Here is a 48,921-nt window from a genome sequence, read left to right on the forward strand (position 1 = left end):
GTCCCCGTTCACATCACCGGAATACAACTCGATGGCATTCCACACCCAACCGGCTGCCGCAGGGACCCCATAGCTGCTGGTGAACTCCTGGGTGCGGCCCGCGGCGTCCGCGAGGCCGGTGTACATCTTGATCGAGCCGTCCGCGTGCCGGTACATCATGCCGATGTCGCTGCGACGGTCGCCGTTGAAGTCACCCGTGACGAGCTTCATCGCGCTGCGGTCCCAGCTGCCCGCTGGAACCGTGTACCCGGCGGTGAAGTCACCGAAGCCGCCGTCCGCCTTCCCGAGGGACCCGTAGAAGCCGATGGAGCTGTTCGCGTGGTGGTAGACCATCACGGCGTCGGAACGGCCGTCGCCGTTCAGGTCCCGCTGCACGGTCGGGCGTCGCGTCGTCTCGCCGATCCAGCCGGCGAGGTCGTCCGTGCGGCTGGACACGGCGCCGGTACGGGCTTCGGTCGGGGCCGTGCCCAGGCAGCCGCCCTGCCAGGAACGGCTGTTGACGCCGACCAGCTCATTCGCCGCATTCAGCAGGGGGCCGCCGGTGTCGCCCTTGCAGAGGGCATCGGTGCCCTTGCCCGTGATGGTGAGCGTGGTGGCATCGGAGCCGTTCAGGGTGAAGGCACCGGTGTGGGGAGCGTCGGGCACCCATGTGGTCCTGGTGCGGCCGAAGCCCACCGCTCTCAGATCGGCGCCCGCCGACGGGGTGGAGCCCGCCTGCCGGACGCCCGCGATGCCGGCGGCGGGAGCGGCGAGGCGCGCCAGGACGACGTCCCGGTCGGCCCGCGGCACGAGCTCGGCGACCTCGATGCGCTTGCCGTCGGAGAGGGTCGCGGTGGACTTCAGGGCGGGCGCACCCGCCGGTACGACGGAACCGGCCGTCGCGGCGAAGCAGCTCGAGGCGGTCAGGACCCAGGAGTCCTCGACGAGCGAGCCGGTGCACGCCCGGCTGTTCGGCTCGTCACCGATGCTCAGCCTGACGACGGAGGGGTGCCCGCCGGCCGGCGCCTCCGCGCCGGAGACGGCTCGGGCGGAGCCGGCAGGAACGAGGCCTGCGACGACCGCGGCGGCGGTCACGAACAGGCCTGATATCCGCGCAGTGCGCGGACTGAGTGCAGACATGTGCGGCTTCCTCTGGGGACGGGGGTTCGGCGACGGGACCCGCGGGACTCGGGTCGGCATGCACGGATCGGTGGTGCCGTGCGGTCCCGCGGGGAAAGGCGGTCCCGCGGTGTAAGGCGCTTCCGCTATCTGGTCGTTCGGATTTCGACCAGTACGTGTTCGCGGCCGTCGGTGGACTCGCCGACTCCTTCCCAGGTCTTCGCGGGGATGTCGTAGGTGGTCCGGTCGTCCTCGGCGGTCATTTCGAGGTGGGTGGTGGTGACGTCGCTGGTCCGCACCCCGTGGACGGACGGGAGTTCCAGGGCGAGGTAGCCCTTGGTGCCGGTGACCTTGAAGCACACGTCCGCCCGGCCGCGGGCGAGGAAGCGCAGGAGGTTCGGCTCGCTCGCGCAGTCCGCGAGCGTGATGTGGCCGTCGCCGCGCTTGAGGAGGATGCCCTGTTCCGCCAGGATCCTGTCGGCGTTCGGGTAGCCGTAGTCCTCGATGGCGTATCCGGGTCCCGCATCGGCGACGGGTTCGGTGGCGGTGGCGTGGGAGGGCTGCCCTGCGGTCGTCACGGTCCATGCCAGGGCGCCGGCCACGGTCGCCACGGCCAGAGCGCGTACCCATGCGTTGCGTCGCTTCATCACAGTCCTCGGGTCGTCGACGTTCATAGGGAGTCGGCAGGGGAATTGCGCGGCTGCCGCTGGTGGTTGGGGTCCTTTGTGTGTTCCGTGGCGCGTCACGGCCCCAGCGTGACGTTGAACTCGATGACCTGCGTCTTGGGGGACATCGGCCCGGAGCCGCCGAAGAGTTTGTTCATGGCCGAACCGACGGTCTTTTTCCACACATCCGTGTACCCGATGACGGGGACGTGGGTCGCGGACTCGACGCTCGACACGTTGAACACGGTGTAGCGCCACACGACGGAGCCGTCGTCGTTCTTGTGGATGGGGGTCATCCTGACGAGGTGCGAGCCCAGGAACGCGTACGCAAGGTTTCCGGTGAGACCGCCGGTGGCGATCGCCCCGTAATCCCACGAGTAGTTCAGGACGCCGTCGAAGCCGCCGAGACCGTAGTCGTATGCGTAGGTGCGGCCCAGCTCGTAGTCCCCGCTGCGGGTGCGGGCGGCGAAGTAGGCGATGACGTACTTCGTGTACGCGTGGTCGCGGTAGAGGGTGGTGAACGGGTCGTCCGGGCCGAAGCACTGTGACTTGGGGCCGGTTCCGGTGAGCCAGTCCACGCCCAGCTCCCACGGGCTGGTGTTGTTGTCGGACTCGATCGGCCGGCCGAACGGCGTCAGGCAGCTCTCGGCGCCGGACGGGAGGCCGTCTTCCTGGGGCTTGATGGGAACGGTCGCGTTCTTCAGCGCGTTGTTGGCGGCCTCGCGCTGCGCCGCCTCGATGACGAGGTCCTTGGCTTCGGACGCGGCCCGGGCGGCCGCGGCGGCGTTCATGCCCGCCGCGAACGCCGCCAGCCGGGCGGCCACGGCCGAGACGGCGGCCCGGGAGGCGTAGTCGGCGGCGACGCCGGCCGACTGGACGGCCCGGCTCGCCGCCTGGCGCGCCACGTTGCCCGACGTACGGGCGGCAGCGGCAGCCCGGCGGGCGGTCTCGGCGGACTGGGCGGCGGCGGTTGCGGACCGTTCGGCGGCTTCGGCGTTCCTGCGTGCTTCGTCGCCGGACTGCCTGGCGTCGGCCGCGTAGCCCCTGGCGAGTTCGGCCCACTCGGCCGCCTTCTCGGCGGCGTTGCGTGCGAGGGCCGCCGCCTCGGATGCGCGTGCCGCGTTCTCCTGCGCTTCCCGGGCGACCTTGGCCGCGCCGGCGATCATCGCGCGGATCGCGCTGATGTGCGTGGCGTGGTCGTGGTCGAGCCGCGCGAACTCGTACTGCGTGCCGGCGATGAACCGGCGCAGCGAGGGCGTGTCGCCTTCGAGGGCGACCTGGGCGGCCGCCTTGACGTAGGGGCCGCCGGTGGCCAGGAGGGTGGTGGCCTTCACGCGGTCGTCCTCGCGGACGGCCGCGGCCCGCTCGACGTGCAGGAAGGAGTGGAGGGCCTGGGCGGTGCCCTTGTCCAGCGCGGCCTCGGCTGCGCGTCGTACCGCGGGGCCGGTGGCGTCGTCGGCCAGGAGCGTGGTCACCTCGACGCGGTTGTCCTCCTTGGCGGCCTCGATCGCCCCCGTCTCAAGGAAAGTCCTGATCTTCGCGGCGTCCCCGGTCTTCAGCGCCTCGGCGGCGGCCAGGGCCACCTTCTGCGTCGAAACCGCCGCCGTCGCGGCGGCGTTCTCGGTGTTGTCCTGCCGCAGGGCGATGGTGCGGTCAGCGTCGATCCAGTGGGCGACGTCCTCGTCCGAGCCGGCCAGCGCGTACTCCGCGGCCGTCCGGGACCACGTACCCGCCCGGCCGATGAGCCGGACGGCTGCCGTGCGGCCGGCCGTCACGGCTTCCGCGGTCCTGCCGTCCCGCAGCGCCGACTCGGCGGAGCCGATGAGCGCGAGCAGCTCCGCGTCCAGGCGTGCTTCCTGCGTCCGCTCCCGGTCGAGCCGTTCGAGGTGGTCCGTCTCCGCCTTCGCGTCGGCCCGCGCCTGTTCGATCGCCTCCGCCGTCTCCTGGGCCAGCGTGGCGGTCTCGGCCTCGCGCGCCGCCTGCTCGACCTCGGTGGCCCGGGCGACGGCGTCGGCGGCCTTGTCCGCGGCCTCGACGGCCGCGCCGGCGGCGGCCGTCGACCGGTTGGCGTAGTCCACCGCCTGGCCTGCATGGTCGGCCGCCTCCACGGCGGCCGCGGCCGCCCTCTCGGCATGGCCGGCCGCACTGTTGGCCGCGTCCCGTGCCGTGCGGGCGGCGGCGGCCGCCTGTCCGGCGAGGTTCCTCGACGCGCTCGCCGCCTGCGTCGCCCTGGCCGCGGCCGCCTCGGCCACGGCGGCTTCCCGCTGCGCCACTGCGGCCTCGGACTGGGCGGCACCGGAGGCCGTGGCCGCGTCGGCCGAAGCGCGGGCGGCGGCAGCGGCGTTGGCTGCCGCGCCGGCCGCGGCATCGCCTGCGGAGGCGGCCGCCACGGCGGACTGGGCGGCCAGGTCGGCCTTCTGCGCCACGCTGCGGACGAGCTGCACCATCGCCGTGGCGGCCTGCGCCGCCGCCCGGGCCGCGCCCGCCAGGGCCATGTCCTTCGAGGCGGCGATCGAGGCTGCGTACGCGGCGGTCGCGGCGCGGCCTGCCGCTGCGGCCGCCGCGGCCGCGGCCTGCGAGGCCGCGACCGAACGCTGTGCGGCGGCCTGCGCCGTGCGCGACGCCGAGACGGCGGTCGTCGCGGCCGCGGCCGCGCCCCTGGCCGCCTGCGCGGCCTTGTTCGCCGCCTTGGCCGAGCGCTGGACGTCCTGTTCGGCGGCCTCGGCCTCGGCCCTGGCCTCCAGCGCGGCCTCCTTGGCCCGCTCCGACGCCTTGACCGCCTGCTGGGCCATCTCCACGGCCTCATCGGTCTTCCGGCCGGCGCGCAGCCCCTCCGCCTCCACGACCTTGACCAGCTGCTGGATCGTCGCCTTCTCTTCGTCCCGCGCCCGGGCGATGAACTGGCCCGTCTCCAGGAACCACTGGATGGCCCGCGGTGTCCCGTCGTCGAGTGCCCGTTGCGCGTACTCCCGCACCTGCGGGGACGCCGTCACGAGGACGGACGTCACGCGTACCCGGTCGTCCTCCTCCTGAGCGGTGAACCGTCCACCGCTGAGGAAGGCGCGCAGTGCGAAGTCCGAGTCGGCCTGCAATGCGGCGGAGGCCGCACGCTTGACGGCGTGTCCCCCGCGGGCCATGACCGTGGTCACGGCGACTTCGAGGTCCTCGCGCACCGCGGTACGGAAGCCGCCCTTGAGGAAGGCCTCGACAGCGGCCGTTCCACCGGAGAGGGCCACGCCGATACCCTCACGCGTGGCCCGGCCGGCCGTGACGAGGGAGCGGGTGAGCGTGAACCTGTTGTCCTCGGCGCGGGCCGCGGGCAGCTTCTCGTCGAGGAACGTCCGCACGTCCGCCGCGCTGCCCACCAGGGCTGCGGCCGCGGCGGCGCGGACGGCCCGGCCGCCCTTCCTGTGCGCCCAGACGACCTTGCCGCGGTCGGTGTCCGGCAGACCGGACCCCTCGGGCACCGGTGCCCCGGCCGTCCCGCTCGCCGCGTACGCGGGACGGGTGAGGACCGTGCAGTTCGGCAGGGCGCAGCCGGCCGCCACCCCGGCCAACGAGGCGAGCACCTGACGCCTGCTGAACTGCCGTGAACGCCCAGCCATCACAACTCCCCTGTCACCTGGTCGACTTCACCGCCCTTGCGGCTCGAGTGCCTTATCGAAGCCGCGCTTTGCGGGGCGCGTCCATTCCGGAAATCGGGACCTCCGGAAATGGCTGCAGCGAAATCGGCGGGGAATCGGGCCCGGCGCGACTTGGCCTGATGGCTCCGGCGGGCGTTGCGGCACAATCGCGCCAGGCTGGCATGAAGCGCACGGTGATCGGCGCCGGCGACACTCGCCCCGCCGTACACCGGCCGGCGCTTGCCTGTCAGGACGGGATCAGAATGCTTCTCGCCCGCCCGCGAGCTGGCGGGGGAAGAAGGCCACGATGTACACCGCAGCCGCCGTCCGCTGGGCGGCCTCGGTCAGCTGGGGGGCGTAGGCGGTGCCGCCGGGGTCGGTGTACTGGCCGGGGCGGGCGGGGTCGTGGGTGGCGTCGTCACCGGCGGCTACCTCCCGGCTCTGCGGCGACCAGCGGGTGTTGAAGGGGGCGAGCCAGGACCGCGCCGACCTTGGCCCCGGCGGCCACTGGGCCGCGTGGCGGTCGGACGCCTGCCAGGGCACGCCGGCACCACCGCGGGAGTGGCCCATGGTGCCGACCCGGTCCATGGCCACGTGGCGCCGGAAGTCGACGCGCCGCGGCCTGCCGGGGGCCGCGTCGCGGAACGCGCCTGCGAGCGCCCCGCGCCCCGAGGCGGCGAGCTGCTGCCGCAGGGCCAGGTGCCGGGTGCGCAGGGCCCGGCCTTCGGAAGGGGCGGCTCCGTTCTCGGAGACGTCCGGCCCGGCCGGAGGTTGCCGCCGATCGGGATCGGATGTCCGCGTACCGGCCGGCCGCCCGGCACTGGGGCGCGTCCCGTGCCCGCGCGCTCCAGGTCTCGGAGTCACGGGGCCGCCGGTGGGCCGTCTTCGCGCGCCGGCGGGTCGTGCTGGAGGCCCATCGACGCATGTACCGACGCCATGGGGCGGGCCCTGGCCCTTGCGGCAAGGTGCTCGAAATAGAGCATCGCGGGTGTCGTGAGCGCGCGCTCCCGGTAGATGTAGGGGGCCAAGACCCTCCACATGGAGACAATGTTCAGTCCGTACGAACCGATGACCAGTTCCTCGTCCACCACCCCGTGGGCCACGAGCTTGCCCACATCGTCATAGAACAGACTCACCCGGCGTATATGGCGCAACGGCTCGGGGGGCAACCTCCGGTATCCGTCCTCGGGTGAGTGCTCGGCTCGCAGCCGAGTGCTGATGTACGCGATCGCCTGTGAGAATTCGGCTTCACGTGTCTCCCAGAACAGCTCGATGACGATGGGAAGCACGTTGGAGTTCTGCGCGAGCCGCAGCTGACGCTGGGCGACGGCCACCGACGTGCCCAGCGCCGCCAGCGCTACGAGAACGGCGAGCAGGTTCAGCGCGAGCGAGAGGCTCATGGCGCGAGGCTGGTGCCGGTGCCGGGCCGGCGGAAGATGTCTTCCAGGCTCTGGTCTGCGCAGCAGGCGGCCGGGAGACGGAGTCCTCGCAGGCTTCGGAGATCGGCGGGCCGGCGGCCGTCGCCGCGCACGCCGCCGCCGGGCGGGGCCGTGGCCGGAGGTCGGCTGCGGCCCCGTCCGGGGTCAGCGGAGGGTGGGGAGCGTGTCGCGGGTCTCGTCGACGCCCTTGGGCTCCGTGCGGCGGGCGGCTGTCGGGGCCACGGCGGGGGCTTCGTCCGCGCAGACGGTGCCTGCCGCCGGCAGGGTCAGGTTCGCGAGATAGTCGTTGACGAGGGTGCTGATGCAGGCGCTGCGGTTGTAGGCGGTGTGGCCTTCGGCGGCGAAGGTGACCAGCCGGCCGTTCTCCAGGGTGCGGGACAGCGCCACGGAGTCGCGGTACGGAGTGTCCGGGTCGCCGGTCGTGCCGAGCACCAGGATCGGGGCGGAGCCGGCCGCCCGGTACGAGCCCTCGTAGCGGCTCGGGCGCGGAGCGGGCCACTGCGCGCACGCCGGCGCGTGGTTGTGGTCGTACGTCGGGGGGCCGAAGCCGATGGCCGGGCCGAGGAGGGGCGACGTCGTGGCGTGGGCGGTGACCAGCGGGCCGAGCAGCAGGGGCGAGGCCGGGTAGGCGCGGTCGGCGCATTCGACGGCCAGGTTGACGTTCAGGAAGTCGAACGACGCCGGCGACGGCGGGTTCAGCAGGAACGACGTCTGCCGCGCCTGGGCCGCCCGCAGCGCCTGCCCCAGTGCGGGCCAGATCCGCTTGCCCGAGTTGATGTTGAACATCAGGCGGTAGGCGAGGGTGTAGCCGGTCGCCGGGCGTCCGCTCGCGGTGACGACCGGGTCGACGTCCAGGGCCCGCTTGAGGTCCTCGAACGCCTCGCGCGGGCGGCCGTCGCCGAACCCGCACGCGGCGGCGTTCGCCGCGCACCAGTCCAGGAACCGCCCGACGGCGGCGTCCAGGGCGGCGAACTGCGGCCCGTCGTAGGCGTACGGCAGGTCGGCGTAGCGGTGCGGGTCGTACCCGCCGTCCAGGACCATGGCGCGGACCCGGGAGGGGAACAGGGCGGCGTAGACCGTGCCGACGTAGCTGCCGAAGGAGCGCCCGTAGAACGTCAGCTGCTCCTCGCCGAGTGCCTGCCGCAGCAGGTCGAGGTCGCGGGCGTTGGAGGCCGTACCGATGAACGGCACCAGGTCGCCGGCCCGTTCGAGGCAGGCCGCACCGAACTCGCGGCCCTGCCGGATCGCGTCCTGCAGGGCGCCCGGGCCCGGGACGCCGCGGGCGGCGTCGACGGCGGCGGCGTACTCCTGGTCGTTCCAGCACTCGACCTGTCCGCTGCGGCCGACGCCGCGCATGTCGTAGCCGACGACGTCGAAGCCTTCGCGGAGCGCGGCGGGCAGGGCGGCGTAGCTGCTGCGGGCGAAGTCCACGCCGGAGTTGCCGGGCCCGCCGGGGTGCAGCACCAGGACGCCCGTGCGGCGCGCCGGGACGGTCGCCTGCTTGCGGGTCACCGCGATCTGCAGGGTGCGCCCGTCGGGATCGCGGTGGTCCAGCGGGACGCGGGCGGTCGCGCACTCGAAGCCGTCGGCGGAGCCGGCGCAGGGTCCCCACGAGAGCACGGGGACGGCCGGCGGGCCCGCCGCCCGGGCGCCGGCCGGGGCACTCGTGAGCAGGGCGGCGACCGTGGCCAGGAGCAGGGTTATCACCCACGCGGCGCGGGCGCGGGCGAGTACGGGTAAGCGGTTCTGCATGGTGGGTCCTTCGGTACGAGCGGTACGGAACGGGCGCCAAGGTAACCGCCGCCCGCGGCGTTCACCAGTGACCGGCCGCGCCTCGGGAGCGGAGCCCGGGCCTCCGGCCCCGCCCGGTTCAGTGCCCGGCCGGCACCGGGCCGCGGGGTGCTCCGGCGGCCTCCCCGCCCCGGCCGGGTTCCAGGGCCTCCGGGGCCTCCGGGGCCTCCGGGGCCTCCAGGGCCTCCAGGGCCTCCAGGGCCTCCAGGCGCTTGATCAGGCGGCGCAGCAGCAGGAGCGGGATCACGCCGAACACCCCGAAGGAGATGTCGATGACCGACCACCAGAAGGGGATCCCCCGGATCGGACCGCAGATCAGGGCCAGGGGCACGATCCCCGCACAGGCGATCATCCCGGCTTCGACGATCCAGATGTTGCGCACCGGGTCGCGGCGCACGCCGTGGAAGAAGACGGCGATGACGAGGTGCGCGAAGGCCAGCCAGTCGGTGCCGTAGAGGAGGAACGGGTACGAGGCGTCCGCCCGGTCGAGGCCGGTGCGGACCCGGTGGATCCAGTCGTTGTCCAGCAGGGAGTCGGCCCAGTGGAGTTCGGTGACGAGGGGGAAGGCCGTCAGTCCGCTGAGGACCAGGCAGACCGTGAACAGGGTCAGCCAGGCACGGATGCGCCGCAGAAGGGCGTTGCGCTCGCTCATGGGACGTACGCTACGCCGTCATTTCTGAACGCGTTCAACCACCCCCTCCCTGGCGCGTGCGGCACGGGAGGGGCGGGCTGCCGGCTGCGGGCGGCGGGCTGCGGACGGGCGTGGGGCGGCTGGTGTCCGGTGGTGGTCCGGGCGGCGGCCGACGGGGACGCGCGGGGCGGTCACGTGGGCCAGGCGGACGGCGGTGGGCTGCCGGGGCGGGGAGGAGGCGGACTGAGCAGGATTCACCCGGTTGGGGCGGGAGTTCCGGGGTAGCGGTTTCGCGGATGTCGGGGACAACGGGTGGGGGGCCGCAGATGGATGGTTCGGACTTCGTCGCGCTGGGGGTCGGGTTGTCGGGGAACCTCATCGCGGTGGTCGTCGCCTACCGCAGTCTCCGGAAGGCCGACCGGGCGATGGCGCAGGCTCAGCGGGCTTCCCGGGAGAGCCTCGCGCGTGCCGACGCCGCGCTGGCCCAGGCGCAGCAGCTGGCCGAGCGGGCGCTGGAGGCGCACTGGAACATCGAGGGCGGGGCCACATCCATCGCCTGGCGCGAGCAGGTCTTCGCGCTCCACGACCGTGGCCTGACACCCGAACAGATCCGCAGGATCATGCTGCTCGAAGACGGCGGCTCGGGATGGGAGCGGGGCAACGGCCGGATAGACGACATCGTCCGGGACCTGTGAGTCCGTGGAACCACCGGCGCATGTCAGCCGCACCGAGGATCGACTCCTCCCCTCCATGAAGGGCGCCGGCGAACACGTGAGGGCGTTCCGCGTGCTCGTCTCCGTGTTCGCCGTCGCCGGCACCCGCCGCAGAGGGGCGCCTGCAAGGGCACCTGTACGCACAGCCCGTTATGATCTTCTCTTTGCGGCGCGTCGGCGGAGAACGGCGTTCCGTCGTACAGGGCGGCTTCAGGAGCAGTGAGTTGATCGGTCGTCAGAAAGAGCGGGCGGCCCTTGCCGAAGCCCTCGCGCCCAGCGTTCCCGCTGCCTCGTTGCTGCTGCTCGGGGATCCCGGTGTGGGGAAGACCGCGCTGCTCGACGCTGCGGCCGAGGAGGCCGAGGCCGACGGTACCCGGGTCCTGCGGGTGCGGGGGAACGCGGCCGAGAGCGAACTCGCCTTCGCCGGGCTGCACCAACTCCTGCTGCCGGTGCTCGACGGCACGCAGGGGCTGCCGGTGCGGCAGCGGGACGCCCTGCTGGGCGCGTTCGGTCTGGGTGACGACCAGGCGCCGCCGGACCTGATGATGACGAGCCTGGCGGTGCTGACCCTCGCCTCGCAGCTCGCCTCCGCCCGCCGGCTGCTGATCGTGGCCGACGACGTCCAGTGGCTCGACCGCGGCAGTTGCCAGGTGCTGGGCTTCCTCGCGCGGCGCCTGGCCGGCGAGCCCATCGGGCTGCTCGTCGCGGCCCGCGGCACCCGTCGCCCCGACTGGCTCGACCGTGCCGTTGCGGAACTGGTGGTCCAGGCCCTCCCGCCGGCCGACGCGGCAAAGCTCCTGAGCGCGCAGCCCGGAACTCTGACCGGCCCGGCCCGTCGCCGGGTGCTCGACACCGCAGCCGGCAATCCCCTCGCCCTCGTCGAACTCGCCCGGCAGGCGGCGAGTGACGGCGGCCTGCCCGTGACGGGCCACCTCCCCGTCACCGACCTGCTGGAGCGCACCTTCGCCGACCAGGTGGATGCGCTGCCGGCGGCGTCCCGGGAGGCGCTGCTGTTCGCGGCGGCGGCGGAGGGCGCCGCCCTGGGGGCCGTCATGGCCGCGCTGCCGGCCGGCACGGACGTCGAGGTCTGGCAGCCGGCGGAGCAGGCGGGACTGGTCCGCCTGCACGCGGACCGCATCGACTTCCGCCACCCGCTGATCCGGTCCGCCGTCTACGGCGCCGCCCCCTTCGCCGTACGCCGGCGCGCCCATCTGGCGCTGGCCGACGCGCTCGTGGACGACCCCGACCGGAGGGCCTGGCAGCTGTCCGCGGCCACGGTGGCCCCCGACGCGTCGGTGGCGGAGGCTCTGGAGAGCACCGCGCTGCGGGCGGTGGCACGCGGTGCGATGGCGGAGGCGGTCGCCGGCCTGGAGCGGGCCGCGGAGCTGAGCACGGACCCGGCGGACCGGACCCGCCGCCTCGCGACGGCCGCGTACGCCTCGGTCCTGGCGGGCGACCTCGAGCAGGCGGAAGCGCACGCTTCGAGAGCGATCGAAACCAACCGCGATCCGGCGGCCACGGGGTGGATCTCGGGGCTGAGCGGGCTCGTCGCCATGCTGGCGATGCGCATGGACCGAGCCTTCGCGCTGGTCGACTCGGACGGGCTGATGCATCCGGCGGCGATCGGGGCCGGTGTGTCCACCATCGCCACCGGCATCGCCTACCACTCGGGCTCCCCCGCCCAGCGGGACCGGCTGCAGACCCTGCTGGCGCTGCGCGACGGCCAGGCGGTCGCCGACCACCCGTTCCATCTGTGGGACCTCGGAGTGACCGATCCGTTCCGCCACGGCGCCCCGATACGCGACCGGCTGCCCGCCCTCGCCGCTGCCCCCGGCCGGATCCCCACCGAGCTGCACACCCTCGGCGTGCTGGCGCTGGTCCTCGACGAGACCGAAACGGCGGTCAGTCTGCTCGGCGAGCTGGTGAACCCGCAGTGGGAGGACGCGGACACCTTCCACGCCGGGATGACGGCCGCCGACCTGGCCTGGGCGAACCTGGACGGCGGCAGGTGGGCGGACGCCCGGCTCGGTGCCGGGCGGCTCGCCGCCCGGTTCGCGGAGGGCGACCGCACTCTCGGCTCCGTGCGGGCGGTGGCGGTCCTGGCCACCCTGGACGCCCTCACCGGCGAGCCCGGGAGGGCACTGCGGCACGCGGCCACGGCGCTGGCCGTGACCGAACCGGCCGGGGTCCTGGGGACCGTGGTACGGGCCCGCCGTGCCGCGGGCCTGGCGGCGACGGCCCTCGGCGACCACGCCGCCGCGCACCGGCACCTGCGCGCCCTCTTCGACGCCACGGGCGCCCCGCTGCACCACCACCTGTCCTGCTACGCGGTCGCCGACCTCGCCGCCGCGGCCGCCTTGACCGGCCGCGCCGACGAGGCCCGTGACGTGCTGGCGCGGGTGGCATCGGCGGTCGGCGACGGGGCCTCGGCGCGGCTGCGGCAGGCCATGGCCCGGGCAGCCGCCCTGCTGGCCGATCCGGCGGACGCCGACGGCCTGTTCGCGGCGGCGCTGGGCGATCCCGCTGGACGGCGGTGGCCCTTCGAGCGGGCCCAGACCTGGCTGGACCACGGTGAGTGGCTGCGCCGGCAGCGCCGGATCGCCGAGGCCCGCGAGGCGCTCACGACGGCGCGGGAGATCTTCGACGGGCTGGGCGCCGTCCACTGGAGCGCACGGGCCGAAGCGGAGCTGCGGGCAGCCGGCGTCACCGTCGAGTCGGCGCGGCACAGCGCGCTGCGGTCCCTGACGCCGCAGCGCCAGCGCATCGTCCGACTGGCCGCCCAGGGGCTGACGAACCGTGAGATCGGCGAACGGCTCTTCCTGTCCCCCCGCACCGTGGGCACCCACCTCTACCAGGCCTTCCCCGCGCTGGGCGTCACCTCGCGCAGCCAGCTTCGTGACGTGGTGGACCAGGACGCGGAGCCGGGCCGCTGACGGGGACTCCGGCGCCGGGCGACGGCCCGGCGCCGGGGTGACGTGCACGAGGCAAGTCACTTGACGGATGGCACGGGCGCGCCGTGCTCCGAGAGTGGGAGCGGAACTATCCCGCCCCGTCTTCCGGAGTCACGTTGTCCCTGGTCACCACCACCGCAGCCGTGTCCGCAACCGAACGCACCGACTACTGGCACAGCCTGGTGTCGGGCACGTTCATCCCACTGGACGTCACTCTCCACGAGCCGGAGCCGGCGGTCGGCACGATCGTCAGCGAGCAGGTCGGACGCCTGCAGATATCCGAGGTGGGGGCCGGCCCGCAGACCGTCGTCCGCAGCCCGCGCCGCATCGCGCAGGGCGGTGGGCAGTTCGTCACGCTCACCCTCCAGCACGCGGGCACCGCGCGGCTGACCCAGCACGGGCGGCAGGCGCTGGTCGTCCCGGGCACGTTCACGTGCTCGGACGCCGGCCAGCCGTACCGCCGGGAGCAGCCGGACGGCTTCCGGTTCACCGCGTTCCGCGTTCCCAAGGCGGACATCGGGGTCTCGGACGACGACCTCAGGTCGGTGACCGGGACCCTGTTCGACGGCCGTTCCGGGACGGCCGGGGTGCTCGCCGGGTACCTGGCCGGGCTGGCCGGGCAGGCGTCCGGGCTGGACCCGGACACCGGACACCGGCTCGCGCTGACCGCCGCGGACCTGCTCGCGGTGCTGGTCCGGGAGCGCCAGGGCCGGTTGGACCCGCAGGCGCCGGAGGCGGCCGGCGGCACCCTGGCCCGGGTGAAGGCGTACGCCCGGCGGCACCTGGCGGACCCCGGCCTCACCCCTCAGCGGATCGCGGCCGCGCACCATGTTTCGGTGCGCTACCTGCACCGGCTGTTCCAGGCCCAGGGGACGTCCGTGGGGCGGTGGATCCGGCAGGAACGGCTGGACCGGTGCCGGCGCGACCTGGCGTGCCGCGCGGGCACCACGACGGCGGTGTCGGCGGTCGCGCAGCGGTGGGGGTTCGTCAGCCCCGCCCATTTCAGCCGCGCCTTCCGCGCCGCGTACGGGATGTCGCCCAGGGAGTGGCAGGCGGCGTCCCGGGCCGACGGGGGCCGGGCCTGAGCGCGGTGCGGCGGTGCGGCGGTGCGGCGGTGCGGCGGTGCTCACAGGGTGCGGCGTACTCCGGCCTGCCGTTCCAGGTTGCGCAGTTGGACGGCGAGGTCGCCCTCGACGGCGTGGTGGGCCGGTCCGCTGCGGCCGATGGGCAGGACCTCCTCGCTGCGCATGTCCTCCAGCATCAGGGCGAAGGCCGCGTAGCCCGCCGCGACGGCCACCACCAGGCCGAGGGCGCCGGCGGTGCGGGTGAGGGCCTCGGCGCCGGTCAGTCCTCCCAGGCCGGTGGCGGCCCACCGGGGCAGCGAGACCACGATGACGGCCCACAGCGCGCGTTTGGGACGCGTGACGGCGGCCATGAGCGCGCCGAGGGCCAGGAAGGCCAGGTTGAAGACGCCGAGCACCCGGGTCCCGCCGGCCGCGCCGGCGCCCATGACCAGGGCGTACGCGAGCCAGCTGCCCGCGAAGACACCCATGAGGGTGGCCGCGACGACGTCGCGTGCGGCGAAGGCGAGGATGCTCACCAGGAACTGGAGGACGAACGCCGGCAGGACGCAGAGGGCGACCGCGGGCCGCTCGGCTTCGTCGAACACACCCAGTTGCAGGCAGCCGGTCATGACGGAGGCGATGGCCACGGTGAAGAAGCCCAGCGGCATCGGGGAGGCCATCGGGCGCAGGTTGATCCGGGTCATGGCGCGCAGGTCGGGTTCGAAGCGGCGCCCCGGCCCGCTTCCGCCGTGCTCGCCGACGGGTTCCGTGCTCATGTGCGGGTCCTTCCCGGGTCAGTGCGCGAAGCAGGGGTCGACGGCGGCGGTCCCGGCCGGCGGGAGGGTGCCGCGGTCGGCGCGCCACCGGCGGTGCTCCTCGGACTCGGCGACCGCCTCGGCCATGGCGTCGGCCTGCCGGGCGCCGGCCGACCGGTAGCCGCCGAAACGGGATACGGGGCTCCAGTCGGGGACGACCGGCGGCAGGGGCTCGTCGAGTCCCTCGTACTCGGCGGCGGCGTGGACGATCCGGCCGCCGACCACGGTGAGCACGGACTCGATGCCGGGGATGGCGGCCTCGGGCACGGTGAAGTAGTCGGCGGACAGCACCGCGAGGTCGGCGAGGAAGCCCTCGCGCAGCATGCCCTTGGTGTCGTCCTCGCCGGTCAGGCGGGCACCTCCGCGCGTGTACAGCTCCAGTGCGGTCTGCCGGTCGAGGAGGTTGGCGGCGGGGTACAGGGCGGTGCCGCCCACGGTGCGTCCGGTGACCAGCCAGTGCAGCGACACCCAGGGGTTGTACGAGGAGACGCGGGTGGCGTCGGTGCCGGCGGCGACGGTCAGCCCGCGGTCCAGCATGGCGCGGACGGGCGGGGTGCGGGAGGCGGCTTCGGCGCCGTACCGCTCCAGGAAGGCGGTGCCCTGGAAGGACATCCGGTTCTGTACGGACAGGGCGCCGCCGAGGGCGGCGATCCGGTCGAGGCTGTCGTCCGAGACGGTTTCGGCGTGGTCGAAGAGCCACCGGCTGCCGGCGGGGAAGAGCCCTTCGGCGGCGAGCTTCTCGAAGACGGCGAGGTCGCGGCGGATCGTCTCGTCGTAGGTGGCGTGCAGGCGGAAGCCCCAGCCGTGCTCGGTCAGGAGGCGGACGGCCTGCTCGAACTCCGCCTCGTAGCCGGGGGCGAGTTCGGGCCGCGGTTCGGAGAAGTTCTCGAAGTCGGCCGCCGCCCAGGTCAGGTTCTCTCCGGCGCCGCCCAGCCGCAGCCACTCGTCGCCGTCGCCGGGCCGGGCGGTACGTGTCCAGCGGCGCAGGTCGGCGAGCTCCTGTCCGGCGGTCTGCGGGAAGAGGTGGTAGGTGATGCGCAGCGACAGCTCGCCGGAGCGGGCCAGGTCGACGACCGTGGCGTAGTCGTCGGGGAAGTTCTGGAACCCGCCGGCCGCGTCGACGGCCGAGGTGAGGCCGAAGCGGTTGAGTTCGCGCAGGAAGTGGCGGGTGGAGATCCGCTTTTCGTCGGGGTCCAGGGTGGGTGCCTTGGCGAGGGTGGAGTAGAGGAGCAGGGCGCTGGGCGCCGCGAGCAGCACTCCGGTCGGTTCGCCGTCGCGGCCGCGGACGATCTGTCCCCCGCGCGGGTCGGGGGTCCCCCGGTGGTAGCCGGCAGCCCGTACGGCGGCCCGGTTCATCAGGGCCGACTGGTACAGGTGCAGGACGAAGACCGGGGTGTCGGGCGCTGCCGCGTTGAGTTCGGCGACGGTCGGCATCCGGCGTTCGGCGAACTGTTCGGCGGTCCAGCCGCCGACGACGCGGATCCACTGTCCCTTGGGGGTGCGGCCGGCCTGCTCGCGGAGCATCGCCAGCGCGGCGCGCAGGGTGGACACGCCGTCCCAGCGCAGTTCCAGGACGTAGTTGAGGCCGCCGCGGATGACGTGCAGGTGCGAGTCGTTGAGGCCGGGGACGACCCGGCGGCCGAGGGCGTCGACGACCCTGGTCTGCGGTCCGGTGTGGGGGGCCAGGTCGTGGTCGTCGCCGAGGGCGAGGATCCGGCCGTCGCGGACGGCCAGGGCGGTGGCGGCGGGCCGGGCCGGATCGCCGGTGTGGATCCTGGCGTTGCGCAGCAGGAGGTCGGCGGCGGCCGGGCCGCCTGTGCGGGCCGTCGGGACGATCCCGGCCACGGGCATGGCGGGGCCGGGCGTGCCAGGCGTCGTGGGCCGGGTCATGCGAGGGCCTCGCGGAGGGTGCGGACGGTGATCCGGACTGCCGGGACGGCGGGTTGTGCGACGGGGGGTGCCGGGGCGGTGGCGGGGGTGTGCGGCATGGGGGCTCCTTGCTGCCGAGAGGGGTGGGGGCGGTGGCCGGCGGGGCGGAAGGCGGCTGGTGCCGGGGTGGGCGGGGCCGGCTCCGGGGGTGGGAGACGGCCCCGCCCGGCAGGGGTGACCGGTCAGGTCAGTCCAGGAAGGCCAGCAGGGCGGAGTTCACCTCGTCGGCGTGCGTCCACAGCAGGCCGTGCGGGCCGCCGGGCACGATCGTCAGCTCGGCGCCGTCGATCAGCTGGGCGAGCGGGACCGCGGTGGCGTCGACGGGCAGGATGCGGTCGGCGTCGCCGTGGATGATCAGGGTCGGGACGTCGATCCGCGGCAGGTCCGCGCGGAAGTCGGTCAGCCAGGCCTGGACGCAGTCGAGGGTGCCCTTGGCGGAGGCTCCGACGGCGACGTTCCAACTGGCCTGGACGGCCTGCTCGCTGATGCGCTCGGGCAGGACGTCGGTGTTGTAGAAGTCCGCGAGGAACGAGGTCATGAACGCGAACCGGTCGGCGGCGATGGCCTCCTCGATCCCCTTGAAGACGCTGCCGTCGACGCCGCCCGGGTTGTCGTCGGTCTTGAGCAGGAACGGCGGGACCACGCCGATCACGACCGCCTTCTCGATCCGTTCGGAGCCGTAGGTGCCGAGGTAGCGGGTGACTTCGCCGCTGCCCATGGAGAAGCCGACGAGCACGGCGTCGTGCAGGTCCAGGGTGGTGAGGACGGCGTTCAGGTCGGCTGCGAACGTGTCGTAGTCGTACCCGTCCGCCGGCTGGTCGGAGCGGCCGAAGCCACGCCGGTCGTACGTGATGACGCGGTTGCCGGCGGCGAGCAGCGCGGCCGTCTGCTTCTCCCAGGAGGCGCCGTTGAGGGGCCAGCCGTGGATCAGCACCACGGGGCGGCCGGCGCCATGGTCCTCGTAGTAGAGGCGGATCGGGGCGGAGGTGCCTTCGGCGACGTCGATGTAGGGCATGGGTGTTCCTTCGGTGCGGGTCCGACCTCGGCCACTGGGGGGAGGAGGACGGACGGTGGGTGGGGCCGGCGGGTTTCGCCGGATGGGGACGGGGGCGTCCGCCGGGGTCAGTCCCGCGGGGCGGAGGTGTCCGCGAGGGTGGCTGCCAGGAACCACACCTGGGCTTCGCCGGTGCGGACGACGCCCGACACGAGGAGGTCGGCCGTTCCCTCGTCGCCTGCGGAGGCGGCCCGTGCCGCCGCGTCGCGGGCCGCCGGGAGGATGCGTTCGTGGGCGTCCAGGAGGCGGGCCAGCATGGCGGGTACCGGTTCTACGCCGTCCGGCGGGCGGGGTACGCAGGTCAGCTCCGCCACGTGCCGGGGGTCGCCCACGGCGACGCCGCCGAGGGTCTGGATCCGCTCGGCCAGGGCGTCGACGAGGGCGAGTTGCTCACCGGCGTGCCGGTCGAGCATCAGGTGCAGGGAAGGGAAGGTGGGCCCGTGTACGAGCCAGTGGTGCTTCTTGTAGAGGGAGTGGAGGACCTGGGTGTCGGCGAGGAGCCGGTTGAGCCCGTCGCAGCTGTGTGAGCGGACGTCGTCGCCGAGCCCGAGCGGCAGGGGCCTGAGCGTGCCGAAGGGCTGGATCTGCGGGCCGTTGCGGGGCAGGGGCGGTGGGCCGCCGTGGGCGGGTGACTCCGCGGGTGCGGGGTGCATCTGGTGGTGCTCCGGAGGGAGTGGGTCGGATGTGCGGGGAAGCGGCGAGGTGCCGAGGAGGCGTCCGGCCGCCGTCGTGGGGCCGGGCGGGCGGCCGGACCCGGCCACAGCACTAGGAGGCGGGCCGGTGCAGGGCGAGCCGGGTGAGGAGGCCGCTGCCGATGCCGGCGGCGAGCACGGGGACCGTCCACCACAGCGGGTACGGCGTGAGGCCGATCAGACGGTCGAGTGACCAGGCGCCGGGGCCGGTTGCGGCGAGCGCGGCGGCGCTGACGATCAGGACCAGCGGGTATTCGTAGCCGTCGTTCTGGACCCACAGGCCGTGCGGCCGCTTCACGGTGAGGGCGACGGTCATCACCCCGATGGCGCCGGTCGCGGCGAGGGGCGTCAGGAGGCCGGCGGCCAGCAGCAGCCCCGACCCGATCTGTCCGGCGCCCGCCGCGAGCGCGGTGAGGGCGCCGCCGCGGAAGCCGTCGGCACGGAACTCCTCGGAGCCGGCCGCCAGCCCCCGGCCGCCGAGGTGCGTGCTGATCTTCTGCACTCCGTGGCCGGCGATCAGCAGGCCCACGAGCAGACGCAGGACGAGAAGGCCGGTGTCCACGGGGGTCAGCCGGCGGCGTGCGCGCCGAGGATGCTCTGCGCGTACACGACCCCGAGGCCGTAGGCGCCCGCGTGCTCCTTGACGACCTCCATCACGGCGCCGTACGTCTCCTGGCGGGCCCAGTCGCGCTGGAGCTCCAGCAGCACCTGCACCCAGGTCACCGGAACGGCGCCGGCGGCCGTCATCCGGGCGATGGCGTGCTCGTGGGCGGCGGGGGTGACGCCGCCGGAGGCGTCGGTGACGACGTAGACCTCGTAGCCCTGGGCCAGCGCGGACAGGGCGGGCAGGACCAGGCAGACCTCGGTCCACAGCCCGGACAGGACGATCTTCCGGCGGCCGGTGGCCTTGACCGCCTCGACGAGGGCCTCGTCCTCCCAGGCGTTCATGCTGGTGCGGTCGACGGGCTTCTGGTCGGGGAAGACGGCGGCGAGATGGGGAAGCAGGGGGCCGGAGAAGGACTCGGCGGCCACGGTCGTCAGGACCGTCGGCACGTCGAAGGCCCGGGCCGCCTTGGCCAGGCCCACGGTGCTGTTGATGATGGCGGCGCGGTCGCCGCTGCCGGTGCCGAAGAACATCTGCGGCTGGTGGTCGACGAAGACCATGACGGCGTTGTCGGGGGTGAGGAGGTCTGCGCTCGGGGTGGCCTGTACCTGGGTGATGTCGAACATGGGGGTCCTCTGTGACGGGGGTTGATGCCGGGTTCGTGCCGGCGGCGGTCGATCCCGCCCCGCTCGGCACGCCCCGAACCTATGGCCGCTGCTGCGGCCGGAGTTGACCGTCCGTGCCTGGTGACTGGCCCGTGAGCGCACTGCCGCGGCAGCGCGTCGTCTCCTTCGGTCGGCCGGGGGGAGGGCGTCCGATGGGTGTGTCCGGTGCCGGAGAGGAAATTCGGGAGGTCGTGCGGAACGAGGTGTGCGTGCGCGGAGGCGGGGCAACCGAGCGGCGAGGGGGTGGGGACGAGGGGGGCCGTCGAGAGGAGTGAGTGATCAGGATGTCGCAGGTCAAGGAGTCGATCGAGGTCAACGTCCCGGTGCGCGCCGCGTACGACCAGTGGACGCAGTTCGAGACGTTCCCGGAGTTCATGGACGGTGTGGAGCGGATCGAGCAGCGCACCGACACCCTCACCCACTGGGTGACGAAGATCGGCGGAGTGGAGCGCGAGTTCGACGCGGAGATCACCGAGCAGATCCCCGACAGGAAGGTCGCCTGGGTGACCGTGGGCGGGGACACCGAGCAGTCCGGGCTGGTGACCTTCCATCCCATCGACCCGTCCCACACCGAGGTCACGCTGCTGATGGACTTCGACCCGGACGGGATGGCGGAGAGCATCGGCGACAAGCTGGGGTTCGTCGACCGCCAGGTCAAGGGCGACCTGAAGCGGTTCAAGCACTTCATCGAGGACCGCGGCGCACCGACCGGCGCCTGGCGCGGGGAGGTCTGACCCGCCGACGCCCCGTCCACGAAGGAGGCCGTCGTGACCGTCGTGACCGTCGTGACGAAGACCCGGATCCGGGGAGAGGGCACCCCGGCGAGCCCGGCGCCGGAGCCCCGCGAACCGGACCCGGTGCCCCGCGACCCCGATCCCCCGGGGGAACCGGACCGTGATCCCCGGCCGGAGGAGCCCGCCCCCGGACCGGTCAACCCGCCGCCCGTCCCGGAGCCGCCCGACTGACGGCCGTGCTGAAGGCCGTGCCGAAGGCCGTACACGCGTGCCGGCCGGACCCGGGTCTCCGGGTCCGGCCGGCACGGCTTCGGGCGTACGGTCACGCCCGTCGGGTGCGGACGGGTCAGCGGCGGAGGTTCAGGCGGTGGACGCCGCCATCGACCGTGCCGACGTAGAGCGTGCGGCCGTCGGGGGCGGCGGCCAGCCTGGTGGCGTCGGTGTTCTGCAGGCCGCTGGAGATGTTCTCCCAGGTGAGGCCGTTGTCGGTGCTGCGGAGCACGCCCCGGCCGCCCTGGACGAGGCCGGATGCCCGCGAGCCGGTGGTGGCCGCGTAGAGCGCTCCGCCGACCCGCAGCAGGTCGGAGACGTGGACGGCGAGCGGGCCGGTGTCGGCGGTGCGGAAGGTCGTGCCGCCGTCGGTGCTGGTCCGCACGGCCGAGCCGCCGACGACGAGGCGCCGGCCGTCCATGAGGATCGAGGAGACGGGCCCCTCGGCGACCTTGGTCTTGGTGACGCCGCCGTCGTCGGAGCGGTAGAGACCGGAGGCGTTGCCGAGCCAGATGCGCCGCGGGTCGCGCGGGTCTCCGGCCATGGCGTCGAAGGACCGCTCGTGGAAGAGGTTCTTCCACGTCCGGCCGCCGTCGGTGGTCGCGAACAGTCCGTCGCCGAGGATGCTCCGGAAGCTCACGGACACCCGGTCGGGGTCCGCAGGGTGGACCAGGAGGGAGGTCGGCACCTCCGAGGACGTGCCCTTCACCTGCCAGGTCCGGCCGGCGTCGGTGCTGCGGGAGACCTCGAAGAGGCCGGTCGCGGTGCGGCGGATCTGCCACACCGTCTTGGTGCCGCGGGGCGAGACGGCGATGTGCGAGGTGTGGCGGCCGGTCATGCCTTCTCCCCCGGACTTGCCCCACTCGGGGCCGGCGACGGGGATCGCGGTGCCGTAGGTGCCGCTGACCGTGCCGGCGAGCAGCCGGTCGCCGGCGACCGCGAGGGCATCGGTGGTGAGGCCCTGGACGCCGATCCTCCGGTAGCCGGTGCCGGCGGCCGAGCCGCGGTACAGGCCGTCCTGTTCGCTGGAGACGGTCACCGAGCCGTCGGCCCAGCGGTCGTAGTCCATCGCGATGGCGGCCTTCGAGGGGGCGGGCAGCGGCTTCCAGGTCCGGCCGTGGTCGCGGCTGACCTGCCCGGCGCCGAACAGCACGCGCAGGTACAGGTCGCCGCCCGAGGCGGACAGTCCGTTGCCGCCCGTCGCCAGGGGCAGCAGGGTGGTCCAGGTGCGGCCCTTGTCGTAGGAGCCGCGGACGCCCGTGCCGGGAATGTAGGCGGCCACCACGGCCGGGTCGGCCGTCATGCCGCGGACGGTGTTCACCGGCTCGTCGAGGATGCGGTGCGCCGGACCGGGGTCGCCCGTGCCGACGCCGTCGATCCGCCAGACGGCGTCGAAGGTCGCCGCGTACAGGGTGTCGCCGACGAGGGTGGCCTCGCGTACGCCGCCGGTCACGCCGGTCGGGTACGTCGTCCAGCGTTCGCCCGCGTCCGTGCTGACGAGCAGCGAGCCGCCGGCCACCGCGGCGAGGGTGCGGGTCTGCTCGTCCGCGACGAACGCGTCGATGTGCACGTCGGGCACGTCGAGCTTGCGCCAGGTGCGGCCGTTGTCGTCGGTGCGCAGGATCGTGCCGCGGCGGGTGGGGTCGGCGGCCGTGTTCACGGCGTACCACCAGCGGTCGGCGCGGCGGGCGTCGACCACGACCGCTCCGGTGCCGCTGCCGTCGGCGATCGGCAGCCTGCCGACCTGGCGCCAGGTGGCGCCGCCGTCGGTGGTCAGCCAGGGCGCGGCCTTGCGGTACTGGGTGACGACGGCCTGCTTCGGCCGGGCGGGCGAGAGGGCGAGCCAGCCGGCTTCGCTGTGGGGGCCGACGGGTGCCCAGCGGTCGCGGCGGCTGCTTTCGGGGGTGACCTCGAAGGCGCCGGTGCCGGTGATCCGCCGGCCGTCGGTGGTGGTGGCCCGTACGGTCAGCCGGTAGGCGCCGGCGGTCTTCCCGGTGACGTCGGCCTGGTAGTAGCCGGCGCCGTTCATGGTGGTGGGCAGGGTGAACGCCGTGCCGCGCGGCGGTGTGACGGTGATCTGCGGGGGTGCGTTCAGGGCGGCGGGGGCGGCGACGTGCACGGTGGAGCGGCCGTCGCTGGGGTCGGGGGACGCCTGGACGGCGAGGTGCCGGACGACGAGCAGGTACGGCACCCGCAGGGCCGGGCCGCGGGCGGGGGTGGCGGTGATCCGACCGCTGATCTCCGTGTCGCCGGCCGGGCGGGCGGCGCGCAGGGTGACCTTGACGGTGGTGGCCGATCCGGCGGGGATGGTGGCCCGCTGCGGGGAGACGGTGGCGGGGCCGGTGCTGCCGAGGGTGACGGTCAGCGGCTTCTTGCCGGGGTTGGTCAGGCGTACCTTCGCGGTGCCGCCGACGGTTCGCCCCCGCAGGTCGGCGAGGCCGAACGAGACGGACGTGGGGGCGGCGCCTAGGGCGGCCGATGCCGCGGCGGCCACGTCGAGCCGTCCGCTGCCCTGGGCGGTGGGGCCGGTGCCGGCGAGCGGCTTCGTGGTGCCGACCAGGGCGGACCTGATCGCGTCGGGGCCTTGGTCCGGGCGGAGTTGGCGCAGCAGGGCGGCGGCTCCGGCGACGTGCGGGCTCGCCATCGAGGTGCCCGACATGCGGTAGACACCGGGTCCGTACATCGAGGTGGGGATCGTGGAGCGGATCTCCACGCCGGGTGCGACCAGGTCGGGCTTGAGGCCGAAGCCGGTGCCGGGGCCGCGCGAGGAGAACGAGGCGATCCGGTCGGTGGCGTCGGTGCCGCGCAGGGTGACGGACGGCCTGCCGGTGGCCAGGGCGCGGCTGAGCTGGGCGTACTGGGTGGTGTCGATGCCCATGACGACCAGGCGGTCCATGCGCAGCGAGTCGCCGGATGCGGTGGCCCGGGTGAGGTCGGGGCGGGCGGGGGTCGCCTGCGCGCCGACCGTTCCGGGGGCGGCGGCGAGGACGGGGCCGGAGCCGGCGGGCAGCCCGCCGAGGACGGCGAGGGCGCCGCGCTTCTCGGCTTCGCGCGCCCAGTCGATGTCGTGCTGGCTGAGGACGTCCGTGACGGGCGGGACGAGGATGTCGGCGCGCAGGATCTTGCCCCGTACGTCGCCGACGCGCTTCCAGTCCTCGGCGGTGCCGGCGCCGACGTCCACGAGGGGTGCGGTGACCGGCTTGCGCGGCGGGTTCGCGGAGAGGATGCCGCGGTACGTCTGGATGAGTTCGGGCTCCTTGCCCGCCAGGTACGCGCTGGGTGTCCGTATGCCGCTGGTGGAGGCGCCGACGGCGATGACGCCGTCGGCCGAGGCGGGGGTGCTGACGGTGCCGGGGCCGGGGCCCGCGTTGCCCGCGGCGGCGACGACGACCACTCCGGCGCGTACGGCGGCGGTCGCCGCGCGGCCCAGGGGGTCGGTGCCGTCGCCGGGGCCGCCGAGGCTCATGTTGACGACGTCGGCCGGGTGGGGGCCGGCCGGGTCGGCGGCCGCCTCGATGCCGGCGATGATGTCGGAGGTGTAGCCGCTGCCGTCGGCGCCGGTGACCTTGTAGGCCAGCAGGCGTGCGTCGGGCGCCATGCCGGTGACGCCGCCCTTGCGGGCCGCCTTGCCGGCGATGATGCCCGCGACGTGGGTGCCGTGGCCGTTGTCGTCCATCGGGTCGGCGTCGCCGTTGGCGAAGTCGAAGCCGCCGACGACCTTGTGGCCCTTGCCGAAGCCGCCGCCCAGGTCGGGGTGGCCGTAGTCCACGCCGCTGTCGAGGACGGCGACGACGGTGCCCTTGCCGGTGGCCTTCGCCCCGGTCGGGTCGGTGCGCTTCCAGACCTCGGGCGCGCCGGTCAGCGGCACGCTGGTGCCCGTGTGGACCTGCATGCGGGTGTCGGGCCGGACGGCGGTGACGCCGGGCAGTGCGGCGAGGGCCGCCGTCTCGGAGGCGGGCACGGTCATCGCCACGGCGTTGACGAGCAGGCCGAGTTTGCGGGGTGCGGCGGGGTGTAGTCCGGCGTTGCGCACGGTCCGGACGAAGGCGTCCTGCCGTGCCGCCAGGGCCCGCCGGGCGTCGGCGACGGCGGCGGTGCCGCGGGCGGACGGGGAGGTGAGCGAGCCGCCGGGGGCGGCTGCGACGGCGGCGTCTCCGGAGAGTTCGACGATGACCCGCTGGTTCGGGTCGGGTGCCTTGGCGGTGGCGGTGCCGGGGGTCGCGGTCAGCGTCCCGGCGAGCGCGACGGTGGTGACCGCAACGGCCGCCAGGCGCGGGGTACTTCGTTGGTTCTTGGCCATGGGAAGAGTCCTAGCGCCGAAGTCACTCTCCGTACAACGGATCTTGGAGGCCTCTTGATGCCGCTGGCACAAGTGGGCCAGTATCCGCATATGACGCACGAACTCACCGCGGCAGGGATCGATCCGTTCGACGAGGGCGTCTACCGGGCGGTGCTGGCCCGGCGTACGGCGGCTCCGGGTGAACTCGCCGCCGATCTCGGCTGTTCGCCGCTGCGCGCGGCCAGGGCGCTGGACCGGCTGCACGACCACGGGCTGGTGGGGCGGCTCGCGGGAGTGCGCAGGCGGTACGCGGCGATCGAGCCGGCGGCCGCGGTCGAGTCGCTGGTGCGGACCAAGGCCGCGGAGCTGGACCGGGTGCGGGCGGCTGCGGGCGAGCTGTCCCGGCTCTTCGCGGCGGCCCAGACGGGCACGGCCGGGGAGGACCAGGTGGAGATCGCCACCGGCCGCGAGGCGCTCGGCCGCTGGTTCGTCCGCCTCCAGCAGGAGGCTCGCGAGGACGTCATGACGCTCGACCGGCCGCCGTACGCGCTGACCACCTCCAACCCGGTGGAGAGCACGGCGCTGGGGAGGGGGGTGCGCTACCGGGCCGTGTACGCCCCGGAGGCGCTGGAGTGGCCGGGGGTCCTCGACGACATCCGCGGGCTGGTGCGCCGCGGCGAGCAGGCCCGGGTGATGCCGGGCCTGCGGATCAAACTGGCCATCGCGGACCGCCGGCTGGCGCTGATGCCGCTGTCGCTGGACCTCGACGGGGTACGCGCCGCGGTCATCCGGCCCTCCACGCTGCTGGACGCCCTCACCGACTACTGGGAGCTGTGCTGGAAGCAGGCGCTGCCGCTCGACGTGCCGGCCGAGGACCCGCTCGGCGAGGAGGACCGGCTGGTGCTCACCCTGCTGGTGAGCGGCCTGAAGGACGAGGCCATCGCCCGGCAGCTCGGCTGCTCGGTGCGCACCATGCGCCGGCGGATGAGCCGCCTCCACAAACTCCTCGGCGCGGCGAACCGTTTCCAGGCGGGTGTGGTCGCGGCTCGCCGCGGGTGGATCTGACGCGGCGGGGCCGGCGCTCCGGCGAGGGCCGGGGCAGGTCAGGCCCCGACCCTGCGGTGGGCCCTACTGCGGGGCCCGGATGCTGTCGATGATGCGCGTCCAGTTGTCGCCGCCGTGGCCGTTCTTGATGGCGTGCAGGTAGTGGGACTGCACGGCCAGGGGGAGGGCGAGGTCGAGGCCGAGGGACTCGCTGGTTTCGAGGATGTGGTCCGCCGTCGCACCCATCATGGTGACCGTGCTGAGGTCGCCGGGGTGCTCTCCGGCATCGAGGGCGGTGCCCGGGTTCTCCTCGCCCGCCTTCAGGATGGCGCCGACCGAGTCCGCGGTGGCGAGCAGTTCGGGGAGCGCTTCCTTCGCTGCCATTCCTGCGGCGCCCAGCATGGCGGTGGCGTGCATGAGGGCGGACAGGGTGGTGAGGAACACGGTGAGTTGGGCCTGGTACATCATCTGGGCGAGGCCCGGATCCTCGCCGAGGTACTTGGGTGTTCCGAGCAGGGTCAGCGGTGCCCGGTGGCCGTCCAGCGCCTCGGCGCGGCCGCTGTAGTAGACGTAGGACGCCTCCGTGCCGACCATCGGGGCGGGGACCATGACGCCGCCGGTGAGGAACGCGGCCCCGTGGGACGCCGCCCAGGCTTCGGCCTCGCGGGTGCGTTCGGGGGTGTCGGAGCTGAGGTTGACCAGCGTACGGCCGGCGAGCGAGGCGGTGGCGTTGCCGAGGATGTCGTACATCGCCCGGTAGTCGGTGAGGCTGAGGATGACGAGGCCGCTCGCCTCGACCGCGTCCTGCGGGGTCGGAGCGAGGGCCGCTCCTTCGGCGACGAGGCCGTCGGCCCGGCTCGCGGTGCGGTTCCATACGGTGACCGGGTGGCCGGCGGTGAGGAGGGTGCGCGTCATCGCCTGGCCCATCGGGCCGAGCCCGATCACGGTCACGGGGCCGGCGTGGCTGGTGGTGGTGTCCTGTCGTTCGTTCACTCCTCCATGCTCGAAGAGTGCCGATATTCTCGGAAGTACCCACTATTTACTGCGGTACTTACCTTTTGGTTAGGGGGGCCGAGATGGCCAAGTCGTCGCGGACCGGTCCGTACATCTGCGGCATCGATGCGGCGCTCGACGTGGTGAGCGGCAAGTGGAAGGGGCTGATCCTCTGGGAGCTCGACACCCATCGGGTACGCCGCTTCGCCGAACTCCGGCGCGGTCTGCCGGGAGTGAGCGAGAAGATGCTGACGCAGCACCTGCGCGAGATGGAGGCGGACGGCCTGGTGCACCGTCAGGTGTTCGCCGAGGTGCCGCCGCGGGTGGAGTACTCGCTGACCGAACACGGGCACACGCTCAACCAGGCGCTCGGGCCGCTCGGTGCGTGGGGGATCGAGCGGATCCGGCGCGAGGGCTCCGAGAAGGTTCCCGTCCCCGAGGCGTCATCCGCCTGAGCGGCCGGAGCGCCGGCGCCGTGCACGCGCCGGGGCGCACACCGCGGCCACCGCCTCATGTCCGGACCCGGCCGGCGGGCGGGGGCGGGGCCGCGGTGGTGCGCAGGAGGAGGACGGCGGTGTCGTCGGTGTAGTTGGCCGTGGGCCAGGCGTGCCGGATGAGGTGGTCGATGAGGTGGTCCACGTCCTGGTCGTGGTGGCGGGCGAGATGCTCGGCGAGGTCGGCGGCGGTCCGGTCCGCGTCGGTGCCGGGCACTTCCACGAGTCCGTCGGTGTAGAAGGCGAGCGTGGTCTGCGGCGGGAGGGCGAAGTCGCTGACGGGGTACGCCGTCCCCGTGTCGATGCCGAGCAGCGGGGCGGGGTCGAGTCCCACGACGAGGCCCGGCCGGCCGGGGCGGTGCAGGAGCGGCGGCGGGTGGCCGGCGCTCGCCAGGGTGGCTCGTCCGCGGGCGAGGTCGATCCTCGCGTACAGGGTGGAGACGAGCAGGTCGGTGCCGAGGTCCATCAGGACCTGGTTGGTGCGGGCCAGGACCTGGTCGGGCGGGGCGCCGGCGGTGGCGCGGATCGCGGTGCGCACCTGGCCCATCAGGGCGGCGGCGGCGACGTTGTGGCCCTGTACGTCGCCGATGACGGCGGCGACGGTGGTCGCGTCGAGGCGGATGACGTCGTAGAAGTCTCCGCCGATGTCCATGCCGCGGCCTGCGGGCAGGTAGCGGGCCGCCATCGCGAGGCCCGGCACCTCCGGGAGGCCGTGCGGCAGGAGCGTTTCCTGGAGTCCCAGGGCGAGGCCGTGGACGGCGTCGTAGAGCCGGGCCCTGTCCAGGGCCTGGGCGATCAGGCCGGCGAGGGAGGTGAGGACGGCGCGTTCGTCGGCCGTGAACGCGTGCGGCCGGTCGTAGGAGAGGATGCAGCAGCCGACGGGCCGGCCGGAGATGAGCAGCGGCAGGAAGGCCCAGGCCTGTTTGCCGCTCATGAGGGGGGCATCGGGGAACTCGCCCGCCATCTCCCGGGCACTGGCGAAGAACGACGGGACGCCGGTGGACAGGACGCGCCCGGCCGGGGTGACGTCGGTGCCCAGCGGCAGGCCGTCGAGGCGTTCGATGGCCTGCCGGTCGTAGCCGTGCCAGCCGGTGATCTTCAGGCGGCCGGCATCGGCCGCGGAGAGGACCAGGCCGTCGGCGCCGAAGGCGGGCAGGACCTGCCCGGCGACCAGCTCGACGACGTCGCTGACGGCCACGGTCTCGGTCAGGGCGGACGCCAGGTGCAGGAGCTGGTAGAGGCGTCCGCTGTGGGCGGTCCGGGACGCGGCGGAGGCGGAGCGGGCCGAGCGGGCGGCCCCGGACCCGTCGCCGTCGGTGACGGGAGCGGCGCCGCCGGGGGCGGGAGCGGGGGTGATGCGGACGCTGATGCCGCCGGCGTCCGGGTAGAGCTCGAAGCGCAGGCGGCGGTCCGGGGGCTGCGGGGCGGTGAACTCGACCGGTTCGCGGCTGATGACGGCGGTGCGGTAGTGGTCTTCGACGGCCGGCTGGTCCAGCCAGGGCAGGGACTGCCAGGGCCGTGTCCCCAGCAGCCGGTCCGCCGCCCGGCCGAGCAGGGCGGCTGCCGCGCCGTTCACGAACGTGATCCGTCCCTCCAGGTCCAGGGCCAGCGCGCCCTCGGGCAACCGCTCGGCGTAGTCGGCGGCCGCCTGCCCGGTCCGGCCGGCGTACGGGTGCGGCTCGGCGAGTTCCACCCGGTGGGGCTGCTCGGGCGCCTCGGGCGGGTCAGGGTGTTCGTCGAGGGCGTACGCGATGTGGCGGGCCTCGGCGGAGATGTGACCGCGCTCGCGGCGGGTGGCACGCTCCGGGTGGGTGGCAGGCCACAGCAGGACCAGGCCGCCCCAGCGGCGCGTGCGTCCGGACAGCGGCGCCGCCGCGAGGGCGAAGCGGTACGGCAGGCTCGCCGCGACCCGCGGGTACGCCCGGGCCAGGTCCTCCTGCGAGCCGACCCACACCAGGCGGTCCTCGCGGACGGCCTCGCAGACCGGAGCGGTGGTCGCGAGCGGGATCCGCCGCCAGGGCCACACCACCTCTTCCGGCAGCCCGCACAGCACCGCCAGTGCGAGGGTCCGGCCTGCGTCGTCCAGCAGGTAGAGGGCCCCCGCGGAGGCGCCGGTCCGATGGACGGCCCCGACCAGCGCGGTGGCGAGCAGCCCCGTCCCGGCGGGCCGCTCTCCGGAACCCGGCGGGGCAGCGCACATATCAGGACCATACGCCGGGAAGCGGGACCGATCGCGTCGGCCGGGGCGGGGCCCGTCGGGGCGGGGGCGCGGTCGGGTGGGTGACCGACGGGGCGGGGCGCGTGCGGGGCGGTCAGGCCGGCAGGCGGCTGCCGCACCGGGGGCAGACGCGCGGCGCCGGTGCGTCCGCGAGCCGGCCGCACTCGGGGCAGACGAGGTGAAGCAGGCAGGCGGGGTCACCGCCCGGGGCGTCCGGGCCGTACGGGGCGGCCGGGGCCGGGCGCGGGGCGGCCGCTGTGGCCGGGTCGGGGCCCCCGACGGGCAGGTGTGCGCCCGTCCCCTCGTGTGCGGGGGCATCGGCCTCGTCGGCGCGGACTCGTCGCGGCACCTGGCGTCCCCGTTCCTTCGGGTGTCTTCCGGCTGTCCACCGGGGGTTTTCCGGGGTCCACCGGGGTTTTCCGGGGTCCACTGGGGACTTCCCGGGTTCGGTCCGGATGGTTCGCCGTTCATCTACCCCGTGTGCGGCCCGGTATCACTGCTGGCAGCGGCCGAAGGTGACCACGTACGTGCCGGCCGTCGTGGAGGCGGCTCCTGCGCGGTCGGCCGAGCCGGGCTGGGCCCAGGGGCCGATGTCGCGGAGGGCCGACTTGAGGATGATGGCGCGGTGGCCGGGGCTGTTCATCCACCAGTTGACGGCTGCCTGCGGGGTTCCCGATCCGCCCCAGCCGGTGTACGTGATCTCGCTGAACTCCCACGAGCGGGGGTTGGGACAGTACCCGGCCGCCTGGATGCGGGTCTGCGGCGTGGAGCCGGTCTGCGGGTTGCGGTGGGAGTCCTTGCCCGGTCCCCACCACTTGAGCCGGACGGCGGCGACGGCGTGCTGCCGGGCCGCGTCCGTAAGGGCCTGGTTGACCGTGAGCTGTGGCAGCCCGCGCTGGGCGCGCTGCACGTTGATCAGGCACAGCACGGCCTGCCGGGCCTGTTCGGCGGTCGCGGCGGTGGGAGCCTGGTTGGCGGCGGTCGCATCGCAGGCCGGGGCGGCGGCCGACGGGGCCGCGAGGACGGGCAGGAGCGTGGCCGACAGGGCGGCGGCCATCGCCGTACCGAGCAGTCTTGCGGTGTGCGTGGTGTGACGGTGCACGGTGGATGCACCTCCCGTGATCTCGGCGACGGCGTGGCCCTCGGTCCGGGCCGGGCGGCGCGACGCCGCAGCCAGGCGGGTGTGTTCAGGGCGTGCCGGCGCGGACCGAGCCGGTGGTCGGGCCGGTGGGGTCGCCGAGGAAGCAGACGACCTTCCGGGCGCCCAGGTCCCAGGTGTCGGCGGACGGATGGTGGTGGTACACGGACATCGTGTCCGGGAGCTCCGCATCGGCGCCCACGTAGCCGGAGACCGCGGCCGGGCCGCACCTCTCGCCGGCGACGGCGATGATCTTCTTCTCTCCCGGGTAAGGCCCGTCGGGCATGTTGAAGGTGACGAACGCCTCCGACTGGTGCGGCTGGTCGCAGGGGACGATGTCCACCGACGACGGAGCTCGCCCCGACTCGTCGGTCTTGTACTCCTTCAGCTCGAGGCTGCTGTTGAAGCAGTCCCCCACCTCGACCTCCAACGTTTCCTCGGAAGCGGCGGCACCGAAGGCCGGGCCGGCTCCGGCGGCACCGAAGAGCAGTGCGCAGGCGAGGGTTATGCCGTGGGCGGTGCGGGGACGCGGTGTTCGGAACGGTCTGGACATACGCGTGGCACTCCTTGTGCTGTGTGCGAGACGCGACGGTCGTTCCCCCTTCCCACGCTACGCCCGGGTGGCCCCCCGGGCCCGGCGGGGGCGGCCGGACCTCTACTGCTCCGTCGTCCGCCCCGCCGGAGCGGCGGGGCGCGGCCACGTCACCGGTACGGGTGTCAGGCCGAGGTCGGTCATGGCGGCGGCGCCGGTCGTGGCGTGCGGGGCGCCGGCGAGGAGGAGGGTGCGGGCGCGCTGGTAGGGACAGCCGGCTGCCGCGAATGCGGGTGCGGTGGCGAGCAGTTGGGGGAGGTCGCCGTCGAGGAGTGCCTGCGCGCGGTCCACCAGGGCGGTGGCGAGCGGGTTGCCGGCGACCACGCGGCGCGCGGCGGCGATCCGGGCCGCAGCGTCCGGGTGTCCGGCGAGGACCGCGGCCTCGGCCCGGAGCGCCTCGTACCAGTGCAGCCAGACCCAGCAGACCCACTTCCACACCTGGTCCGGCTCGGGTGCGATGCGTTCCAGGGCCGCCTGGGCGTTGCCGTGGTGGAGCAGGACCATGGTGTCGAAGACGGCGCCGTGGCCGTACCGGTGGTCCTCCTTGCTGCCCGCCCGGTCGCTGATCGAGAGCCAGGCCGCCCGGGCCTCGTGGTCGCCGCGCAGGCCGTGGACCATCGCGACGGACGCGGCGGCCGGTCCGAGGGAGAACGACCGCTGCCGGCCGGTGTGTTCCCAGGCGTCGTGGAAGCGGACGCTGCTGGTGAGCACCGCGTCGGCGTCGCCGGCGAAGGCGTCCGCGACCAGCAGCCAGGAGGTGGCGTGGTCGCCGACCTCGGCCAGCTGCGGCCGGTCCGCGAGTTCGCTCCCCCACCGGCGGGCCGCCGGCAGCTCGCCGGTGCCGACGGCGGTCGCGGCGGCCATGGCGAGGGCGTCGATCAGCTCGTGGGTGCGGGCGGGGGCGCTCGGTGCCGCGGTCAGGATGTCGAGGCGGGCACGGGCGGCGGCTGCTGCGGCGAAGCTCTCGCCGGCCCAGCTCCGGGCGCCGGACAGCGCGTCGAGGGCGGCCGAGTGGGCCACCGGGTCGCCTGCGTGCCGGGCGAGGCCGACGGCCCGTTCGGCGCATGCGACGGTGTCCGGCGCGGTGTTGTCGGGGGCGCCCTGGACCGCGCCGAACGCGTCGGCGACCACGGCCGCCTCGGCCAGCGCGAGGGCCGCCGCGACGGCCGGGTCGTCGTCGCCGCTCAGTGCGCGGGCAGCCGCGAGCAGGCCGGTGACCTCGTCCGCGGGCGGGACCGGGCCGGTGAACGTGCTGGAGAAGCGGTAGGCGGCGGTGGCGGCGGCCGCCAGGTCCCGGGCGGCCCCGGCGGTGTCCCCGGTCCGGCGGGCGGCTTCGGCGGCGGCCCGGTGCAGGCGGTACATGTCGTCGCCGCTCCGGCGGCACCCGGCCACTCCGGCGGCCTGCCGCAGGGCAGCGGCGGCGCCGGCGCCGTCGGCCAGCCGGGCCGCCTGCTCGTACCGCTGCTGGGCCTCGCCCAACAGGTTCCGGGTGAAGGCCAGTTCGGCCAGGGAGCGGGCGAGGCGGCATGCTTCCGTACGCCGTTCCGGTCGGCCCGCGGCCCAGGCCAGGGCGGTCCTCAGGTCTTCCGCGACCGCGTCGAACCGGGCGCGCCAGTCGGGGCCGCCGCCCTCCCGGAGTCCGGCCGCGCCGGCCAGGCACCAGACCAGGTGCCGGGACCGGATCTCGTCGAGTTCGCCGGCGTCGGCGAGCCGCTCCGTGCCGTACTGGCGGAGTGTCTCCAGGGCCTGGTAGCGGGTTCCGGTGTCGGACGGCGTCACGGCGAGGAGGCTCTGCTCGGCGAGCCGGCCGAGCCCGTCGGCGACCGCCGCCGCCTCCAGCGGGGCGAGTCCGGCGACCTCGGCGGCCGCGTCGGCGGTGAACGGGGCGACGAACGCCGACACCCGCCGCAGCAGCGCCCGGTCCTGCGGTGCGAGCAGGTCGTGGCTCCAGTCGAGGACGGCCCGCACCGACCGGTGCCTGCCGTCGGCGCGGGGGCCGCCGGCGAGGATCCGGAGCTGGTCGTCGAGGCCGGCCGCCAGGCCGTCCAGGCCCAGTGTGGACCAGCGGGCGGCCGCGAGTTCGATGGCCAGCGCCATGCCGTCGAGCCGTTCGCACAGCGCCGCGATCCGGTCGTGCTCCGCCGGGGCCGGGGCCCTGCCGACCGCCGCCGCCCGTTCCAGGAACAGGGCCGCCGCCTCCGATGCGCCGCCGCCGACGCGTGACAGCGGCGGCACCGGGAAGACCCATTCGAACGGCACCATCAGCCGGGCCCGGCTGGTGGCGAGGACCCGTATCCCCGGGCATGCCACGAGGAGCCGTTCCAGGAACGGGGCCACGCCGTCGCGCACCTGCTCGCAGTTGTCCAGCACGAGGAGCGCCTGACGGTCCGCCAGTGCGGCCACCAGCGCGTCGTCGATGCCGCGTCCGGGCTGCTCGCCCACGCCCATGGCCGCCGCGACGGCCGCGCCGACCCGCTCGGGATCGGTGACCGGGACCAGGTCGACGAAGCAGACCCCGTCGGGGAACTCGACCGCCACGTCGGCCGCGACCGCCAGCGCCAGCCGGGTCTTGCCCACCCCGCCCAGACCCACCGCCGTCACCAGGCGACGTTCCGTCACTTCCCGTGCCAGTGCGGTGCGTTCGCGCGTCCGGCCGACGAACGCGGTCAGCGGAGCGGGCAACGGGGATGCCGGGCGGGCCCGCTCGGCAGGGGGCGGCCCGGGCGCGCGCCGGGACAGCGCCCGCCGGTCCGGCACCTCCAACTTCCTCAGCAGCGAGGAGACATGGGACTCGACCGTCCGTACGGAGATGAACAGCCGCGCGGCTATCTCTGCGTTGCTCAGGTGCTCACCGAGCAGCGCGAGCACGTCGGCTTCCCGGGCGGAGATCACTGGAGTGGACACCGGGTCATTATCCGTAGTGCTTTCCGTGGTGAGCACGGAGGCGCCCCGTACCCCGCCCGGGGGAGGCTGTGGGCACAGGGAACGAGCCCGGGAACGCACCGGGCCGACGGGTTCCGCGACGACAGGAGTGACCGTGACCAGCTCTTCCGTGCAGGGGATGAAGACCGTGCTGCATCCCGTGTCCGACCTCGCCCGGGCCAAGGCCGTGTACGCGGCGCTGCTCGGTGTCGGGCCGCAGACCGACGGGCCGTACTACGTCGGTTTCGAGGCCGCCGGCCAGCACGTCGGGCTCCTCCCGGGCGGCGGGCCGCAGGGCCTGACCGCGTCGCTGGCCTACTGGCACGTGGCGGACATCGAGGCGAAGGTCGCCGAACTGGCCGCGGCGGGCGCCACCGTGAAGGAGACGGCGCACGACGTCGGCGGCGGCCGCCTGGTGGCGACCGTCATCGACCCCGACGGCAACCTCATCGGGCTGGTGCAGGACTGATGGACGCCCCGCCCCGCTCCCGCGCACAGCGCCGTAGCGACGTCGAGCACCGGCTCGGCCACGATGTCGACGTCTGGGTCGCCAGTGCCTCGGCCGACGGCGTCCCGCACTTGGTGCCGCTGTCCTTCGACTGGGACGGCGAAGCACTGCTGGCGGCCACTTTGGCGGCGAGCCCCACGGGCCGGAACCTGGCGGCTACCGGGACCGCCCGGCTGGCCCTCGGCCACACCCGCGACGTCGCGCTGATCGACGGCGCCGTCGAGGTCCTCGCCCTCGACGCGCTGCCGCCGCACGTGGGTGACCGGTTCGCCGCGCGCACCGGCTTCGACCCGCGCTCCCTGGCCACCGGGTACCGCTGGTTCCGGATCACTCCGCAGCGCATCCGGGGCTGGCGGGAGGAGAACGAGCTGGCCGGCCGCGAGCTGATGCGCGACGGCCGCTGGCTGGTCTGACGCCTCGTCCGGGGTCCGTACGGCCCCTCCCCGCAGTTCACCCACCGGACATCACGTGAAGGAGTTCCACCATGAGCAGCACCGACAGCCGCACCCACGAGGGTTTCACCGCCGAGGAGCGCGCCGCGATGAAGGACCACGCGCAGGACCTCAGGAAGGCGGCGCGCCGCGGCTCCAAGGCGGAGCGGGCGGCGCAGGAGGCTCAGGACGTGCTCGCGAAGATCGCGGAGATGCAGGACACGGACCGGGCGATGGCCGAGCGCATCCACGCCGTCGTCACCGCCACCGCCCCGGCCCTGGCGCCGAAGCTCTGGTACGGGATGCCGTCGTACGCGCTGGACGGCAAGGTGGTCTGCTACTTCCAGAGCGCGGAGAAGTTCAAGTCCCGGTACGCGACCCTCGGTTTCAGCGACCAGGCGAAGCTGGACGACGGCCCGATGTGGGCGTCCGCCTTCGCCCTGACCGGTACGACGGCCGAGGTGGAGGCGCGGGTCGCCGCCCTGGTGAAGCAGGCGGTGAGCTGAGGCGGCTGCCCCCGCCGCGGCGGCCGGCTCGCCGGCGCGAGGGCCGGGCGGTGTCAGGGCCGGGCGGCGCGGACGAGGGCGTGGAGGTGCATGTCGTGGCGGCCGTCGTCGTGGCGGGCGGCGCTGCGTTTGGTGCCTTCCAGCAGGTAGCCGGCCTTGGTCGCGACCCGGCACGAGGCGTGGTTGCGCGTGGAGTGGTCCAGCTCCAGACGGTGGAAGCCGATCTCCTCCACGGCCCAGGTGCTCAGCGCGAGGAGTGCCCGTGAGGCCGTGCCGGCGCCGCGGGCCGCCGGGAGGACCCAGTAGGCCGCGTCGGCAATCCCGTCGTCGAAGTCCCAGCCCCGCAGGGCGATCCGGCCGAGGACCCCGCCGCCGTCGCGGGTGATCGCCCAGTGTCCGCCGGCCTCACGCTCCCAGTCCCGGCGGTAGGCCTCGAACCATTCCCGGACCTGCGGTTCGCCGTCGGGCCGCCGGGTGTGCCAGCGGCGGGTCTCCTCGTCCGCGTAGGCGGACAGGAACGCCGGCGCGTCGGCGTCCTCCCAGGGACGCAGCAGCAGCCCCCCGTCGGCGCGCACCACGGGCTGCGGCCGGCTGCCGAGCCGACCGGAACGGATGACGGGCGGCGTCGACAGGGCACGGGGCATGCACCATGATCGCCTGATGGGGATCCCGCACGTCGACGGGGCCGGGGGTTGGGATCGTTCGGTGGGGTCGGAGGATTGTGGTCGTGACTCCTCCCCGGTGTAAACGCCGGGGCTTCTCGCTAAGCCGGGTTGGCCTCACGACGGACCAGCCCGGCCCGTAGAATGTTGATGGACCCCACTGTGTCAGCGTGCGCCTGGTGGTCACAGGCGACGCAGTGGAACTTCTCCTGGGTGGGCCGGTTCTCCTTCGCGGTGTGCCCGCATTCGGGGCACTCGCGGGAGGTGTTGCGGGGGTCCACGGCGATCACTTCCCGTCCGGCGCTCTCAGCCTTGGCGTGCAGGATCGTCAGGAACACCCCCCATCCGGCATCAGAGATCGAACGGTTGAGGCCCGTCTTCGCCGCTGCGCCGTTGGGCAGGAACGCCCCCGGCTTGTCGGGGTCGGGCGTGGGTGCGGCGGTGCGCACCATGTTGCGGATCGTCAGGTTCTCGTGCGCGATGAAGTCGTGCTCACGCACGAGGTCAAGGGCGGTCTTGTGGGCGTGGTCGAGGCGTTGGCGTCGGACCTTGCGGTGCAGATCGGCAACGCGCTGGACGGCCCGCTGGTGGTTGCCGGTGCGCTTGTCGCGGCGCACGCGGGGGAACCGGCTGAGGGCCCGCTGCGCCTTCTCCAGCTTGGCGGCGGCCTTGCGGCCGTGGCGGGGGTTGGGCACGAACTCGCCGTTGGAGTCGGCGAGGAAGTTGGCTATGCCCATGTCGATGCCGACCACGGCCCCGGTCGCGGGTAGCGGCTCGGGCTGGATCTGCTCGGCGGTGAGGATGACGTACCAGCGCTTGCCCTCGCGCTTGACGCTGACGGTCTTGACCGCGCCGACGACCGGCCGGTGCCGGTTGACCTTGACGTGACCGACGCCCTGGAAGCGGACGCGGGTCACCGGGTCGTGCGGGGTGGAGTTCCAGCGGCAGCCGTCGCCGTCTCGGGGGAAGTCGACCGTGTCGAACCAGTTGACGCCTCGGAACCGGGGGTATCCGGGCGTCTCGCCGGACTTGACCCGGCGGAAGAACGCGGCGAACGCCTTGTCCAGACGGCGGAGTGTGGCCTGCTGGCTGGAGAATGACCAGCGGCCCTGACGCTCCGGGTCGAACGCCCGGATGTCCTTCAGCTGCGCGGACTGCCGGCCGTACTTGACCGAGGTCTTCGACGGGTGCCGGTATGCGTCTCGCCGTTCCTGCAGCGCCCCGTTGTAGAGCAGGCAGTGATCGCGCAGCATCTCGGCGAGCGCCTGCGTCTGGCCCACGGTGGGCCGCATGAGGAACTTGTACGCACGGATCATCCGGCCCACCCCCCCTTCAAGGTCAACACGACCACACTACACTTGGCCCATGTCACCACGCTGGGAACCAGACCCCGATATACGGCGGGGAAACCATGTCGTCCACCACCTGCACGCGCACTTGGTGTTCGTCACCAAGTACCGGCGTGAGATCTTCGATGACGTCATGCTGACCCGCTGCGAGACGATCATGCGGGACGTGTGCGAAAGCTTCGGCGCAGAGCTCCGGGAGTTCAACGGCGAAGGCGACCACGTCCACCTCCTGGTGCACTACCCGCCGAAGGTCTCCGTCTCCAAGCTGGTCAACAGCCTCAAGGGCGTCAGCTCCCGATACCTGCGAGCCGAGTACACCGGCCGCATCAACCGGACCGGCATGGGGCCCGTCTTCTGGGCACCCTCGTACTTCGCGGGATCCTGCGGCGGCGCACCGCTCAGCATCGTCAAGGAATACATCGAGAACCAGAAACGACCCATCTGACCGCCACCACGAAGGCGCAGAGACCAACGGCGCTCCGCGCCTCCGTGCCAGGGATCGCATTCCCGCCCGGCCCAAAGACCGGGATTCCCTGCGAAGATCAAGGGATGGATGATGCCTCTTCTCTTCGTGATGTCGGCCGGGCGGATGTGCCGGAGGCCGTGCGGCCCGATCCGGGGCTGCATCCGGAGGTGGTGGCCGCCGGCGGGGATCTGGTGTCGGCGCTGCGGCGTGCTGCCGAGGGGATGGGCGTCGACCTCGGGGCGGTTCGTGGGGCGGATTCGCCGACGGACCGCTGGAGGCTCGCGATCGCGCGCGTCGAGGGTGAGCGGGGCTGGTTCTCCGTGACCCTCCCGCAGAACGGACGGGAGTTCCGGAGGGGGTACCACGTCTTCCTGTGGTGGGTGGGGGCCGGGGACGCCCAGGTCGGCGTCGACGACCTGGAGACCGCGGTCGAGATGGCGCAGGCGTGGCGGGCCGGAATGAAGTTCAGCGAGTTCCAGGCGCGGTGGCCGTCCTTCCGGATCGATGGGCTCCTCCTGGCGCACGAGCGGGGAGAGGCCGTCGCGTTCCAGTGGCAGCGCGTGCGGGACACCCCGCACGACCTGATCGACCCCGAGATCGTCGAAGCGGCGTACGCGGCCCCAGCGCTCCGTGCGCTCTTTCCGCTGGTCAGCCACGGCAGCCTGCAGTTCAGCCGTTACACCCATGACCCTTGTTCGCACGACGTCCCCAGCCTCCACCCGCTGTTCGGAGGCGGCTGGGCGGTGCGTGCCGGGGTCAACCGGAGTGAGGTGCCGGATCGGGACGCCGCCACGGCGGCGGAGGCCGTCGAGTACCTCGTGTCGGTCCTGCCCGAGGGCTGCGGTCCGGCGGTGGAGGGGCCTGCCGAGCTGCTGACCAACTGAGCCACGACGCGACGGGCGGCACGGCAGGCCCGCCGGCGCGGGGCCGCCGAGGGGCGGTTTCGCGCCAATCGTGCGGCGCGGCCGCCTGATCGTCCGGCGCCGTGCGGTGGCCCGCCACATCGGCACACGGGTCACACCTGTCACATCGGCCACGGCAGTGCCGACCGAGGATCGGGCTCCCGGGTCCTTTGCTCGGACAAATGCTTCCGGCAACCCCACGGGCGTTCCCCACGCGTCCGCGGGTTCGAAATGCGCACACCGCGCACCGGAGTTCGCGACGGCCGGCGGGGGATGCGCGGACGCGAAGCGGACCCGTGGAGTCCGCCGCCGGGGGGCGTGCCGGGCCTCCGCTTGCCGCCGGGATGCCGCTTCCGGTTCCGTAAGAGGCGGGCACCCGCCCCGCCCTCGTACAGCCATGGCCGACGGGTCATCTCCGAGATTGCGGCTGACCGTTCGGGTCCTTGCGGGCACCGAATCCAGCTGGTTAGGTTCCGCTCGATCTCACGTTCTGCACATCTCCTGCGCATTTGTGTACCACTCGTGAGCAGGCGATGTGTCGGCGGGACGTGCCACGGCGGACCCAGGGAGGCATCGCATGGAACGTGCTCCGTCTTCCGGCGACGCCGGCGAGATCGGCTTATCCCCCGCACGCGGCGAGGACGCCGGGCACCCCGCCGGCGGTGCTGCCGACGGCCCCGCGGACGAACCCTCGGGAAGATCCCGCCGTCCCGGCACCTCGCGGGACGTCACCCTGCTGTGGACCTCCAACGCCGCCGACGCCCTCGGCACGCAGATGTCGGGCGTCGCCTTCCCGCTGCTGCTGCTCGGGCTCGGCCACCCTCCGGCCACGGTCGGGCTGCTCGCCGGCGCGGGCATGCTCGTCACCCTGCTGTGCGGGCCGGTGGTCGCCGTGCTGGCGGACCGCGGCCTGCGCAAGCCGGTGATGGTCGGCTCGGCGGTCGTCGCCGCGGCGGCCATGGGCGCCGTGGCCCTGTCGGCGGCCGGCGGCCGTCCGCCGTTCGCCCTGCTGCTCGGCGCACTGCTGGTGGAACGGACGGCCACCGCGTGCTACGAGGCCGCCGCCCGCGGCACCGTCGCCCTGGTGTCCGCGAGCAAGGACCTCCCGCGGGTGGTCGCCGGACTGGAGGCCGGCGACCGGGCCGCCCTGGTGGCCGGACCCTTCCTCGGCGGGGTGCTGTACCAGGTGGCCAGGCCGCTGCCCTTCGCCGCCGACGCACTGTCGTACGCGGTGACGGCCCTGTGCGTGCGGGCCATGCCGTCCGACCTCCGGGCCGGCCCCACCGCGGAGGACGGCTCCGCGGAGGACGGCTCCGCAAAGGACCCCACCACGCCACCGCCCGCCGGCGCCGGCGGCGGGACCGCGCCGGGACCTCTGCACGCGCTCCGCTCGTACGGCCGCGAGACGTCCGCCGGTTTCACCCTGCTGCGCTCGGCACCGCGCCTGCGCCTCGTCCTGCTCTGGACGACGACCGTCAACGCGGCGGTGTCGGCCCTCTACTTCTCCGCGCTCCTCGCACTGGAGGACGGCGGCGGCCCGCTCGCGATGGGGGTGGTGCTGGCGGTGGCCGGCGGTGCCGGGCTGGCCGGTTCACTGGCCGCACCCGCAGTCGTCCGCCGGCTGGGCGCCGTACGCACCCTCGTGGGCGTGACCTGGCTGACGGTGCCGCCCGCCGCGGGCCTCGCCGCGGCGGACTCGTCCTGGGGGCAGGGGCTCTGCTTCGGGGCGTTCTGCCTGCTGCTGGCCCCGGCCACCGTCGTGGTGCAGGCCGCCGCCATCGCCGACACCCCGCCCGCCCTCCAGGCGAGGACCGGCGCGCTGATGGCGACCGCCGTCGTGGGAGCGGGCGCCCTGGCCGCAGCCGTCGCGGGCGCCCTGCCCGGGTACGCCGGTCCCGCGGCCACCCCGCTGGCCTGCGCCGCGGCACTCGCCCTCCTCGCCCTGTTCACCGGCCTGCGGGCGGACCGACTGCGCACCGGAGGCCGGCCGTGACCCGTCCCAGCACGGCCGGCACCCCCGGCCGGACCGCCGCCGCCCGCCCCGGACCCGCCGCCGACGGCGAGCGGCCCGGCGTCCGCTACCACACCTACCGCGCGGAGCTCCCGGACGTGTGTGCGGCCGACCCCGCGCGGATGGTCTTCACCGCCGACGCCGACGGCCGCTGCCAGGTGTTCACCTGGGACGCGCGGACCGGCCGGGCACGGCAGGTGACGGACCGCCCGGGCGGCACCCTGCACTGCGCCGTCGACCACGACGCCCACGTGTGGTGGTTCGACGAGGACGCCGACGGCCACGGCCAGTGGCAGTTCCGGCCCTTCCACGGCGACGCCGGCACCGACCGGCCCGGCCTGGAGGGCGTACCCGCAGGCGCGCCGCGGGGACTCGGCCTCACCCCCGGCGGCACCGTCGCCGTCGCGACGGCCGCGGCCGGCGCGACCAGCCTGCACATCGGGCAGCGCGGCGGCCCGCCCCGCGCCGTGGCCCGGTTCGAGGGCCACGCCCGGCTCGCGGGCATCTCGCCGGACGGACTGCACCTCGCCGTCGGCGGGCCGGCCGGGTCCGACCGGGCGGTGACCGTGCTGTCCCCGGACGGCACCGTCCGGGCCGTGCTCCGGGGCGACGGCGACGGCGGCGAGCTGTGGGCCCTCGGCTTCCGGCCCGCGGGCACCGGACGGGACACGGAACTGCTGCTCGTACGGCGGCGCCGGGACCGCTACGTCCTCGGCGTCTGGCGGCCCGGCACCGGCGCGCGCCTCTGGGAGTGGTGCGGGTTCGACACGGAGATCACCGCCTCCTGGTACCCCGACCGCGACGGCGTGCTGATCCGGCAGGAACGCCACGGCCGCAGCCTGCTGCACCGCGCCGACCCCGGCCGGCGCACCGTCGGCGCCGTGCCCACACCTCCCGGCACCCTGCTGGCGGCAGCCGCGCGGCCCGACGGCGACGTGCACTACCTGTGGACCTCGGCCGCGCAGCCGCCGCGCATGGTGTCGACCGCGGGCACCGCGCTGCCGCCGCTCGGTACGGTCGACGGCGCCGTGCCGGGCGAACACCGCGAGCTGTGGACGCCGGGCCCGGACGGTCCGGTGCACAGCCTGCTCGCCCTGCCGGAGGGCCTGTCGCCGGCGCCCGCCGTCTTCCTGGTGCACGGCGGTCCCGCCGACCACGACCGCGACGCGTACGACGGGGTCGTGCACTCCCTGGTGGCCTCCGGCTTCGCCGTGGTCCGGGTGAACTACCGGGGCTCCACCGGCTACGGGCCGCGCTGGCGCCACGCGTACCCGGCCGGGGTGGGACTGACCCAGGTGCAGGACCTCGTGTCCGTACGGACCGACCTGGTCCGCCGCGGGCTGGTGCGGGCCGACGCCACCGCCCTGTGGGGCACCTCGTGGGGCGGCTACCTGGCGCTGCTCGCCGCCGGCGCCGCCCCCGGACCGTGGCGCGCGGTCGTCGCCGTGAAGCCGGTGGCGGACTGCGCCGCCGCCCACCGCGCCGGCACACCCGCACTGCGGGCCCTGGACGAGCGGCTGTTCGGGGGCACGCCCGAGCAGGTGCCCGAGGCGTACGCCCGCAGCTCCCCGGTGAGTTACGTGGCGCAGGTACGGGCGCCCCTGCTGGTCGTCGCGGCCGAACGTGACGACAAGTGCCCGCCGGAGCAGGTGCGCCGCTACCTGGACGCGCTCACCCGCGCGGACGTACGGCACGAGGCGATGTGGCTCGACACCGGTCACGACGGATACGACGGCCGCCACCACGTCGCCGTGCTGCGCCGCGCGCTCGGGTTCCTGGACCGCGAGCTGCGCCGCCGCGGCCGCCCGGGCCGCCCCGCCCCGGATCCGGGTTCCGGATCCGCCCAGACGTCCCGCTCCGTCCGGAGCGGGGTCCCGGAGGGCCGGCTCGCACCGGCTCCCGGGGACGACCATCCCAGCGCACCGGAGAGAGGAGGACACCATGCAGAAGGACGTCATCAACAACGACCCGCTGACGGGTGACGAGGAGAACCGCAAGCCGACCATCGGCGTCACCATCACGATTCCGTTCCGCAACGCCGAGGACGGCGAAGAGGACTGATCCGCCCGGCCGGCCCGGTTCGCACCGTCCGGGCCGGCCGGTTCCACCCACCGTTCGAGCACCGTCAAGGAGCCGTTGTGCGCGTTCTGCTGGTCAACATGCCCTGGTCCCCCATCGACCTGCCCTCCCTCGCACTCGGCATCCTCAAGCGCAGCATCGACGAGCGGGTGCCGGGGGCCACGGCCTCGGTGCTGCACGCCAACCTGGAGTTCATCGACTGGATCACGGCGCGCCGCGAGTTCGACGCCGAGGACTACCAGTACTACTCGCTGTCCTCCTACTTCATGGGCTGCGGCGACTGGGTCTTCTCCTCGGCGCTCTACGACGACCCCTCCTGGCGCGAGGAGGAGTTCACCTCGGTGATGAAGGGCAAGCTGCGCGCGTCGCGGATGAAGACGACACAGGAGCTGCACCGCGAAGTGCCCGCGTTCGTCGAGGAGATCGCCCGGCGGATCGTCGAACAGAACCCGGACGTGGTCGGGTTCACCTCGACCTTCCAGCAGAACACCGCCGCGCTCGCCGCCGCCCGGCACGTGAAGCGGCTGGCACCGCACATCGTGACGGTGATGGGCGGGGCGAACTGCGACGCCGAGCAGGGGGCCGCGGTCCACCGCAACTTCCCGTTCGTGGACCACGTCGTGCGCGGCGAGGGCGAGACCGCGTTCCCGGAGCTGGTGAAGGCCCTGGCCGAGGGGCGCAGCGACTTCTCCGGCATCCCCGGCCTGTGCCACCGAGGTGCCGACGGCTCCAGCACCGTCAATCCGATGGCGACCTCCCCGCTGCCGCCGGCGGCCATCCTCCCGCCCGACTACAGCGGCTACTTCGAGTGCCTGGCCGCCTCGGTCGCCCGCAACTGGGTGGAGCCGAAGCTGGTCGTCGAAGGGGCGCGCGGCTGCTGGTGGGGCGAGAAGCACCACTGCACGTTCTGCGGCCTCAACGGCTCGTTCATGCAGTTCCGCAGCAAGAGCCCGGACGTCTTCTACGAAGAGATCATGGACCTGGCCCGGCGGCACCGGGTGCTGGACATGTACGTCGTCGACAACATCCTGGACATGGGCTATCTGAACACCGTGCTCCCCCGGATCATCGAGAGCGGCTACGACCTGCGCCTGCACATCGAGATCAAGGCCAACATGCGCCGGTCCCAGCTGCAGACCCTGTCCGACGCCGGGCTGATCTACGTCCAGCCGGGCATCGAGAGCCTCAACAAGCGGGTCCTCGACCTGATGGACAAGGGCGTCAGCGGGTGCCAGAACGTCCGCATGCTGCGCGACGGTGCGGAGACCGGCCTGTCGGTCTGCTGGAACTACCTCCACGGCTTCCCCGGCGAGACCGCACAGGACTACGAGCCGGTCATCGCGCAGCTCCCGGCGCTGGAGCACCTCGACCCGCCGGTGGACCTGTCGGCGCGGATCGCGATCGAACGGTTCAGCCCGTACTTCAACCGGCCCGAACTCGGCTTCACGGGGCTCCGGCCCGAGGCGCACTACCGGTTCACGTACGACCTGCCGGAGGAGGAACTGTACGACCTCGCCTACGTGTTCGAGGCTCCGGCGCGCGGCATCGGAGAGCCGACCGTCACCGCGCTCAACGACGCGCTGGCCGCCTGGAAGAAGCACCACACCGACTCCCGGCTGACACACACGGACCTCGGGGACCGCATCGTGCTCGTCAACCGGCGCCGGGCGTTCCCGTGGCGGGCCATGGAGCTGACCGACCCCTTCGAGATCGCCCTGTTCCGGCTGCTCGACCAGCCGCACGCCCCGGCCACCCTCGCGCGCAAGGCCGCCGCTCGCGTGAAGGGCGACCCGCGCACGCAGGAGCAGGTGACGGAGGTCCTGGACGGCTGGGTCGGCCAGGGCATCGTGTTCACCGACGGCGGCCAGTACGTGCACGTCGCGCCGGCGGCGGTGAACGAGGACCTGCTGCGACTGGACTTCATGCGGCACCTGCACTCGTCCGAGGTGCAGGTGCCCGCCCCGGCGGCGGCCGGCGACGGCCCGGCGGCCGCCGTCCGCGATGCCGTCCCGTCGCCCGTTTCGGTCTGACCGTGCCGTCCGCACCCCAGGAGACTCCATGACCAGCGCAGTCCACCCCTCGCCCGCGTCCACCGAAGAAGTCCCGCTCACGGTCACCGCCTGGCGCGACTACGACGCGGACGCCTGCGCGCTGCCGGGCATGGCGCTCGGCAGCCACCGGCTCACCGGTCCGCTGGCCGAGGAGACCGACCGGCTGTGGGGGCTCGGCGCCCGCCGGGTCGTCGTACCCGGCACCGTCGACCTGACGGCCGCCGCCAATGCCGCTCCCGCCGCCGCACGCCGTACCCTGCGCTCCCTGGGCCTGGTGCGGGACCTGACCGCACGGGCCGTGCTCGTCGACTGGCGGCTGCGCCTGGACGACGGCGACGACGAGACCTGGAAGCTGCTCAGCCACCTCCAGCCGCCGCAGCAGCTCGACGGCGGCGGGGCGGCGGCGGAGCACCTGCTCGCCTGGCGCCGCAGCCACTACCTGTGCAAGTGCCTGTGGCGCCAGGGGCCCGGTTTCCTCCAGATCCGCGACCGGCGCTGGGGCGACCTGCGCCGCTTCACCTGCGACGAGCCGCACTACCACGAGGCGATCGCCCTGCTGGAGAACGGCGCCCCGGCGGCGGACGTCCGCCCGGACGCCCTGGCCGAGTTCGCCGAGGAACAGCTCGTCCTGCGCGTCGGCGACCTGGCGTGGTGGCTGCCGTACCGGGTGAAGCGCTGGATCCAGGAGGCGATGGCGATCTGAGCTCCCGCCGTCCTCCGGCTGCGGCCCCGGACGGGGTCAGCGCCTCGGCGCCCGACCCCCGCGCAGCCGCTCGGCGAAGGCCTGCGCGGCGGCGAGGTCGTCGGCGTCGGGGCGCTGCCTGTTGATGCCGCCGACGAGCCTGAAGAGGGCCCAGGTGTCGAGGGCCCGGCACGAGAAGGTCCCGGCCACCTCGTAGCCCTTGCGTTCGAGGAGGCGGACCGTGGGGCGGGTGAACGGGGCCGGCGGCAGCGCGGGCAGCCCGCTGGTCGCGAACACGAAGGCGCGGCCCTGCCCCGGGGGAAGAGCCCTGACGAAGGCGTTCAGACGGGGGTGGAGCCGGCCGTGGTAGACGCCCGAGCCGAAGCCCACGAGGTCGGCGGCGGCCAGCTCCGCCGGATCGGCCTGTTCGGGGGTGACGACCCGTGCGGCCAGGGTCCGGGCCATGCGGTCGGCGACGCGCTGCGTGTTGCCGTGCGCCACGGAGGCGCACACGATGACGGTCTTCATCTTCGGGGTCCCTTCTCCCGGTTCCGTAAGGAAGACCGGGTGGCGGCGCGGGATGTGACACCGCCGCGCGGACGGGTGCCGCCGTCGGTCGCGGAGTGGGTTCGTCGGGCGGATACTCGGGATGAGGGGGTTCTGGGTCGGCGTGCTCGGGAGGGGCGGGTCAGCGGGCCGTTCGGCGTCTGGGGTCAAGTGGATGCGGAAGGGTGTGCCATGGAACTCGAATCTCTCCCTGACGACGTGGTCGCATCGATCGAGGTGCGGGACCGCTGGCGGCGGGCTTCGGCCGGTGAGCTGGAGTTCCTCGTCACGGACATCGCCCGGTGGACGCCCGGTTCGACGGTGCGGGTCGCTTTCCTCGACGGGACCGCGCAGCTGCACGCGGACATCGCCGGAGCGACGGCGCAGATCACCGACGCGTGCAACCTGACGCTCGATTTCGGGCACGACGAGGCGGCCGGGACGTTCCGGCGGTGGACGACGGCCGATACCGAGTACGCCGCCGAGATCCGGGTCAGTTTCGACATGCAGGGGTTCTTCTCCCTGGTCGGCACCGACAGCACGGACCCCACGATCGGTGCCGGAGGCGGCCCGATCGGCGGAAACCCCGGTCAACGCAGCCTGAACCTGGGGCGGTTCACGACGAACCGGCCCCCGACGTGGGAAGGCACCGCGCGGCACGAGTTCCTGCACGCGCTGGGGTTCCACCACTCGCACCAGAACATGCGCGGTACCTGCGAGAGCGAGTTCCGCTGGGACGACGACCAGGACTACAGCTTCACGCAGGACGCCAACGGTGTCTTCGTGCCGGACTCCCAGGGGCGCCGCCCCGGCATCTACACGTACCTCTCGGGCGCGCCGAACCGGTGGTCGCGCGCGAAGGTGGACCACAACCTCCGGACCGAGGACGACCCGGACGTCGTGGCCGGTCCCTTCGACACGAAGTCCGTGATGCTGTACCGGTTCCCGGCGTTCTTCTACAAGTCCAACCCCAGCAGTTGTGCGCCGGCCGGCACCGGGCAGAGCCTGTCCGAAGGCGACAAGCGCGGGCTGCGCCTGCTGTATCCGCACGCCGAAGAGGAACTGGCGACCCGTCAGGCGCGGGCCGATGCGGTCCTGCAGTCGATCGGGGTCGGCCCGGAGGGGCACGCCGGGGCCGACGGCGGGACGTTGGCGGAGGCATACCGCAGGCGGGTCGAGGAGCTGGCTGCCGCGCAGGCGAAGGGCGCCGGCTGAGATCCGGACCGGCGTGCACGCACCGCTGCCCGCCCCGGCCGGACGGTCGGGGCGGGCAGCGGTGCAGGTGCGGACGGGTCAGAGGCGGGCGCGGGCGGCGACCAGGGCGTCCTTGACCTCCTGGACCACGCGGTCCGCATCGGCGGGGTTGTTCACCACGTCGGTCTCGTTCATGTCGATGACGAGGACCTCGCTGGCCGAGTAGTGCTTGTGCACCCAGTCGTCGTAGCCGGACCACAGCGTGCGGTAGTACTCGACGAGGCTCTCGTCCTGCTCGAAGCCGCGGCCGCGGAGGCCGATGCGGTGCAGCACCGTCTCGAAGTCGGCCTTGAGGTAGACCATGAGGTCGGGGGCCTTGCGGTACGGCAGGCCGTCGATCTCACGCATCATCTCGTCGAGCAGGCCCTCGTACACCTGCATCTCGAGGGAGCTGATGCGGCCCAGGTCGTGGTTGACCTTGGCGAAGTACCAGTCCTCGTAGATGGAGCGGTCGAGGACGTTGTCGCCCTGCTTGTACGCCTCCTTGATCGAGGCGAAGCGGGTCTGCAGGAAGTACAGCTGGAGCAGGAAGGGGTACCGCTTGGCCTGGATCTCCTCGGGGCTCGCCGTGTAGAAGAGCGGGAGGATCGGGTTGTCGTCGACGCTCTCGTAGAAGACGTCGCTGCCCAGCTGCTTGGCGAGGAGCTCCGCCACGCTGGTCTTGCCGATTCCGATCATGCCTCCGACGCAGATCACTGCCATACCTCACTTCTCCCTGGGGGTCTTCTGTGTGTGGGCGGGTGGGTGGCCTGACGCCCACACCACTCAGACGCACGCCGACGGGCGCGTGCTTCCCGGGAGCTTCATGATCAGCGTCGTACGGGTCCCCGTCCGGACCGGCACCCTGACGCATGCGGCTCTCGCCGGCCGGTCCGTCTGGCCCTTCCGCGGTCGCCGTGTACAACGACGAGCCGCAGCTCCGCGGCCGGCTGAAATCCTAAATGATGATTGAGTGCACGCCGGCCAAACGCAGACGCCCGGCCGGGGTGTCCCGGGCGGGCGTTCTGCTGTCTGCTGCGGCCTGCGGCTGCCGTGGTGTCCGGCCTGGGACGGCTT

40 protein-coding genes are annotated in these 48,921 nt (G+C 73.9%); 17 read left to right on the top strand and 23 right to left on the bottom strand.

The window, feature by feature from the left end:
* From LG634_RS28760 to LG634_RS28800, 7 genes are all read right to left on the bottom strand, one after another.
* Positions 1–1,119, bottom strand: a 1,119-nt coding sequence (locus LG634_RS28760) for a trypsin-like serine protease (protein WP_226737894.1), incomplete at its 3' end; no start/stop codon positions are given.
* A 125-nt stretch (positions 1,120–1,244) separates the two neighbouring features.
* Entirely contained in the window at positions 1,245–1,745 is a 501-nt protein-coding gene (locus LG634_RS28765; protein WP_226737896.1) for a hypothetical protein, read from the bottom strand.
* 95 nt (positions 1,746–1,840) lie between these two features.
* Positions 1,841–5,368 carry an ALF repeat-containing protein gene (locus LG634_RS38005; RefSeq protein ID WP_264203727.1) on the bottom strand — a complete coding sequence of 1,176 codons (3,528 nt, stop codon included), beginning with the start codon at positions 5,366–5,368 and terminating at the stop codon, positions 1,841–1,843.
* Positions 5,369–5,644: 276 nt separating this feature from the next.
* On the bottom strand, positions 5,645–6,250 hold the full coding sequence (locus tag LG634_RS28785) for a hypothetical protein (protein ID WP_226737898.1): 606 nt from the start codon (positions 6,248–6,250) through the stop codon (positions 5,645–5,647).
* Entirely contained in the window at positions 6,247–6,786 is a 540-nt protein-coding gene (locus LG634_RS28790; RefSeq protein WP_226737900.1) for a DUF4760 domain-containing protein, read from the bottom strand. Before LG634_RS28790 ends, LG634_RS28785 begins: the two co-directional genes overlap by 4 nt.
* 183 nt (positions 6,787–6,969) lie before the next feature.
* Positions 6,970–8,577, bottom strand: coding sequence for an alpha/beta hydrolase (locus tag LG634_RS28795; RefSeq protein WP_226737902.1), 1,608 nt, complete (start codon positions 8,575–8,577; stop codon positions 6,970–6,972).
* Between the two features lie 118 nt (positions 8,578–8,695).
* Positions 8,696–9,268 (bottom strand): hypothetical protein, encoded by a 573-nt coding sequence (locus tag LG634_RS28800; RefSeq protein ID WP_226737904.1) that lies wholly within the window; start codon positions 9,266–9,268, stop codon positions 8,696–8,698.
* Positions 9,269–9,573: 305 nt separating this feature from the next.
* Between LG634_RS28800 and LG634_RS28805 the strand changes: the two genes are divergently transcribed.
* The 3 genes from LG634_RS28805 (at position 9,574) to LG634_RS28815 (ending at position 13,996) form a co-directional block, all read left to right on the top strand.
* The gene (locus tag LG634_RS28805; protein ID WP_226737906.1) at positions 9,574–9,942 is read left to right on the top strand and encodes a hypothetical protein; all 369 of its coding nucleotides are present in this window, start codon (positions 9,574–9,576) and stop codon (positions 9,940–9,942) included.
* A 242-nt stretch (positions 9,943–10,184) separates the two neighbouring features.
* Positions 10,185–12,893: a helix-turn-helix transcriptional regulator gene (locus LG634_RS28810; RefSeq protein WP_264203728.1), complete on the top strand. Its 2,709-nt coding sequence runs from the start codon at positions 10,185–10,187 to the stop codon at positions 12,891–12,893.
* A 134-nt stretch (positions 12,894–13,027) separates the two neighbouring features.
* Positions 13,028–13,996: a helix-turn-helix domain-containing protein gene (locus LG634_RS28815; RefSeq protein WP_226737910.1), complete on the top strand. Its 969-nt coding sequence runs from the start codon at positions 13,028–13,030 to the stop codon at positions 13,994–13,996.
* Positions 13,997–14,037: 41 nt separating this feature from the next.
* Here the strand turns inward: LG634_RS28815 and LG634_RS28820 are convergent, their stop codons facing one another.
* The 6 genes from LG634_RS28820 to LG634_RS28845 form a co-directional block, all read right to left on the bottom strand.
* On the bottom strand, positions 14,038–14,751 hold the full coding sequence (locus tag LG634_RS28820) for a GPR1/FUN34/YaaH family transporter (protein WP_226737912.1): 714 nt from the start codon (positions 14,749–14,751) through the stop codon (positions 14,038–14,040).
* 18 nt (positions 14,752–14,769) lie between these two features.
* Positions 14,770–16,680 carry an amidohydrolase gene (locus LG634_RS28825; protein ID WP_372482512.1) on the bottom strand — a complete coding sequence of 637 codons (1,911 nt, stop codon included), beginning with the start codon at positions 16,678–16,680 and terminating at the stop codon, positions 14,770–14,772.
* A gap of 226 nt (positions 16,681–16,906) precedes the next feature.
* On the bottom strand, positions 16,907–17,734 hold the full coding sequence (locus tag LG634_RS28830; RefSeq protein ID WP_226737914.1) for an alpha/beta fold hydrolase: 828 nt from the start codon (positions 17,732–17,734) through the stop codon (positions 16,907–16,909).
* A 107-nt stretch (positions 17,735–17,841) separates the two neighbouring features.
* On the bottom strand, positions 17,842–18,426 hold the full coding sequence (locus LG634_RS28835; protein WP_226737916.1) for a Dps family protein: 585 nt from the start codon (positions 18,424–18,426) through the stop codon (positions 17,842–17,844).
* A gap of 112 nt (positions 18,427–18,538) precedes the next feature.
* A complete protein-coding gene (locus LG634_RS28840) occupies positions 18,539–19,027 on the bottom strand; it encodes a DoxX family protein (protein ID WP_226737918.1) in 489 nt (162 codons plus the stop codon).
* Between the two features lie 5 nt (positions 19,028–19,032).
* Complete coding sequence (locus tag LG634_RS28845; RefSeq protein WP_226737920.1) at positions 19,033–19,695, bottom strand: hydrolase; 663 nt, start codon at positions 19,693–19,695, stop codon at positions 19,033–19,035.
* A gap of 323 nt (positions 19,696–20,018) precedes the next feature.
* Between LG634_RS28845 and LG634_RS28850 the strand changes: the two genes are divergently transcribed.
* A complete protein-coding gene (locus LG634_RS28850; RefSeq protein ID WP_226737922.1) occupies positions 20,019–20,468 on the top strand; it encodes an SRPBCC family protein in 450 nt (149 codons plus the stop codon).
* Positions 20,469–20,501: 33 nt separating this feature from the next.
* Positions 20,502–20,699: a hypothetical protein gene (locus LG634_RS28855; protein ID WP_226737924.1), complete on the top strand. Its 198-nt coding sequence runs from the start codon at positions 20,502–20,504 to the stop codon at positions 20,697–20,699.
* A 115-nt stretch (positions 20,700–20,814) separates the two neighbouring features.
* Here LG634_RS28855 and LG634_RS38010 read toward each other — a convergent pair whose 3' ends face one another.
* Positions 20,815–25,038: a S8 family serine peptidase gene (locus LG634_RS38010; RefSeq protein ID WP_308072690.1), complete on the bottom strand. Its 4,224-nt coding sequence runs from the start codon at positions 25,036–25,038 to the stop codon at positions 20,815–20,817.
* Positions 25,039–25,128: 90 nt separating this feature from the next.
* On the opposite strand from LG634_RS38010, the gene LG634_RS28865 reads away from it, so the two are divergent.
* Complete coding sequence (locus tag LG634_RS28865; protein WP_226737926.1) at positions 25,129–26,082, top strand: helix-turn-helix transcriptional regulator; 954 nt, start codon at positions 25,129–25,131, stop codon at positions 26,080–26,082.
* 63 nt (positions 26,083–26,145) lie between these two features.
* On the opposite strand, the gene LG634_RS28870 is transcribed toward LG634_RS28865, so the two are convergent.
* The gene (locus tag LG634_RS28870; RefSeq protein WP_226737928.1) at positions 26,146–27,054 is read right to left on the bottom strand and encodes an NAD(P)-dependent oxidoreductase; all 909 of its coding nucleotides are present in this window, start codon (positions 27,052–27,054) and stop codon (positions 26,146–26,148) included.
* 83 nt (positions 27,055–27,137) lie between these two features.
* Between LG634_RS28870 and LG634_RS28875 the strand changes: the two genes are divergently transcribed.
* Positions 27,138–27,509 carry a winged helix-turn-helix transcriptional regulator gene (locus LG634_RS28875; RefSeq protein WP_226737930.1) on the top strand — a complete coding sequence of 124 codons (372 nt, stop codon included), beginning with the start codon at positions 27,138–27,140 and terminating at the stop codon, positions 27,507–27,509.
* A gap of 55 nt (positions 27,510–27,564) precedes the next feature.
* Here LG634_RS28875 and LG634_RS28880 read toward each other — a convergent pair whose 3' ends face one another.
* The 4 genes from LG634_RS28880 to LG634_RS28895 form a co-directional block, all read right to left on the bottom strand.
* Positions 27,565–29,748: a SpoIIE family protein phosphatase gene (locus LG634_RS28880; RefSeq protein ID WP_226737932.1), complete on the bottom strand. Its 2,184-nt coding sequence runs from the start codon at positions 29,746–29,748 to the stop codon at positions 27,565–27,567.
* A gap of 511 nt (positions 29,749–30,259) precedes the next feature.
* Positions 30,260–30,868 carry a CAP domain-containing protein gene (locus LG634_RS28885; protein WP_226737934.1) on the bottom strand — a complete coding sequence of 203 codons (609 nt, stop codon included), beginning with the start codon at positions 30,866–30,868 and terminating at the stop codon, positions 30,260–30,262.
* A gap of 85 nt (positions 30,869–30,953) precedes the next feature.
* Positions 30,954–31,457 (bottom strand): septum formation family protein, encoded by a 504-nt coding sequence (locus LG634_RS28890; RefSeq protein ID WP_226737936.1) that lies wholly within the window; start codon positions 31,455–31,457, stop codon positions 30,954–30,956.
* Positions 31,458–31,559: 102 nt separating this feature from the next.
* The gene (locus tag LG634_RS28895; RefSeq protein WP_226737938.1) at positions 31,560–34,400 is read right to left on the bottom strand and encodes an ATP-binding protein; all 2,841 of its coding nucleotides are present in this window, start codon (positions 34,398–34,400) and stop codon (positions 31,560–31,562) included.
* A gap of 157 nt (positions 34,401–34,557) precedes the next feature.
* Here LG634_RS28895 and LG634_RS28900 point away from each other — a divergent pair, with 157 nt between their 5' ends.
* From LG634_RS28900 to LG634_RS28910, 3 genes are all read left to right on the top strand, one after another.
* Positions 34,558–34,887: a VOC family protein gene (locus LG634_RS28900; protein ID WP_264203730.1), complete on the top strand. Its 330-nt coding sequence runs from the start codon at positions 34,558–34,560 to the stop codon at positions 34,885–34,887.
* A complete protein-coding gene (locus LG634_RS28905; RefSeq protein ID WP_226737942.1) occupies positions 34,887–35,339 on the top strand; it encodes a pyridoxamine 5'-phosphate oxidase family protein in 453 nt (150 codons plus the stop codon). The genes LG634_RS28900 and LG634_RS28905 overlap by 1 nt, the downstream gene beginning before the upstream one ends.
* Positions 35,340–35,410: 71 nt before the next feature.
* Positions 35,411–35,863, top strand: coding sequence for an iron chaperone (locus LG634_RS28910; RefSeq protein WP_226737944.1), 453 nt, complete (start codon positions 35,411–35,413; stop codon positions 35,861–35,863).
* A 53-nt stretch (positions 35,864–35,916) separates the two neighbouring features.
* Here LG634_RS28910 and LG634_RS28915 read toward each other — a convergent pair whose 3' ends face one another.
* Entirely contained in the window at positions 35,917–36,507 is a 591-nt protein-coding gene (locus LG634_RS28915; protein ID WP_226737946.1) for a GNAT family N-acetyltransferase, read from the bottom strand.
* A gap of 119 nt (positions 36,508–36,626) precedes the next feature.
* Positions 36,627–37,841: an RNA-guided endonuclease InsQ/TnpB family protein gene (locus LG634_RS28920; RefSeq protein ID WP_226737948.1), complete on the bottom strand. Its 1,215-nt coding sequence runs from the start codon at positions 37,839–37,841 to the stop codon at positions 36,627–36,629.
* A gap of 49 nt (positions 37,842–37,890) precedes the next feature.
* On the opposite strand from LG634_RS28920, the gene tnpA reads away from it, so the two are divergent.
* The 6 genes from tnpA to LG634_RS28950 all read left to right on the top strand — a co-directional run bounded on the left by tnpA (position 37,891) and on the right by LG634_RS28950 (position 46,086).
* Positions 37,891–38,319 carry an IS200/IS605 family transposase gene (tnpA, locus tag LG634_RS28925; RefSeq protein WP_226737950.1) on the top strand — a complete coding sequence of 143 codons (429 nt, stop codon included), beginning with the start codon at positions 37,891–37,893 and terminating at the stop codon, positions 38,317–38,319.
* A gap of 104 nt (positions 38,320–38,423) precedes the next feature.
* Positions 38,424–39,224, top strand: coding sequence for a DUF6193 family natural product biosynthesis protein (locus LG634_RS28930; protein WP_226737952.1), 801 nt, complete (start codon positions 38,424–38,426; stop codon positions 39,222–39,224).
* A gap of 595 nt (positions 39,225–39,819) precedes the next feature.
* Positions 39,820–41,235 (top strand): MFS transporter, encoded by a 1,416-nt coding sequence (locus LG634_RS28935; RefSeq protein ID WP_226737954.1) that lies wholly within the window; start codon positions 39,820–39,822, stop codon positions 41,233–41,235.
* Positions 41,236–41,375: 140 nt separating this feature from the next.
* Positions 41,376–43,235: an alpha/beta hydrolase family protein gene (locus LG634_RS28940; protein ID WP_226737965.1), complete on the top strand. Its 1,860-nt coding sequence runs from the start codon at positions 41,376–41,378 to the stop codon at positions 43,233–43,235.
* Between the two features lie 156 nt (positions 43,236–43,391).
* Positions 43,392–45,362 carry a RiPP maturation radical SAM C-methyltransferase gene (locus LG634_RS28945; RefSeq protein ID WP_226737956.1) on the top strand — a complete coding sequence of 657 codons (1,971 nt, stop codon included), beginning with the start codon at positions 43,392–43,394 and terminating at the stop codon, positions 45,360–45,362.
* A 28-nt stretch (positions 45,363–45,390) separates the two neighbouring features.
* The gene (locus LG634_RS28950) at positions 45,391–46,086 is read left to right on the top strand and encodes a DUF5825 family protein (protein WP_226737958.1); all 696 of its coding nucleotides are present in this window, start codon (positions 45,391–45,393) and stop codon (positions 46,084–46,086) included.
* Positions 46,087–46,122: 36 nt separating this feature from the next.
* Here the strand turns inward: LG634_RS28950 and LG634_RS28955 are convergent, their stop codons facing one another.
* Positions 46,123–46,593 carry a flavodoxin domain-containing protein gene (locus LG634_RS28955; protein ID WP_226737959.1) on the bottom strand — a complete coding sequence of 157 codons (471 nt, stop codon included), beginning with the start codon at positions 46,591–46,593 and terminating at the stop codon, positions 46,123–46,125.
* Between the two features lie 210 nt (positions 46,594–46,803).
* Here LG634_RS28955 and LG634_RS28960 point away from each other — a divergent pair, with 210 nt between their 5' ends.
* Complete coding sequence (locus tag LG634_RS28960) at positions 46,804–47,826, top strand: zinc metalloprotease (RefSeq protein WP_226737960.1); 1,023 nt, start codon at positions 46,804–46,806, stop codon at positions 47,824–47,826.
* Positions 47,827–47,904: 78 nt separating this feature from the next.
* On the opposite strand, the gene LG634_RS28965 is transcribed toward LG634_RS28960, so the two are convergent.
* On the bottom strand, positions 47,905–48,567 hold the full coding sequence (locus LG634_RS28965) for a deoxynucleoside kinase (protein WP_226737961.1): 663 nt from the start codon (positions 48,565–48,567) through the stop codon (positions 47,905–47,907).
* Positions 48,568–48,921: the final 354 nt, after the last annotated feature.

Origin of the sequence: Streptomyces bambusae (assembly GCF_020532645.1) — a bacterium.
Lineage (GTDB): Bacteria > Actinomycetota > Actinomycetes > Streptomycetales > Streptomycetaceae > Streptomyces > Streptomyces bambusae.

What these genes read in the sequence shown, in the direction of transcription:
- LG634_RS28960 (WP_226737960.1), top strand. Translation starts at nt 46,804, where the DNA reads ATGGAACTCGAATCTCTCCCTGACGACGTGGTCGCATCGATCGAGGTG.
- LG634_RS28890 (WP_226737936.1), bottom strand. Translation starts at nt 31,457, where the DNA reads ATGTCCAGACCGTTCCGAACACCGCGTCCCCGCACCGCCCACGGCATA.
- LG634_RS28820 (WP_226737912.1), bottom strand. Translation starts at nt 14,751, where the DNA reads ATGAGCACGGAACCCGTCGGCGAGCACGGCGGAAGCGGGCCGGGGCGC.
- LG634_RS28910 (WP_226737944.1), top strand. Translation starts at nt 35,411, where the DNA reads ATGAGCAGCACCGACAGCCGCACCCACGAGGGTTTCACCGCCGAGGAG.
- tnpA (WP_226737950.1), top strand. Translation starts at nt 37,891, where the DNA reads ATGTCACCACGCTGGGAACCAGACCCCGATATACGGCGGGGAAACCAT.
- LG634_RS28875 (WP_226737930.1), top strand. Translation starts at nt 27,138, where the DNA reads ATGGCCAAGTCGTCGCGGACCGGTCCGTACATCTGCGGCATCGATGCG.
- LG634_RS28920 (WP_226737948.1), bottom strand. Translation starts at nt 37,841, where the DNA reads ATGATCCGTGCGTACAAGTTCCTCATGCGGCCCACCGTGGGCCAGACG.
- LG634_RS28940 (WP_226737965.1), top strand. Translation starts at nt 41,376, where the DNA reads ATGGTCTTCACCGCCGACGCCGACGGCCGCTGCCAGGTGTTCACCTGG.
- LG634_RS28880 (WP_226737932.1), bottom strand. Translation starts at nt 29,748, where the DNA reads ATGTGCGCTGCCCCGCCGGGTTCCGGAGAGCGGCCCGCCGGGACGGGG.
- LG634_RS28805 (WP_226737906.1), top strand. Translation starts at nt 9,574, where the DNA reads ATGGATGGTTCGGACTTCGTCGCGCTGGGGGTCGGGTTGTCGGGGAAC.
- LG634_RS28930 (WP_226737952.1), top strand. Translation starts at nt 38,424, where the DNA reads ATGGATGATGCCTCTTCTCTTCGTGATGTCGGCCGGGCGGATGTGCCG.
- LG634_RS28950 (WP_226737958.1), top strand. Translation starts at nt 45,391, where the DNA reads ATGACCAGCGCAGTCCACCCCTCGCCCGCGTCCACCGAAGAAGTCCCG.
- LG634_RS28865 (WP_226737926.1), top strand. Translation starts at nt 25,129, where the DNA reads ATGACGCACGAACTCACCGCGGCAGGGATCGATCCGTTCGACGAGGGC.
- LG634_RS28800 (WP_226737904.1), bottom strand. Translation starts at nt 9,268, where the DNA reads ATGAGCGAGCGCAACGCCCTTCTGCGGCGCATCCGTGCCTGGCTGACC.
- LG634_RS28965 (WP_226737961.1), bottom strand. Translation starts at nt 48,567, where the DNA reads ATGGCAGTGATCTGCGTCGGAGGCATGATCGGAATCGGCAAGACCAGC.
- LG634_RS28790 (WP_226737900.1), bottom strand. Translation starts at nt 6,786, where the DNA reads ATGAGCCTCTCGCTCGCGCTGAACCTGCTCGCCGTTCTCGTAGCGCTG.
- LG634_RS38010 (WP_308072690.1), bottom strand. Translation starts at nt 25,038, where the DNA reads ATGGCCAAGAACCAACGAAGTACCCCGCGCCTGGCGGCCGTTGCGGTC.
- LG634_RS28765 (WP_226737896.1), bottom strand. Translation starts at nt 1,745, where the DNA reads ATGAAGCGACGCAACGCATGGGTACGCGCTCTGGCCGTGGCGACCGTG.
- LG634_RS28795 (WP_226737902.1), bottom strand. Translation starts at nt 8,577, where the DNA reads ATGCAGAACCGCTTACCCGTACTCGCCCGCGCCCGCGCCGCGTGGGTG.
- LG634_RS28935 (WP_226737954.1), top strand. Translation starts at nt 39,820, where the DNA reads ATGGAACGTGCTCCGTCTTCCGGCGACGCCGGCGAGATCGGCTTATCC.
- LG634_RS28835 (WP_226737916.1), bottom strand. Translation starts at nt 18,426, where the DNA reads ATGCACCCCGCACCCGCGGAGTCACCCGCCCACGGCGGCCCACCGCCC.
- LG634_RS28830 (WP_226737914.1), bottom strand. Translation starts at nt 17,734, where the DNA reads ATGCCCTACATCGACGTCGCCGAAGGCACCTCCGCCCCGATCCGCCTC.
- LG634_RS38005 (WP_264203727.1), bottom strand. Translation starts at nt 5,368, where the DNA reads ATGGCTGGGCGTTCACGGCAGTTCAGCAGGCGTCAGGTGCTCGCCTCG.
- LG634_RS28845 (WP_226737920.1), bottom strand. Translation starts at nt 19,695, where the DNA reads ATGTTCGACATCACCCAGGTACAGGCCACCCCGAGCGCAGACCTCCTC.
- LG634_RS28900 (WP_264203730.1), top strand. Translation starts at nt 34,558, where the DNA reads ATGAAGACCGTGCTGCATCCCGTGTCCGACCTCGCCCGGGCCAAGGCC.
- LG634_RS28915 (WP_226737946.1), bottom strand. Translation starts at nt 36,507, where the DNA reads ATGCCCCGTGCCCTGTCGACGCCGCCCGTCATCCGTTCCGGTCGGCTC.
- LG634_RS28905 (WP_226737942.1), top strand. Translation starts at nt 34,887, where the DNA reads ATGGACGCCCCGCCCCGCTCCCGCGCACAGCGCCGTAGCGACGTCGAG.
- LG634_RS28955 (WP_226737959.1), bottom strand. Translation starts at nt 46,593, where the DNA reads ATGAAGACCGTCATCGTGTGCGCCTCCGTGGCGCACGGCAACACGCAG.
- LG634_RS28850 (WP_226737922.1), top strand. Translation starts at nt 20,019, where the DNA reads ATGTCGCAGGTCAAGGAGTCGATCGAGGTCAACGTCCCGGTGCGCGCC.
- LG634_RS28825 (WP_372482512.1), bottom strand. Translation starts at nt 16,680, where the DNA reads ATGACCCGGCCCACGACGCCTGGCACGCCCGGCCCCGCCATGCCCGTG.